The 57671-nt window shown below is 61.3% G+C and carries 55 protein-coding genes and 3 pseudogenes (1 of these 58 running past the window's edge); 29 read left to right on the top strand and 29 right to left on the bottom strand.

What is annotated here, in order from left to right; all coding sequences use genetic code 11:
* Positions 1–154, bottom strand: partial view of an NADPH-dependent FMN reductase gene (locus BM403_RS23935; RefSeq protein ID WP_046034071.1) — the beginning only. 404 nt of this gene lie to the left of the window's left edge; the window shows 154 of its 558 coding nt (coding positions 1–154); its start codon is at positions 152–154; the stop codon falls past the left edge of the window.
* A gap of 227 nt (positions 155–381) precedes the next feature.
* Between BM403_RS23935 and BM403_RS23930 the strand changes: the two genes are divergently transcribed.
* Positions 382–618, top strand: a complete 237-nt coding sequence (locus tag BM403_RS23930; protein ID WP_016979714.1) for a hypothetical protein — start codon at positions 382–384, stop codon at positions 616–618.
* A gap of 61 nt (positions 619–679) precedes the next feature.
* Here BM403_RS23930 and BM403_RS23925 read toward each other — a convergent pair whose 3' ends face one another.
* The gene (locus tag BM403_RS23925) at positions 680–1021 is read right to left on the bottom strand and encodes a hypothetical protein (protein WP_012723846.1); all 342 of its coding nucleotides are present in this window, start codon (positions 1019–1021) and stop codon (positions 680–682) included.
* Between the two features lie 109 nt (positions 1022–1130).
* Between BM403_RS23925 and BM403_RS23920 the strand changes: the two genes are divergently transcribed.
* The gene (locus tag BM403_RS23920; protein WP_093545304.1) at positions 1131–2024 is read left to right on the top strand and encodes a LysR substrate-binding domain-containing protein; all 894 of its coding nucleotides are present in this window, start codon (positions 1131–1133) and stop codon (positions 2022–2024) included.
* On the opposite strand, the gene BM403_RS23915 is transcribed toward BM403_RS23920, so the two are convergent.
* The 5 genes from BM403_RS23915 to BM403_RS23895 all read right to left on the bottom strand — a co-directional run bounded on the left by BM403_RS23915 (position 2021) and on the right by BM403_RS23895 (position 7071).
* Positions 2021–2602, bottom strand: a complete 582-nt coding sequence (locus tag BM403_RS23915; protein WP_043206225.1) for a GNAT family N-acetyltransferase — start codon at positions 2600–2602, stop codon at positions 2021–2023. The two genes, BM403_RS23920 and BM403_RS23915, sit on opposite strands and share 4 nt — an antisense overlap.
* A gap of 8 nt (positions 2603–2610) precedes the next feature.
* Positions 2611–4866, bottom strand: coding sequence for an Orn/Lys/Arg family decarboxylase (locus BM403_RS23910; protein WP_093545301.1), 2256 nt, complete (start codon positions 4864–4866; stop codon positions 2611–2613).
* Between the two features lie 140 nt (positions 4867–5006).
* A complete protein-coding gene (dnaQ, locus tag BM403_RS23905) occupies positions 5007–5747 on the bottom strand; it encodes a DNA polymerase III subunit epsilon (protein ID WP_163825756.1) in 741 nt (246 codons plus the stop codon).
* Positions 5748–5829: 82 nt separating this feature from the next.
* Positions 5830–6282, bottom strand: coding sequence for a ribonuclease HI (gene rnhA / locus BM403_RS23900; RefSeq protein WP_003173571.1), 453 nt, complete (start codon positions 6280–6282; stop codon positions 5830–5832).
* 18 nt (positions 6283–6300) lie between these two features.
* Positions 6301–7071, bottom strand: coding sequence for a class I SAM-dependent methyltransferase (locus BM403_RS23895; protein WP_043205244.1), 771 nt, complete (start codon positions 7069–7071; stop codon positions 6301–6303).
* A 65-nt stretch (positions 7072–7136) separates the two neighbouring features.
* On the opposite strand from BM403_RS23895, the gene gloB reads away from it, so the two are divergent.
* The 18 genes from gloB to BM403_RS23805 all read left to right on the top strand — a co-directional run bounded on the left by gloB (position 7137) and on the right by BM403_RS23805 (position 32389).
* Complete coding sequence (gene gloB / locus BM403_RS23890; RefSeq protein WP_012723840.1) at positions 7137–7904, top strand: hydroxyacylglutathione hydrolase; 768 nt, start codon at positions 7137–7139, stop codon at positions 7902–7904.
* Between the two features lie 98 nt (positions 7905–8002).
* Entirely contained in the window at positions 8003–9418 is a 1416-nt protein-coding gene (locus BM403_RS23885; protein ID WP_046034069.1) for a lytic transglycosylase domain-containing protein, read from the top strand.
* A gap of 316 nt (positions 9419–9734) precedes the next feature.
* On the top strand, positions 9735–11564 hold the full coding sequence (locus BM403_RS23880; RefSeq protein WP_093545298.1) for an extracellular solute-binding protein: 1830 nt from the start codon (positions 9735–9737) through the stop codon (positions 11562–11564).
* Positions 11561–13399 carry an extracellular solute-binding protein gene (locus tag BM403_RS23875; protein WP_093545295.1) on the top strand — a complete coding sequence of 613 codons (1839 nt, stop codon included), beginning with the start codon at positions 11561–11563 and terminating at the stop codon, positions 13397–13399. Before BM403_RS23880 ends, BM403_RS23875 begins: the two co-directional genes overlap by 4 nt.
* Positions 13400–14476: a microcin C ABC transporter permease YejB gene (locus BM403_RS23870; RefSeq protein WP_093545292.1), complete on the top strand. Its 1077-nt coding sequence runs from the start codon at positions 13400–13402 to the stop codon at positions 14474–14476.
* Between the two features lies 1 nt (position 14477).
* Complete coding sequence (locus BM403_RS23865) at positions 14478–15497, top strand: ABC transporter permease (protein ID WP_012723835.1); 1020 nt, start codon at positions 14478–14480, stop codon at positions 15495–15497.
* A gap of 1 nt (position 15498) precedes the next feature.
* On the top strand, positions 15499–17112 hold the full coding sequence (locus BM403_RS23860; RefSeq protein WP_012723834.1) for an ABC transporter ATP-binding protein: 1614 nt from the start codon (positions 15499–15501) through the stop codon (positions 17110–17112).
* Between the two features lie 341 nt (positions 17113–17453).
* Positions 17454–17735, top strand: a complete 282-nt coding sequence (locus BM403_RS23855) for a peptidylprolyl isomerase (protein WP_010210937.1) — start codon at positions 17454–17456, stop codon at positions 17733–17735.
* Positions 17736–17865: 130 nt separating this feature from the next.
* A complete protein-coding gene (locus BM403_RS23850) occupies positions 17866–19725 on the top strand; it encodes an extracellular solute-binding protein (RefSeq protein WP_093545289.1) in 1860 nt (619 codons plus the stop codon).
* Positions 19725–20786 (top strand): microcin C ABC transporter permease YejB, encoded by a 1062-nt coding sequence (locus BM403_RS23845; protein ID WP_012723832.1) that lies wholly within the window; start codon positions 19725–19727, stop codon positions 20784–20786. Before BM403_RS23850 ends, BM403_RS23845 begins: the two co-directional genes overlap by 1 nt.
* Positions 20786–21808 carry an ABC transporter permease gene (locus BM403_RS23840; protein WP_012723831.1) on the top strand — a complete coding sequence of 341 codons (1023 nt, stop codon included), beginning with the start codon at positions 20786–20788 and terminating at the stop codon, positions 21806–21808. The genes BM403_RS23845 and BM403_RS23840 overlap by 1 nt, the downstream gene beginning before the upstream one ends.
* 11 nt (positions 21809–21819) lie before the next feature.
* The gene (locus tag BM403_RS23835) at positions 21820–23391 is read left to right on the top strand and encodes an ABC transporter ATP-binding protein (RefSeq protein ID WP_093545286.1); all 1572 of its coding nucleotides are present in this window, start codon (positions 21820–21822) and stop codon (positions 23389–23391) included.
* Between the two features lie 59 nt (positions 23392–23450).
* Positions 23451–24851, top strand: coding sequence for a sigma-54 interaction domain-containing protein (locus BM403_RS23830; RefSeq protein ID WP_012723829.1), 1401 nt, complete (start codon positions 23451–23453; stop codon positions 24849–24851).
* 295 nt (positions 24852–25146) lie between these two features.
* Positions 25147–26538 (top strand): GntP family permease, encoded by a 1392-nt coding sequence (locus BM403_RS23825; protein WP_012723828.1) that lies wholly within the window; start codon positions 25147–25149, stop codon positions 26536–26538.
* 7 nt (positions 26539–26545) lie between these two features.
* A complete protein-coding gene (locus BM403_RS23820) occupies positions 26546–27319 on the top strand; it encodes a 3-hydroxybutyrate dehydrogenase (protein WP_046034061.1) in 774 nt (257 codons plus the stop codon).
* A 161-nt stretch (positions 27320–27480) separates the two neighbouring features.
* Entirely contained in the window at positions 27481–29439 is a 1959-nt protein-coding gene (locus BM403_RS23815) for an acetoacetate--CoA ligase (protein ID WP_046034059.1), read from the top strand.
* A gap of 135 nt (positions 29440–29574) precedes the next feature.
* Entirely contained in the window at positions 29575–32070 is a 2496-nt protein-coding gene (locus BM403_RS23810; protein WP_012723825.1) for a hybrid sensor histidine kinase/response regulator, read from the top strand.
* A gap of 43 nt (positions 32071–32113) precedes the next feature.
* Positions 32114–32389, top strand: a complete 276-nt coding sequence (locus BM403_RS23805) for a peptidylprolyl isomerase (RefSeq protein WP_003174397.1) — start codon at positions 32114–32116, stop codon at positions 32387–32389.
* Between the two features lie 120 nt (positions 32390–32509).
* On the opposite strand, the gene BM403_RS23800 is transcribed toward BM403_RS23805, so the two are convergent.
* From BM403_RS23800 to BM403_RS23765, 8 genes are all read right to left on the bottom strand, one after another.
* Positions 32510–33418 carry a sugar kinase gene (locus BM403_RS23800; RefSeq protein ID WP_046034057.1) on the bottom strand — a complete coding sequence of 303 codons (909 nt, stop codon included), beginning with the start codon at positions 33416–33418 and terminating at the stop codon, positions 32510–32512.
* 117 nt (positions 33419–33535) lie between these two features.
* Positions 33536–34744, bottom strand: a complete 1209-nt coding sequence (locus BM403_RS23795; RefSeq protein ID WP_093545283.1) for an amino acid deaminase — start codon at positions 34742–34744, stop codon at positions 33536–33538.
* Between the two features lie 8 nt (positions 34745–34752).
* Positions 34753–35517 carry an IclR family transcriptional regulator gene (locus BM403_RS23790; RefSeq protein ID WP_012723822.1) on the bottom strand — a complete coding sequence of 255 codons (765 nt, stop codon included), beginning with the start codon at positions 35515–35517 and terminating at the stop codon, positions 34753–34755.
* 107 nt (positions 35518–35624) lie between these two features.
* The gene (locus tag BM403_RS23785; protein WP_012723821.1) at positions 35625–36014 is read right to left on the bottom strand and encodes a RidA family protein; all 390 of its coding nucleotides are present in this window, start codon (positions 36012–36014) and stop codon (positions 35625–35627) included.
* Between the two features lie 16 nt (positions 36015–36030).
* A complete protein-coding gene (locus tag BM403_RS23780) occupies positions 36031–36813 on the bottom strand; it encodes an amino acid ABC transporter ATP-binding protein (protein ID WP_046034056.1) in 783 nt (260 codons plus the stop codon).
* On the bottom strand, positions 36810–37472 hold the full coding sequence (locus BM403_RS23775; RefSeq protein WP_093545281.1) for an amino acid ABC transporter permease: 663 nt from the start codon (positions 37470–37472) through the stop codon (positions 36810–36812). Before BM403_RS23775 ends, BM403_RS23780 begins: the two co-directional genes overlap by 4 nt.
* Before the next feature lie 11 nt (positions 37473–37483).
* Positions 37484–38146, bottom strand: coding sequence for an amino acid ABC transporter permease (locus tag BM403_RS23770; RefSeq protein WP_093545278.1), 663 nt, complete (start codon positions 38144–38146; stop codon positions 37484–37486).
* 51 nt (positions 38147–38197) lie between these two features.
* A complete protein-coding gene (locus BM403_RS23765) occupies positions 38198–39046 on the bottom strand; it encodes a transporter substrate-binding domain-containing protein (protein ID WP_012723817.1) in 849 nt (282 codons plus the stop codon).
* Positions 39047–39379: 333 nt separating this feature from the next.
* On the opposite strand from BM403_RS23765, the gene BM403_RS23760 reads away from it, so the two are divergent.
* Positions 39380–39628 carry a hypothetical protein gene (locus tag BM403_RS23760; RefSeq protein WP_012723816.1) on the top strand — a complete coding sequence of 83 codons (249 nt, stop codon included), beginning with the start codon at positions 39380–39382 and terminating at the stop codon, positions 39626–39628.
* A gap of 73 nt (positions 39629–39701) precedes the next feature.
* A pseudogene (locus tag BM403_RS23755) lies at positions 39702–39992 on the top strand (thioredoxin family protein); the annotation flags it as partial.
* Positions 39993–40014: 22 nt separating this feature from the next.
* On the opposite strand, the gene BM403_RS23750 reads toward BM403_RS23755, so the two are convergent.
* A complete protein-coding gene (locus tag BM403_RS23750) occupies positions 40015–41583 on the bottom strand; it encodes a TerC family protein (RefSeq protein WP_093545275.1) in 1569 nt (522 codons plus the stop codon).
* 288 nt (positions 41584–41871) lie between these two features.
* Between BM403_RS23750 and BM403_RS23745 the strand changes: the two are divergent.
* Positions 41872–41982, top strand: a pseudogene (locus tag BM403_RS23745) (DAK2 domain-containing protein); the annotation flags it as partial.
* Between the two features lie 192 nt (positions 41983–42174).
* On the opposite strand, the gene sohB reads toward BM403_RS23745, so the two are convergent.
* Entirely contained in the window at positions 42175–43200 is a 1026-nt protein-coding gene (gene sohB / locus BM403_RS23740) for a protease SohB (RefSeq protein WP_012723814.1), read from the bottom strand.
* 195 nt (positions 43201–43395) lie between these two features.
* Here sohB and BM403_RS23735 point away from each other — a divergent pair, with 195 nt between their 5' ends.
* Together BM403_RS23735 and BM403_RS23730 are read left to right on the top strand one after the other, a co-directional pair.
* Positions 43396–44106, top strand: a complete 711-nt coding sequence (locus BM403_RS23735) for a histidine phosphatase family protein (protein WP_012723813.1) — start codon at positions 43396–43398, stop codon at positions 44104–44106.
* Between the two features lie 56 nt (positions 44107–44162).
* Positions 44163–44477 (top strand): SCP2 sterol-binding domain-containing protein, encoded by a 315-nt coding sequence (locus BM403_RS23730; protein ID WP_093545272.1) that lies wholly within the window; start codon positions 44163–44165, stop codon positions 44475–44477.
* 57 nt (positions 44478–44534) lie between these two features.
* Here the strand turns inward: BM403_RS23730 and BM403_RS23725 are convergent, their stop codons facing one another.
* From BM403_RS23725 to BM403_RS23710, 4 genes are read right to left on the bottom strand one after another with little or no spacing between them, the layout of a single operon-like run.
* Complete coding sequence (locus BM403_RS23725; protein ID WP_046034055.1) at positions 44535–45023, bottom strand: periplasmic heavy metal sensor; 489 nt, start codon at positions 45021–45023, stop codon at positions 44535–44537.
* Positions 45020–45451, bottom strand: a complete 432-nt coding sequence (locus BM403_RS23720; RefSeq protein WP_012723810.1) for a hypothetical protein — start codon at positions 45449–45451, stop codon at positions 45020–45022. The genes BM403_RS23725 and BM403_RS23720 overlap by 4 nt, the downstream gene beginning before the upstream one ends.
* Positions 45448–46026, bottom strand: a complete 579-nt coding sequence (locus BM403_RS23715) for an RNA polymerase sigma factor (protein ID WP_012723809.1) — start codon at positions 46024–46026, stop codon at positions 45448–45450. The genes BM403_RS23720 and BM403_RS23715 overlap by 4 nt, the downstream gene beginning before the upstream one ends.
* Positions 46027–46046: 20 nt before the next feature.
* A complete protein-coding gene (locus BM403_RS23710) occupies positions 46047–46358 on the bottom strand; it encodes a YXWGXW repeat-containing protein (protein ID WP_046034053.1) in 312 nt (103 codons plus the stop codon).
* Between the two features lie 211 nt (positions 46359–46569).
* Between BM403_RS23710 and BM403_RS31930 the strand changes: the two genes are divergently transcribed.
* On the top strand, positions 46570–46710 hold the full coding sequence (locus tag BM403_RS31930) for a hypothetical protein (protein WP_163825752.1): 141 nt from the start codon (positions 46570–46572) through the stop codon (positions 46708–46710).
* Here BM403_RS31930 and BM403_RS23705 read toward each other — a convergent pair.
* Positions 46707–46844, bottom strand: a complete 138-nt coding sequence (locus BM403_RS23705) for a hypothetical protein (protein WP_311132829.1) — start codon at positions 46842–46844, stop codon at positions 46707–46709. The two genes, BM403_RS31930 and BM403_RS23705, sit on opposite strands and share 4 nt — an antisense overlap.
* A 103-nt stretch (positions 46845–46947) precedes the next feature.
* Between BM403_RS23705 and BM403_RS23700 the strand changes: the two genes are divergently transcribed.
* Positions 46948–47892, top strand: a complete 945-nt coding sequence (locus BM403_RS23700; protein ID WP_043205241.1) for a sensor domain-containing diguanylate cyclase — start codon at positions 46948–46950, stop codon at positions 47890–47892.
* A gap of 266 nt (positions 47893–48158) precedes the next feature.
* Here BM403_RS23700 and BM403_RS23695 read toward each other — a convergent pair whose 3' ends face one another.
* The 5 genes and pseudogenes from BM403_RS23695 to BM403_RS23675 all read right to left on the bottom strand — a co-directional run bounded on the left by BM403_RS23695 (position 48159) and on the right by BM403_RS23675 (position 51515).
* Positions 48159–48419 carry a hypothetical protein gene (locus tag BM403_RS23695; RefSeq protein WP_093545269.1) on the bottom strand — a complete coding sequence of 87 codons (261 nt, stop codon included), beginning with the start codon at positions 48417–48419 and terminating at the stop codon, positions 48159–48161.
* 37 nt (positions 48420–48456) lie between these two features.
* Positions 48457–48678: pseudogene (locus tag BM403_RS23690) on the bottom strand (GNAT family N-acetyltransferase); the annotation flags it as partial.
* A 77-nt stretch (positions 48679–48755) separates the two neighbouring features.
* Positions 48756–49664, bottom strand: coding sequence for a helix-turn-helix transcriptional regulator (locus tag BM403_RS23685; RefSeq protein WP_093545266.1), 909 nt, complete (start codon positions 49662–49664; stop codon positions 48756–48758).
* A 36-nt stretch (positions 49665–49700) separates the two neighbouring features.
* Positions 49701–50396: a fumarylacetoacetate hydrolase family protein gene (locus tag BM403_RS23680; RefSeq protein WP_012723802.1), complete on the bottom strand. Its 696-nt coding sequence runs from the start codon at positions 50394–50396 to the stop codon at positions 49701–49703.
* Between the two features lie 66 nt (positions 50397–50462).
* Positions 50463–51515: an AbrB family transcriptional regulator gene (locus tag BM403_RS23675; RefSeq protein ID WP_093545263.1), complete on the bottom strand. Its 1053-nt coding sequence runs from the start codon at positions 51513–51515 to the stop codon at positions 50463–50465.
* Positions 51516–51624: 109 nt separating this feature from the next.
* Between BM403_RS23675 and BM403_RS23670 the strand changes: the two genes are divergently transcribed.
* Positions 51625–52524 (top strand): LysR family transcriptional regulator, encoded by a 900-nt coding sequence (locus tag BM403_RS23670; protein ID WP_093545261.1) that lies wholly within the window; start codon positions 51625–51627, stop codon positions 52522–52524.
* A 4-nt stretch (positions 52525–52528) separates the two neighbouring features.
* Here BM403_RS23670 and BM403_RS23665 read toward each other — a convergent pair whose 3' ends face one another.
* Entirely contained in the window at positions 52529–52858 is a 330-nt protein-coding gene (locus BM403_RS23665; protein ID WP_043206222.1) for a hypothetical protein, read from the bottom strand.
* A 91-nt stretch (positions 52859–52949) separates the two neighbouring features.
* Entirely contained in the window at positions 52950–55451 is a 2502-nt protein-coding gene (locus BM403_RS23660; protein ID WP_093545258.1) for a TonB-dependent siderophore receptor, read from the bottom strand.
* A 253-nt stretch (positions 55452–55704) separates the two neighbouring features.
* Between BM403_RS23660 and BM403_RS23655 the strand changes: the two genes are divergently transcribed.
* A partial coding sequence (locus BM403_RS23655) for an RHS repeat domain-containing protein (RefSeq protein WP_175538099.1) occupies positions 55705–57671 on the top strand: 1967 nt, incomplete at its 3' end.

The following is a 57671-nucleotide window of genomic DNA, read 5'->3' as shown; positions in this document are numbered from 1 at the left end:
TGTCTTCGTTGTAGAGCGGCAAGTCGCCAATTTCCACAATGTTCAACTTCAGGTTGGCAGGGGCCAGTTCGGCCAATGCCAGCGCGACCTTGCGGTTGATCGAGTCTTTTCTCAAGCTGCCAACCAGGACGGCTACGGTGTAGACCTTGCTCATTGGGGGTTCCCGACGTCTGACTAAAGGAGCTTGTAGTTATAGAGTCTTCGCGGCGTGTTCACCAGAAGGTTTTGATAATCCTCCGGGCATTTGCATCACGCAGTGACATGTAGGAATCATCTGAAAAGATAAGCGAATAGTATTTTTATTCCGTAAGTAAACTACCCCGCTCCCTGACGGTCTACAGAACCGCAAATCGAGTGTTTATCTCCAGAGGTTCTAAACAGATGGCAGCAGTACTAGTCGGACAGTTTCATGCCAGAGACGCAGAAGGACGTGTGTATTCGGTGCATGAGTTCCAGGAATCCAACCCGGCGCAAGGCGACCTGGCTGGCTCGGCACCTACCACCACCTACAAGCTGGCCATTGGCGATCGTGTAGAAAAGCTGGAAGGCGACGAATTCAAGTTGATTCAATCGGGCACGATTCTCGTGCGCGAGTCGCAAACCACCCTCGCGTCATAAGATCACGCCTTATCCACCTGCTCAGTCCTGGCCATTGATGGCGTCGACTGGGCTGGGGTGATCACGGCCGGCGAATCTCCGTGACCTCAATGCCCTGCTCCCCCTCGACCTTCTTCAAGGTCACCATCAAGCGTCCCCGCTCGCCCTCCACGGCAAACATCGAACGCTGGTAGCCCGCGCTGTGGTAACCCGGATGCGCGACCACCTGCCTGACCAATGCCACTTCCAGGACTGCCCCCACCTGTTCGGCCACCTGTTCCTGGGAACGGATGAACGTTTCAAGTGCCAGGTTTTCCGGCGTGCTTTCGTTTTGAGCGTTGAAGAGATAAGCAGCCACGCACCCGACGGTCACCAAGACCAGCAGTTGCTTGGCCGTTACCCCGAGGATCGAGGGTAGAGGCATGTGAGACCAGACCTGTTTTTGTTGTTAATGCCGGCAGCCGGCTTTGGTCGTTGATGATCAGCGCAGCCATTCTATTGAATCCCCGGCGCGCTGCACATAGACTCCGGCGATGCGTTTACGTCATATCGAAGTGATTCAAGCCATCTTGCAGACCGGACACCCAGGCTTGGCCGCCGAGTGGTTGCAACTCTCCGTGGGCGATGTGGACGCGGCGCTCAAGGAGGCCGAGGCGCAATTGGGCTTTATGCTGTTCGCCAGCGTCCGTGGACGCTTGCAGGCGACACGGGAAACCCTGGAGCTGCAGGCGGAAATCGCCCACGTGTATGAGGCGCTGGAACCGGTGCAACGCCTCGCCAGCCGCCTGAAACACCATCACGCCCCGACCCTGCGCGCCCTCTGCACCCCGCCCCTGGCCAATCAACTGTTGCCGCAAAGCATTGCGCTGCTGCGCCGACGCTTCCAGGACACGCCGTGCAACCTGTCAAGCCAGCCGACCCGCGAGATCGTCAGGAGCCTGCTGCTGCACGAAGCCGACGTAGGCCTGAGCCTGCATGACCCGGAACACCTACAGATCCACAGCACCGTGCTGGCCCAAGGCAAGCTGCAATTGCTCGCGCCGCATGGCTGGCTCAAACCCAAGCAGAAGTACATCGCGCTGCAGGACCTGGCCGGGCAAGCGATGATCGGGCTCGAAGGCCAGGACCCGCTCAGCCGCTTGCTGGATGCCAAGCTGCAAGCCCTGCGCCCGCTGCCGGTGGTGCAGACGCGCGTACAGACTTACCAGATGATGCGCAGCATGGTGGAAGCGGGAGAAGGCCTGGCGGTGGTCGACCCTTTCACCGCGTTCGGCGCACGCGAGGCCGGGCTGGATGCGTGCCCGGTGTCGCCGCCAATCATGGTCAGCCTGTATGCGCTGACCCTCAAGGAGGGCGTGACCTCCCCAGCGCTGAATGCACTGCTGGAGATCGTGACGCAGAAGGCCGAAGGCCTGTTGGCGGGCTAAGCCTTGTCGACTTCGTTCTTGAACAGCCGATACCAGAAAATCGCCACTTCGCGGGTTTGCGGATCAATGCCGCGATAGCGCAGGTGGTCGATGCCGCCCATCACGTAGCCGCAGCGCTCGTACAAACGGCAGGCCCCGAGGTTGTTGTTCTGGGTTTCCAGCATCATGCCGGGCAGGTTTTTCTTGCGGCTCCAGAACTGCGCCACATCCAGCAGCGCCTTGGCCACGCCATGGCGCCGGGCGGGCAAGGCCACGGCCAATTCGTCGACATGGGCAAAGCCGTTCCAATTGGTGCTGACCACGATGTGTCCTACCGGGCGGTCGTCCAAGTAAGCCATGAAGATCGCGCTGTCGGGCGCGTCGCGAAAACTGGCGAACTCTTCCGGATCGATGCCATAGCACTTGCGGTACGGCAAGATGCGCTCCACAGGCCATTGATCGACCCGCTTGCCCATCTGCGGCTCACCGTAGGCGCTGACTTCAAAGCTGAAATCATTGCCCCACACATAGGCGTCAAAGCCTTCGTCGGCGACCCGTACACTGAGCCCTGGATACTTCGGGTTCATTACAGCTTGCATAAACATTCTTAACCCTTGATGCAATCGACGGTGTAACAACGACCACTGCCGTCATCTTCGTGTTGTAACCCATGAACATCGGCGACAAAACCGGGGAAACTGCTATCGAACGTCCGGGCAAAGGCCAGGTAGTCGATAATCGAACGCGTCGACTCGGTGAAGCGCTCGCCCGGCATGATCAGTGGAATACCGGGCGGATAAGGCACCAGCATCACGGCTGCGATGCGCCCTGGCAAGGCATCGATGGAAACCGCTTCCACTTCACCCCTGACCAACTGGTCGTAGGCATCGGCGGGTTTCATCGCGATTTCCGGCAGAACGGTATACATCCGTTTAAGGTGCTTTGCAGTGGCGTTGCTACGGTAACAGCTATGCAGTTGGTCGCACAGGTCGCGCAGGCCCAGGCCTTGATAGCGCGTGGGGCCTTGGGCAAACACCGATGGCAAACAACTGGCCAGGCTCACATTGGCGTCGTAGCTGCGCTTGAACTCCAGCAATTCGGTGAGCAAGGTACTCCATTTGCCTTTGGTAATACCCATGGAGAACAGCACGAGGAAGGAATACAACCCGGTCTTTTCCACCACCAGACCACGCTCCCAGAGGAACTTGCTGACCACGGCAGCCGGAATCCCGCAATCGCTCAGGGCGCCGCCGGCGTTGAGGCCGGGCATCACCAGCGTCACTTTGATCGGGTCCAACAGCACGTAGTCCTCGGCGACCTCGCCAAAGCCATGCCAGTCAGCCTGGGGATGCAACAGCCAATCAGCGGTGACGACGCGGTCGATGCCCGCCACCGACGGTGGTTGCCAGATGGTGAACCACCAATCCTCGGCGGCAATGTGCTGGCGCAGGTTGGCCAGCGCCCGACGGAAGCTCAGGGCTTCGTCGAACATTTCCTGCAACAGCGAACGCCCGGCCGGACCTTCCATCATCGCCGAGGCCACATCCAGCGAAGCAATGATGCTGTACTGCGGCGACGTCGAGATATGCATCATGAAGGCTTCGTTGAAACGGTCACGGTCCAACTGACGCGCGCCGCCGTCCTGCACGTGGATCATCGAGGCCTGGCTGAACGCGGCCAGCAGTTTATGGGTGGAGTGCGTGGTGAACACCAGCGGGCTGTCCGACGTGCGCGAAGTGCCCATGCCGTAGCGCCCGGCGAAGAATTCATGAAACGCCGCGTAGGCGTACCAGGCCTCATCAAAATGCAGCACCTCGACGCTGTTGCCCAATTGCTGCTTGATCAGCTCGGCGTTGTAGCACAGGCCGTCATAGGTGGAATTGGTGACCACCGCCATCTTGACCTTGGGCGCCCGGCCACGGGTCAACGGGCTGGCGTCGATCTTGGCGCGGATCGACTCGGGGCTGAATTCGCTCAAGGGAATCGGGCCGATGATCCCCAGTTCGTTGCGCTCCGGGCACAGGTACAACGGGATGGCGCCGGTCATGATGATCGAGTGCAACACCGACTTGTGACAGTTGCGGTCCACCAGCACCAGGTCATCGCTCCCGACCATGGAATGCCACACGATCTTGTTGGCGGTGGACGTGCCGTTGATCACGAAGAAAGTGTGGTCAGCGCCAAAGTTGCGGGCGGCGCGGGCCTCGGCTTCGGCCAGCGGCCCGGTGTGGTCCAGCAGCGAGCCCAGCTCGGGCACCGACACCGATAAGTCCGAACGCAGGGTGTTTTCCCCGAAAAATTGATGGAACGCCTGCCCCACCGGGCTTTTGCGGTAGGCCACACCGCCGCCATGGCCGGGGGTGTGCCAGGAATAGTTGGAATCAGCGGTGTGCTGCACCAGCGCCTTGAAGAACGGCGGCAACAGGCCATCCAAGTAAGTGCGCGCCGCACGGGCAACTTGCCGGGCGAGAAACGGCACGGTGTCTTCGAACAGGTACAGAATGCCGCGCAGCTGGTTAAGCTCGCTCATGGCGTCGGCCGGCGCATTTTCCAGGGTGACTTGCTCGCCCAAGGCAAAGATCGGCAGATTCGGCGCCCGCAGCCGCGCGAGCCGGATCAGCTCGACCATGTTCTGCAACAGATGGGTATTCTCGCCAGCGCCTTCGGCGGCGATCAGCATGCACGCCAGGCCATGATGGGTGGAGGCCACCAGCCGGCCCTCGGCGTAGTCCACTGCCGAGAAAATACTGAAGCCCTCCTGTTCCAGCTCTCGGGCGATGCCTCGGACCCGGTCACCGGCGACGGTGTCGGCCTTGATATCGCGGTGCACGATAAGGACGGGGAACTTCAGGTCTTTGTACATGAGTGCTTGTCGTCCTGAGGGTTATGCACTCAAGGGTAGAAGCTGGGAGTGGATGTGGCGAATGAAGATTTCGCAGGCAGATGGAGATCAACGGTGGGAGGGGCAAGCCCCCTCCCACCTTTGGATTGCGTGCAGCCAGGCTATTGCTGGGTCAGTTGAGTCCACAACGCCGGCGCACCCGCCGACTTGGCAATCGCCTCCAACCTTGCCGCATGCTCGGCCAAGTCTTGCTCACTGGCACGAATAATAGGCGTGGGCTTGCGATCAGCCGGCAGCCGGCGGATTTCCGAAGGACGGTTACCCGAGCCTTCCGCCGAGCCCGTGCCATCCGACGCGTTGCCCGCCAGGGACAGGCTGGTCTGCCCGCCGGTCATGGTCAGGTAGACGTCGGCGAGGATCTCGGAGTCGAGCAAGGCGCCGTGCAGTTCACGGCCGGAGTTGTCGACGCCATAACGTTTGCACAAGGCATCGAGGCTGTTGCGCTGGCCGGGGTGACGCTCACGGGCCATCATCAAGGTGTCGAGGATCGAGCAGTGCTTGGAAATGTCTGCGCGATCGGTCTGCCCCATCAGGGCGAATTCGTTGTTGATGAAGCCGACGTCGAACGCCGCGTTATGGATGATCAACTGGGCGCCGTTGATGAACTCGAAGAACTCATCGGCGACTTCGGCAAAACGCGGCTTGCCCTTGAGGAATTCGTCAGTGATACCGTGGACGCCGATCGCGCCTTCGTCACTGTCGCGGTCCGGTTGCAGGTAGACGTGGAAGTGACGACCGGTGAGGCGGCGACCCATCAATTCGACACAGCCGATTTCAATGATCCGGTGGCCGTCGGTCACCGGCATGCCGGTGGTTTCGGTATCGAGTACAACAGATCGGATGGCCATCAGGGTTCAGCTCTCAACGGTGTGGTGTGCAGTGTGGTGTGCGTCAACGGGCGCGATCTTAACATGTGAGTCGCCATCAGCTCTGCTTGTAGCCGCGCACTTCGTCCACGCCCCGGTTGGCCAACTGGTCCGCGCGCTCGTTGCCAGGGTGGCCGATGTGACCGCGCACCCATTTCCAGGTGATGTCATGGCGATTGCATTGCTCGTCCAGCAGCTGCCACAGGTCGGCATTTTTCACCGGTTCCTTGGCCGCAGTCTTCCAGCCACGCTTCTTCCAGTTGACCATCCACTCGTTGATGCCCTTCATCACGTATTGCGAGTCGGTCACCAGCAACACGTTGCAGCGGCGCTTGAGCTCTTCCAGGCCACGAATGGCGCCCATCAGTTCCATGCGGTTGTTGGTGGTGTTGGCTTCACCGCCCCACAACTCTTTCTCCACGCCCTTGCACACCAGCAACGCGCCCCAGCCGCCAGGGCCCGGGTTGCCTTTGCAGGCGCCATCGGTGAAGAGTTCTACGCTATCGGTCATCGGTTACTCGGTATTCATTCAAGAAGAGGGTTGCGCATCGCTTTGCTTGCGGTTGACCTTGGCCATCGGCATCGGCACCAGTTTGCCCATCGGCTCACGGCGCACCTGCTGCACCGGCCGCAGCCCAACCACGATCTTGCGCGCCACCAGCAGATAGAAGCCGCCACCCGCCAACTGCCAGGCACCTGCGCGGCGCTCCCAACCGGCCAGGCGGCCTTGCCACTTGGTCGACGCAAGCGGCGGACGATAGCACCCGAAGCGGCGTTTCTCCAGCGCGAAGCCCAGCAGGTTAAGCCAGTCGCCCACCCGCTGCGGCGAGATGCAACGCGCCTGGCGCAGGCCATCGTGGGCGAACGCATGGCGCAGGCCCCAGCTGCTCCAGGGGTTGATCCCCACAATCAGCAAATGGCCACCCGGCCGTACGCTGCTCGCCGCTTCGCGCAGCAAGCCATGGGGTGACAGGCAGAAATCCAGGCCATGCTGCAACACCACCACGTCGGCGGCGTGCTCGCTCAAGGGCCACGCCTGTTCTTCGCAGACGATCTCCACCCCCGGCAACGGCGCCCCCAAGCGCACATTGCGCTGCACTTGGGGCGCACACGGCGGCGTTTCGGCCGAAGGGCCGTAATGCACCAGATAGCCACCAAAGAACCGGCCCAGCTCGTCTTCGAGCATGCGCCGTTCTTCGTCCAGCAGAAATTGCCCGATGGGACCGGACAGCCATTCGCGGGCGGCGCTGATCAGGGCCAGCCACTCAGGATCGGCCTGGGCGAACGCTTTATCAGTCATTGCATTCTCCAACTCGCCTAGACGTTCTAAGATGCACCAATGTGTTCAGCTTGGCGAATCGAAGAATGATACAGATCAGTGCCCTGCCCGCCTTCACCGATAACTACATCTGGTTGTTACAGGACCCGCACACCCAACGCTGCGCCGTGGTCGACCCCGGCGATGCCGCCCCGGTGCTGGACTGGCTCGAACAGAACCCAGGCTGGGCCCTCAGCGACATCCTGGTCACCCACCATCACCATGATCATGTCGGCGGCGTCGAACAGCTCAAAGGTGCTACCAACGCCAAGGTCTACGGCCCGGCCAACGAGAAGATCCCCGCACGGGACGTGGCCTTGAACGATAACGACCGCATCACGGTACTCGGCTGGGACTTCGACATTTATACAGTGCCCGGCCACACCCTGGGCCATATCACCTTTTATCACAGCGGTGTGCTGCTGTGCGGCGACACCCTGTTCGCCGCCGGCTGCGGGCGCCTGTTCGAAGGCACGCCGGAACAGATGTACACCTCCCTTGAACGGTTGGCCGCCCTGCCCGCCGACACCCGGGTGTACTGCACCCATGAATACACACAAAGTAACCTCAAGTTCGCCCAAGCGGTGGAACCGGATAACGCCGATATCGCCGAACGAGTGGAAAGCGTCCGCCAACTGCGCGCCCGTGGCGAGATCACATTGCCTTCCAACCTGGCCCTGGAGCGGCTGACCAACCCTTTCCTACGTACCTCTGAAACATCCGTTAAACAAAAAGCGGACGAACGGAATGGCCGCGACAACCGCTCTGGGGCCGAGGTGTTTGCTAGCTTGAGGGCGTGGAAAGATAAGTTCTAACCAGAAGCAATCTGATACGTAATTTCTGAATGGTTGACCGGAACCGAACGGGTTTCTAGAATCGCCCGACATTTTTGCCCGGAACTTACTTCCAGCCAATGTCGTCATCTATTCGTAAATCCAACCATTCAGACGCATTGACCCGCCTGGCTCAAGCTGTGGCGGTGGCTGTGTCCGCCACGCTGGCGGGCTGCCAATCAAGCAATTTCACCGCACAATCCACCGTGCAACCCAAGCCGAACCTTAGCGCCAAGATCAAGCAGAAACCCGTCATCTGGCTGTCAGAGAAGCCTGCGCCCGAAGTGCCCCAGGACGTCTGGGAACGCATGCGACGGGGCTTTCAATTGCAGGAAGGCCTAGGTGTCAACCCGCGCATCGAGCAACAGCGCCTGTGGTTCGCCAGCAACCCTTCCTTCCTGGAGAACGCCGGAGAACGCGGCAGCCTCTACATTCACTACATCGTCGAACGCCTTGAAGAACGCAACATGCCCCTGGAGCTGGCGCTGCTGCCGGTGATTGAAAGTGCCTACAACCCGATGGCCTATTCGCGCAGCGATGCGGTCGGCCTGTGGCAGTTCATCCCCTCCACCGGGCGCTACTTCAACCTGCGCCAGACCCGCGCCTACGACGGCCGCCGCGACATCACCGCCTCCACCACCGCCGCCCTCGACTACCTGACCCGCCTGCACGACATGTTCAACGGCGACTGGCTGTTGGCCCTGGCCGCCTACAACGCCGGCGAAGGCACGGTGAGCCGGGCAATCGAGCGCAACGAGAAGCTCGGCCTGCCGACCGACTACTGGAACCTGCCCCTGCCCCAGGAAACCAAGGACTACGTGCCCAAGTTCCTGGCACTGTCCCAGGTGGTGCTGGCGCCCGAGGCCTATGGCGTCAACCTGAACCCGATCGCCAACACGCCGTACTTCGAAGTGGTTGAAGTCAAGCAGAGCATGGACCTGTCACGGGTTGCCGCGCTGGCCGAGATCGACGAAGACGAACTGTTCCAGCTCAACCCTGCCCTGAAACAACGCACCACCCTGGACGGTCCCCAGCATTTGCTGGTGCCCAGCTCCAAGGCGCAACTGCTCACCAGCACCCTGTCGACGATGAAGCCGGAAGAATTACTGGCGATGCGTCCGAAAAAGCAGGTGTTCGACGAAGTCGAGACCGCCCGGGTGGCCGGCCGCAGCCGCAGCTACAAAGTGCGCAGTGGAGACAACCTCACGCTCATCGCCAAGGCCAACAAGGTCGACGTGCATGACCTGCAACGCTGGAACAAGCTCAACGGCCAGGCCCTCAAGGTCGGCCAGACGCTGGTAATGCAGGACACGCGCAAGCTGGTGGCCAAGGCCGACAGCAAGAAGCCAGTGCAGTACAAAGTCAAGAAAGGCGACTCGCTGTACATCGTCGCCAAGCGCTTCAACGTTGAGATGCAACATCTCAAGCGCTGGAACCCGCGCACAGGCCAGGCGCTTAAGCCAGGGCAGATGCTGGTGGTTTCCGGGCCACGCTAACTGACAAACCAGCCTGTTTGTGTGAACAGGCTTGTATGGTGAACAGGCTTGCTGTGTTGAGCGGGCTTGTTGTGGTGAGCGGGCTTGCCCCGCGCTGGGCTGCGAAGCAGCCCCAATGGCTACACGCATTCCTCCAGACAAAACTCACCGCCTGGTTCCAGGGCTGCTCCGCAGCCCAGCGCGGGGCAAGCCCGCTCACCACAACAAGCCCGCTCCCACATAGGTTTATCGCCGATTTCAAGATGCTTTTTCCAACCGGAACAAGCTGTTACTGTACCGATCATAAAGCCCAAGCCGCCTGGATCGGATCTCTGACTTGAAGCGTCCCCTCCTTCTACTAATAAGTCTGGCCTTGAGCTTTGGTGCGAACGCGACGATTACCGAGAGCCACGGTTATACGCAGTTCGGCAGCCTCAAGTACCCGGCCAAATTCACCCACTTCGATTGGGTAAACCCTGCAGCGCCGAAAGGCGGGACATTGCGGGTCATGGCATTTGGCACCTTCGATACCCTCAACCCCTATACCTTCAAGGGCTCAAGCCCGGTTTCCACGCCCAATTTCCTGCAATACGGCGTGAATGAGCTGAATGAGCCATTGATGGTCGGCACCGGCCTTTATGCGCCGTCCGGCGATGAACCCACCTCCAGTTATGGGCTGATCGCGCAGTCGGTAGAGTACAGCGAGGACCGCAGTTGGGTGGTGTTCAACCTGCGCCCCCAGGCGCGCTACCACGATGGCAAGCCAATCACCGCCTACGATGTGGCGTTTTCCTATCGCACGCTGCTGACCGAAGGCCACCCGCAATACCGCACCAACCTGCAGGAAGTGGCACGGGTGGATATCCTCAACCGTCACCGCATCCGCTTTGTGTTCAAGCGCGCCGGCAACCCGTTGCTGATCCTGCGCCTGGGCGAGTTGCCGGTATTGCCCCAGCACTATTGGAAGAACCGCGACTTCAAGGCCACCACCTTCGAACCGCCGCTGGGCAGCGGGCCATACCGTATCACCAAGGTCAGCCCTGGGCGGCAACTGGTGTTCGAACGGGTCAAGGACTACTGGGGCAAGGACCTGCCGGTCAACCAGGGTTTCTATAACTACGACAAGGTCGAAGTGGAGTTCTACCGCGACAGCGACGTGGCCTTCGAAGCCTTCAAGGCCGGCGAGTTCGATATCTATATCGAGCACCAGGCCAAGAACTGGGCCAACGGCTACACCTTCCCGGCAGTGAACCGGGGTGATGTGATCAAGGCGCAGATCGCCCACCAGATCCCGACCCAAAGCCAAGGCCTGTTCATGAACACCCGGCGGCCGACCTTCAGCCAGACCAAGGTGCGCGAAGCCCTGGGGCTGATGTTCGACTTCGAATGGACCAACCGCACCCTGTTCAGCAGCGCCTATAAACGCACCTTGAGCTACTACCCCAACAGCGAGTTCGCCGCGACCGGCGTGCCCACCGGGCATGAATGGCTGATGCTCTCGCCGTACCGCGACCAGTTGCCGGCCAACCTGTTTACCCAGCCGTTCAGCCTGCCCCAGACCGACGGCCGCGGCATCCCCCGCGAGACCCTGCGCCACGCCCTGGCGTTGCTCGGCGAGGCCGGTTGGAAACTGTCAGGCCAACGGCTGCTGAACAAGGACGGCCAACCCCTGCGCTTCGAGATCCTGCTGGTCAACCCGAACCTGGAGCGCATCCTGCAGCCCTACGTCGAGAACCTGATCAGCATCGGCATCGACGCACGCCTGCGGACCGTCGACCGCGCCCAGTACAAGCAGCGCCTGGATCAATTCGACTTCGACATGATCCTGATCACCCTCAACCAGACCTTGAGCCCCGGCCTTGAGCAGTGGCAGTACTTCCACTCCAGCCAGGCCGCGATCAAGGGCAGCAAGAACTACGCAGGCATCGCCAACCCGATTGTCGATCACTTGCTGGAACAACTGCTGGCCGCCAAGACCCGCGAGGAGCAACTGGCCGCCGGCCGTGCCCTGGACCGCGTGCTGCTGTGGCAGCACTACAGCATTCCCAACTGGTACCTCAACTATCATCGCTTGGCGTACCGCAACCGGTTCGCCTTTGTCACCACGCCGCCCTACAGCCTGGGCCTGAGCGCGTGGTGGCTGAAAGCTTCGGAGAAAGCCCAATGATGTATTTGCGTACTGCCCTGCTCGGCAGCCTGCTGCTGTGCACCGTGGCCCAAGCCGCCCCGCAACATGCGTTGACGCTGTACAACGAACCGCCGAAATACCCCGCCGACTTCAAGCACTTCGACTACGTCAACCCGGACGCCCCCAAGGGCGGCACGTTCCGCGAGTCGGCCATGGGCGGCTTCGACAGCCTCAACCCCTACATCAGCAAAGGTGTGCCGGCCGATAACCTGAGCCTGATCTACGACACCCTGGCCATGCAAAGCCTGGACGAGCCCATCACCGAATACGGCCTGGTCGCCGGCAAGATCGAAAAAGCCCCGGATAACAGCTGGGTGCGGTTCTACCTGCGCCCCGAAGCACGCTTCCATGATGGCCACCCGATCCGTGCCGAAGACGTGGTGTTCACCTTCCAGGAACTGATCAAGGAAGGCTCGCCGATCTATCGCACGTATTACGCCGACGTCGACGAAGTGGTCGCCGAAGACCCGCTGAAGGTGCTGTTCAAGTTCAAGCGCACCAATAACCGCGAATTGCCGCTGATCCTCGGGCAACTGCCGGTACTGCCCAAACATTGGTGGGCGACCCGCGACTTCGCCAAGGGCAACCTGGAAGTGCCGCTGGGCAGCGGGCCGTACAAGGTGGCCGAGGTCAAGGCTGGGCGCATGATCCGCTATGAGCGAGTCAAGGATTACTGGGCCAAGGACCTACCAGTCACCCAAGGTTTCTACAATTTCGATAACCGCATCACCGACTACTACCGCGACAGCACCGTGTCGCTGGAGGCGCTGAAGGCCGGGCAGTTCGATTACTGGCTGGAATTCAGCGCGAAAAACTGGGCCAATGCCTACAACATCCCGGCAGTGACTGAGGGCCGCTTGATCAAGGAAGAAATCCCCAACGGCAACCCCACCGGGATGCAGGGCTTTGTGTTCAATACGCGCAAGCCGATGTTCCAGGACGTGCGCGTGCGCAAGGCCATCAGCCTGTTGCTGGATTTCGAGTGGAGCAACAAGCAGCTGTTCAATGGGGCCTATACCCGCACCCGCAGTTATTTCGAAAACTCGGAAATGGCCGCCACCGGCCTGCCCGGCCCGGACGAGCTGGCGATTCTCGAACCGCTGCGCGACAAGATCCCGCCCGAAGTCTTCACCCAGGCCTTCGAACCCTCCAAGACCGATGGCAGCGGCATGATCCGCAACCAACAGCGCGAGGCGTACCAGTTGCTGCAGGACGCCGGCTGGCGGATCGTCGATGACAAGATGGTCGACACCACCGGCAAGCCGGTGAAAATCGAATTCCTGCTGGCCCAGACTGAGTTCGAACGCATCCTGTTGCCGTTCAAGCGCAACCTGGCCGACCTGGGCATCGACTTGGTGATCCGGCGAGTGGACGTCTCGCAATTCGTCAACCGGATCCGCTCGCGGGATTTCGACATGCTGGTGGGCAGCTTCCCCCAGTCCACCTCGCCGGGCAATGAACAACGGGAATTCTGGAAATCCTCCAGCGCCGACAAGCCGGGCAGCCGCAATTACATGGGGCTCAAGGATCCAGCCGTCGACCAGCTGGTAGAAGAACTGATCGATGCACACTCGCGAAAAAGCCTGGTGGCCCACGCCAAGGCGCTGGATCGCGTACTGCAATTTGGCTACTACGTGATCCCCAACTGGCACATCAAGACCTACCGCGTGGCGTATTGGAATCACCTCGGGCACCCCAAGGTCCCGCCGCGCTACGACGTCGGCACCGCGACCTGGTGGGCCAAACCCAACGTCAAACCTGCTATTCCTTTAGACACAAGCACCAACGCCGATCCGGCGAGCGGAGGCGATTAAATGCTGGCCTATATCTTTCGCCGCCTGTTGCTGATCATCCCGACGCTGTTCGGGATCCTGCTGATCAACTTCGTCATCATCCAGGCCGCCCCCGGTGGCCCCGTGGAGCAGATGATCGCCAAGCTCGAAGGCTTTGAGGGCGCCACCAGCCGCATTGCCGGCGGCGGGGCCGAAGTGTCGGTGGCCGGCTCCAGCAGTTACCGGGGCGCCCAGGGCCTGGACCCGACGCTGATCAAGGAAATCGAAAAGATGTACGGTTTCGACAAGTCGGCGCCGGAACGCCTGTGGATCATGGTCAAGAATTACGCCCAACTGGATTTTGGCGACAGCTTCTTCCGTGACGCCAAGGTCATCGACCTGATCAAGGAAAAGATGCCGGTATCCATCTCCCTCGGGTTATGGAGCACGCTGATCATGTACCTGGTGTCTATCCCCCTGGGGATCGCCAAGGCCACCCGACATGGCAGCCATTTCGACGTGTGGACCAGTTCGGCAATCATCGTCGGTTATGCGATCCCGGCGTTCCTGTTTGCGATCCTGCTGATCGTGGTGTTTGCCGGCGGCAGTTATTTCGACTGGTTCCCCTTGCGCGGGCTGACGTCGAACAACTTCGACGAGTTGAGCTGGGGCGGCAAGGTCCTCGATTACTTCTGGCACCTGGCGCTGCCGATTACCGCGCTGGTGATCGGCAACTTCGCCACCATGACCCTGCTGACCAAGAACAGCTTTCTCGACGAGATCAACAAGCAGTACGTGGTCACCGCCAAAGCCAAGGGCCTGACCAACCACCGTGTGCTGTACGGCCATGTGTTCCGCAACGCCATGCTGCTGGTGATCGCCGGTTTCCCCTCGGCGTTCATCGGCATCTTCTTCACCGGTTCATTGCTGGTGGAGGTGATCTTCTCCCTCGACGGCCTGGGCCTGATGAGCTTTGAAGCGGCGATCAACCGCGACTACCCGGTGGTGTTCGGCACGCTGTTCATCTTCACCCTGCTGGGGCTGATCGTGAAACTGATCGGCGACCTCACCTACACCCTGGTCGATCCGCGAATCGACTTTGCCAGCCGGGAGCATTGAGATGAACCTGTCCCCCCTCAATCGCCGCCGGTTCGAGCGGTTCAAGGCCAACAAGCGCGGCTGGTGGTCGCTATGGCTGTTCCTGATCCTCTTCGTGCTGAGCCTGGGCGCGGAGCTGATCGCCAACGACAAGCCGCTGGCCGTGCACTACGACGGCGGCTGGTATTTCCCGGCGCTCAAGCGCTACCCGGAGACCACCTTTGGCGGTGAATTCCCGCTGGAGGCCAACTACAAGAGCCCGTATATCCAGGAACTGCTCAAGGCCAAGGACGCCTGGACGTTGTGGGCACCGATCCCGTTCAGCTACCAGAGCATCAACTACGACCTCAAGGTGCCCGCACCGGCGCCGCCCTCTTCGGTGAACTTGCTGGGCACCGATGACCAGGGCCGCGATGTGTTGGCGCGGGTGATCTACGGGTTCCGCGTGTCGGTGCTGTTTGCCCTGACCCTCACGGTGCTCAGCTCGATCATCGGCGTGATCGCCGGGGCCTTGCAGGGCTTCTATGGCGGCTGGGTCGACCTGGCCGGGCAGCGCTTCCTGGAAATCTGGTCTGGGTTGCCGGTGCTGTACCTGTTGATCATCCTCGCCAGTTTTGTGCAGCCCAACTTCTGGTGGCTGCTGGGGATCATGCTGCTGTTTTCCTGGATGAGCCTGGTGGACGTGGTGCGCGCCGAGTTCCTGCGCGGCCGCAACCTCGAATACGTGCGCGCGGCCAGGGCCTTGGGCATGCAGAACGGCGCGATCATGTTCCGCCACATCCTGCCCAACGCGATGGTCTCGACCATGACCTTCATGCCGTTCATCCTCACCGGTGCCATCGGCACCCTCACCGCCCTGGACTTCCTCGGCTTCGGCTTGCCGGCCGGCTCGCCATCGCTGGGCGAGCTGGTGGCCCAGGGCAAATCCAACCTGCAAGCGCCGTGGCTGGGCATGAGTGCCTTTGCCGTGCTGGCGATCATGTTGAGTTTGCTGGTGTTTATCGGCGAGTCCGCTCGCGATGCCTTCGACCCGAGGAAATGAGATGAATCAGGACAATCTGATCGAAATCCGCGACCTCTCCGTCGAGTTCGTCACCGGCGACCATCACCAACGCGTGGTGAACAACGTCAGCTTCGACATCAAGCGCGGCGAAACCATCGCGCTGGTGGGCGAAAGCGGTTCGGGCAAATCGGTCACCGCCCACTCGATCCTGCGCCTGCTGCCCTACCCGCTGGCGCGGCATCCTTCCGGCACCATCAACTATGCCGGGCAGGACCTGCTGACACTGAAAGAAAAAACCATCCGGCACATTCGCGGCAACCGCATTGCGATGATCTTCCAGGAGCCGATGACCTCGCTGAACCCGCTGCACAACATCGAGAAACAGATCAACGAAGTGCTGGGCCTGCACAAGGGGCTCACCGGCAAGGTCGCCACCCAGCGCACCCTGGAGTTGCTGGAATTGGTGGGCATCCCCGAGCCGCACAAGCGCCTCAAGGCTCTGCCCCATGAACTCTCCGGCGGCCAGCGCCAGCGGGTGATGATCGCCATGGCGCTGGCCAATGAACCCGAACTGCTGATCGCTGATGAGCCGACCACGGCCCTCGACGTGACGGTGCAGTTGAAAATCCTCGAATTGCTCAAGGAGCTGCAGGCACGGCTAGGCATGGCGCTGCTGCTGATCAGCCATGACTTGAACCTGGTGCGGCGCATCGCCCATCGCGTGTGCGTGATGCAAAAAGGCTGCATCGTTGAACAGGCCGATTGCGAGACGCTGTTCCAGTCGCCCCAGCACCCCTACACCCAGGAACTGCTGGCGGCGGAACCCAGCGGCGGCCCGGCGACCAATGTGATTGGCCCGCCGTTGCTGGAAGTCGATGACCTGAAAGTGTGGTTTCCGATCAAGAAGGGCTTCTTGCGCACCACCGTCGATTACGTCAAGGCGGTGGACGGCATCAACTTCAGCCTGCCCCAGGGACAGACCCTGGGCATCGTCGGCGAAAGCGGCTCGGGCAAATCCACCCTGGGCCTGGCGATTCTGCGGTTGATCGGCAGCAAGGGCGGCATTCGTTTTGAAGGTCAGCAACTGGATCGGCTCACCCAGCAACAGGTGCGACCGTTGCGTCGGGAAATGCAGGTGGTCTTTCAGGACCCGTTTGGCAGCTTGAGCCCGCGGATGTGCGTCAGTGAGATCGTCGGCGAGGGGCTGCGGATCCACAAGATGGGTACGCCTGCCGAGCAGGAGGCGGCGATTATTGCGGCGCTCAAGGAAGTGGGGCTGGATCCGGAATCGCGGCACCGGTACCCGCATGAGTTCTCTGGCGGTCAGCGGCAGCGTATTGCCATTGCCCGGGCGTTGGTGCTCAAGCCACGCCTGATTCTGCTGGACGAGCCGACCTCGGCGCTGGATCGCACGGTGCAGCGGCAGGTGGTCGAGTTATTGCGCAGTTTGCAGGCTAAGTACAACTTGACCTATCTGTTTATCAGCCATGATTTGGCGGTGGTTAAGGCGTTGAGTCACCAGTTGATGGTGGTGAAGCATGGGCAGGTGGTGGAACAGGGGGATGCAGCGGGGATTTTTGCTGCGCCGCAGCATGGGTATACGCGGCAGTTGTTGGAGGCGGCGTTTTTGGTGCCTGCTGCTCGTGTTGATTGACGCAGTACCTATCCGTTAATGCGGGATGGCTGTCCGCCCTTACGGCGGGTCACTTTCGAAAAGAGCCGGGATACCGGCCCAGCCAAACGTATCGACGTGATGTAGGGAGATCAATCAGCTCTGCTTTTGATCTACACCGCGCCATGCCGAGCCTAGGCGAGGCACCGAGTAGTGGGCGAAGCGTTTTTGGCGCGCTTCCAAAAGTGCCCCGCTGTAAGAGCAGAACCCTAAGTAGCCGTTGCCGAAGAAACGGATATGTACGCCAATCCCATGGAACTTTGCCAGGAAATAACCGCCTGAATCCGGTACGCTCACCCTTTTTACTCAAGGAGTTACTCCCCATGGCCAAAGCCACCGCCCGTCACATCCTCGTTTCCACTGAAGACAAGTGCAACGAACTCAAGGCCCAAATCGAAGGCGGCGCCGATTTCGCAGAAATCGCCAAAGCCAACTCCAGCTGCCCTTCCAGCCGCGACGGCGGCAACCTGGGTTCGTTCGGTCCAGGCCAGATGGTCAAGGAATTCGACACCGTCGTGTTCAGCGCCCCGGTCAACACCGTGCAAGGCCCGGTGAAAACCCAGTTCGGCTACCACCTGCTGGAAGTCACCAGCCGCCAGGACTGATCCTGTCTGTGCTGATGCTATAAACAACGGCCCGCCTTTTGGTGGGCCGTTGTGCATGTGATGACTGGCGACGCTGATGCCGTTAGCGTACAAATCCCTTTTCTTCTTCACACGGCGTTCAAGGCTGACAATGCGATTGGCTTTTTCCTACATGCTGAGCTCGACCCTGGCCCTGCTGCTGGCCAGTTCCGCCGTGATCGCGGCGCCCCAACCCTACCTGACGGTGTACGGCGAACCGGCCAAGTACCCCGCCGGCTTTACCCATTTCGACTACGCCAACCCCAACGCCCCCAAAGGCGGCAGCCTGCGCCGCTCGGCCATCGAGATTGGGCGCTTCGACCATGTGCTGCCGTATATCGACAAAGGCATCGGCGTGTCCCAGGTCGACGGCTGGCTCTACGCGCCCCTGGCCCAGCGCTCCCTCGACGAGCCCTACACGGTCTACGGCCTGGTCGCCGAGAAGATGGAACGCGCCGACGATGGCCTGTCGCTGCGCTTTTTCCTCAACCCCAAGGCACGCTTTGCCGACGGCAAGCCGATCACCGCCGAAGACGTGCGCTACAGCTTCGACCTGTTGATGACCCAAGGCAGCCTGCGCTTTCGCACCCTGTTCGCCGACGTCAAGCACGTCGAGGTCGAGGGCGAGCGTCAGGTACGCTTCGATTTCTCCAGCAATGAAAATCGCACCCTGCCCCTGGATATCGCCACCCTGCCCGTCTTCCCGGAGCACTGGTGGAAGACCCGCGACTTCGCCAATGGCGGCGGCTATGAAGCGCCCCTGGGCAGCGGCCCGTACAAGGTCAGCAAGATCGACTCCGGCAGCACCATCACCTTTACCCGCGACCCGAACTGGTGGGGCAAGGACTTGCCCGTCAGCCGTGGCCTGTACAACTTCGATCACCTGAGCCTGGAATATTTCGGCGACACCGAAGTGGCCCGCCAGGTACTGCGCGGCGGCGCCTACGATTTCAACCGCGAATTTTCCGCCACCGGCTATTCCATCGGTTACAACGGCCCGGCCCTGGATGACGGTCGCCTGCAACGCGCGCACCTGGCCAAGGAGATGCCGCAACCGGCCCAGGGTTATGTGTTCAACGTGCAAAAACCAGTCTTCAAGGACCGCCGCGTGCGCCAGGCCCTCGCGATGCTGTGGGACTTCGAATGGGCCAACCGGCAGATGATGCGCAATATGTATATCCGCCAACAAAGCTTCTTTTCCAATAGCCCGTTGGCGGCCAGCCAGCCGCCGACCCAAGAAGAACTGGCGATTCTTGAACCGTTGCGCGGCCAAGTGCCCGACGAGGTGTTCACCCAGGTGTTCAAGGCGCCGGTTACCGACGGCAGCGGCATGATCCGCGACAAACAGCTGCAGGCACTGGCCTTGTTGGAAGAGGCCGGCTGGAAACCGGACGGCGACAAACTGGTTAACGCCGAGGGCGAGCCGCTGGAGTTTACCTTCCTCAATGCCCAATCTGGCCTCGAACGCCTGTTGCTGCCGTACAAACGCAACCTGGCGCAGATCGGTATCACCCTGAATATCCGCCGTATCGACGCCTCCCAATATGTGAACCGGGTGATGGCACGGGACTACGACATGATCGTCACCGGCTTCCCGGTCACCACCTCGCCGGGCATGGAGCTCTACAACTATTTCGGCTCGGCCGCCGCCTTTGACCCAGGCGCCAACAACTACATGGTGCTCAAGGACCCGGCCGTCGACAGCCTGATCAAGGGCCTGGTCAAGGCCGACACCCAGGCGCAGATGCTCACCTACGCCCACGCGCTGGACCGCGTGCTGCAATGGAACTACCTGTGGATTCCCAACTACTACCCGCCCGGCACGTCCGCCGCGTGGTGGAACCGCTTCGGCCGCCCGGCCATCGAGGCGAAAAACGACGAAGCCCTGGAAACCTGGTGGGAAATCAGCCCCACGCCCCTGACCAACGAGCAAATGAAGGTTGAGCTGAACAAACGCGGAGGTGCACGCTGATGTTTGCCTATATCGTGCGGCGCCTGCTGCTGATCATCCCGACGCTGGTGATCATCCTGTTGGTGAATTTCGTGATCGTGCAGGCCGCTCCAGGCGGGCCGGTGGAACAAGCCATCGCCCACCTGCAAGGGATTGGCGGCGGTGGCGTCGGCGGTTCATCCGGCGAAAGCATCAGCGGCGGCTCCCGTGCCAGCCGTGGCCTGGACCCGAAGCTGATCGCCGACATCGAAAAACAGTACGGCTTCGACAAGCCCGCGCCGGAACGCCTGTGGCTGATGCTCAAGAGCTATGCGCAGTTGGACTTCGGCAACAGCTTCTTTCGCGGCAAGACCGTGATCGACCTGATCCTGGAAAAAATGCCGGTGACCATTTCCCTCGGCCTGTGGGCCACGCTGATCACTTACCTGGTGTCGATACCCCTGGGAATTCGCAAGGCGGTGCGCCATGGCAGCAGCTTCGACGTATGGAGCAGCACCGCGATTGTGATCGGCTATGCGATGCCTGCGTTCCTGTTCGCGATGTTCCTGATTGTGGTCTTTGCCGGCGGCACCTCGCTGAACTGGTTCCCGGTGCGCGGGCTGGTGTCGGAAAACTTCGAAGAGCTGAGCACCGTGGGCAAGATCGCCGACTATTTCTGGCACCTGGTCTTGCCGGTCACCTCGTTGGTCATCGGCGGGTTCGCCACGCTGACCATCCTGACCAAAAACTCGTTTCTGAATGAAATTACCCGCCAGTACGTGGTGACGGCGCGCGCCAAGGGCTTGAGCGAACGGCGCGTGCTGTACGGGCATGTGTTTCGCAACGCGATGTTGCTGGTGATCTCGGGCATTCCGCAGGCGTTTATTGCGGTGTTCTTTGCCGGCTCGCTGCTGATCGAGGTGATCTTCTCCCTCGACGGCCTTGGCCGCATGAGCTACGAGGCCGCGGTGTCCCGCGATTATCCGGTGGTGTTCGGTTCGCTGTTTATCTTTACGTTGTTCGGCCTCTTGATAAAACTCATCGGTGACCTCTGCTACACCCTGGTGGACCCGCGTATCGACTTCGCCGCGAGGAACGCCTGATGCTTAATCTGTCTCCCGTGGCGCGTCGACGTTTCGAGCGGTTCAAGAAGAACCGTCGCGGCTGGTGGTCGCTGTGGCTGTTTATCGGCCTGTTTATCCTGACCCTCGGCGGCGAGTTGATCGCCAATGACAAGCCCTTGGTGCTGAGTTTCAAGAACGAGCTGTATTTCCCGGTGTTCAAGCGTTACACCGAGCAGCAGTTCGGCGGCCAGTTGCCGTTCCAGGCCGACTACCGCAGTGACTACGTGCAAAAGCTGATAGAGCAGGACGGCGGCTGGATGCTGTTCCCACCGATCCCGTTCAGCGACGACACGCCCAACTACGAACTGACCCGCCCTGCCCCCAGCCCGCCCTCGGCGGTGAACTGGCTGGGCACCGATGACCAGTCGCGGGATGTGCTGGCGCGGGTGATCTTTGGCGCACGCGTGTCGATCCTGTTTGCCTTGGCGCTCACCGCGATCAGCGCTGCCATCGGCATTGCCGCCGGTGCATTGCAGGGCTATTACGGCGGCTGGGTGGATTTGATCGGCCAGCGCGTGCTGGAGGTGTGGTCCGGGCTGCCGGTGCTGTACCTGCTGATCATCCTGTCGGGTTTTGTGGAGCCGAATTTCTGGTGGTTGCTGGGGATCATGGCGCTGTTTTCCTGGCTGGCCCTGGTGGACGTGGTGCGCGCCGAGTTCCTGCGCGGGCGCAACCTGGAATACGTCAAGGCCGCACGAGCCCTGGGCTTGGGCGACGGCAAGATCATTCGCCGGCATATCCTGCCCAACGCCATGACCGCTACGTTGAGCTACCTGCCGTTTATCCTGACCGGGGCGATTTCCACCTTGAGCGCCCTGGATTTCCTCGGTTTTGGCATGCCGGCGGGCAGCGCGTCGCTGGGTGAACTGATCGCCCAGGGCAAGCAGAACCTGCAAGCGCCGTGGCTGGGCCTCACGGCGTTTTTCACCTTGGCGCTGATCCTGTCACTGCTGGTCTTTATCGGCGAGGCGTTGCGTGACGCCTTCGACCCCCGTTCATGAGTGCCTCCCCTATGAACCTGATCGAAATCCGCGACCTCAACGTCGCTTTCAGTGGCCAGACCGTGGTCCGCCACCTGAGCCTGGACGTTCGCCCCGGCGAGTGCATGGCGCTGGTGGGTGAGTCGGGCTCGGGCAAGTCGGTGACGGCCCATTCGATCCTGCAACTGCTGCCGGAAGCGGGCACCGACACCACCGGTTCCATCACGTATCGCGGCCAGGAGTTGATCGGCGCCTCGGCCTCGACGTTGCAGAAACTGCGCGGTGACCGCATTGCGATGATCTTCCAGGAGCCGATGACCTCCCTGAACCCGCTGCACAGCATCGAAAAGCAGATCGGCGAAACCCTGCTGCTGCACAAGGGCTTGGGCGGCAAGGCGGCGCAGGCGCGCATCCTCGAATTGCTCGAGCTGGTGGGCATCCAGAAACCCCAGGAACGCCTCAAGGCTTATCCGCATCAATTGTCCGGCGGCCAACGCCAACGGGTGATGATCGCCATGGCCCTGGCCTGCGAGCCGGAGCTGTTGATCGCCGACGAACCCACCACCGCCCTGGATGTGACCGTGCAGCGCAAGATCCTGCTGCTGCTCAAATCCCTGCAACAACGCCTGGGCATGTCGCTGCTGCTGATCAGCCATGACCTCAACCTGGTGCGCAGCATCGCCCAGCGCGTCTGCGTCATGCGCGCCGGCGAGATCGTTGAGCAGGCCGACTGTGAGACCTTGTTCACCGCGCCGCAGCATCCTTACAGCCAGTTGCTGCTGGATGCGGAACCGGCCGGTGATGCGCTGTGCAGCGATGCGCGCGAGACGGTGTTGCAAGTGGATGACCTGACCGTGCAATTCCCCCTTGGCGGCGGGTTGTTCCGCCGCAAGACCTACCTGCGTGCGGTGGACGGCATCAGCCTCAGCGTGCAGCGCGGCAAAACCCTGGGGATTGTCGGCGAGTCCGGCTCGGGCAAGTCCACGCTGGGCCAAGCGATCCTGCGTTTGCTCGACTCCACCGGCAGCATCCGCTTCCAAGGCGAAGCGCTCGACCCGTTGAATAACCAGCAAATGCGCCCTTGGCGCAAGCAGATGCAGGTGGTGTTCCAGGACCCCTACGGCAGCCTCAGCCCACGCATGACCGTGGAACAGATCATCAGCGAAGGTCTGGACGTGCACGCGCCGTGTAGCCTGGCCGACCGCGATGCGCAGGTGATCCAGGTGCTCAAGGACGTCGGCCTCGACCCTGCCAGTCGCCACCGCTACCCGCATGAATTTTCCGGTGGGCAGCGCCAACGCATCGCCATCGCTCGCGCCTTGGTACTCAAGCCGGCGCTGATGCTGCTGGATGAACCGACCTCGGCCCTCGACCGCACCGTGCAGAAGCAAGTGGTGGCATTGCTGCGTGAGCTGCAGGAGAAATACGGCCTGACCTACCTGTTTATCAGCCATGACCTGGCCGTGGTGCGGGCCATGGCCCATGACATGATTGTGGTCAAGGACGGTAAGGTGGTGGAGCGCGGCGCCAGCCATGAGGTGTTCGATGCACCGCAACACCCGTACACCCAAGAGCTGCTGGCAGCGGCGCACATCCCCTTGTAAACACGCCCGCTCCCACAAGGATCGCGATTCCATGTCCAATTTGTGTTGGTGGCCTAAACATGAACATCACCGATAACCTCAAGGACTACCAACAGGTTCGTGGCCTGGCCATCCAGTCGCTGTTCGAGATCATTGAGCAGTCCAGCGAAGGCACGGTGATTGTCGACCGCGACGCCAATATCGTCTGGATGAACGAGCGCTACGCCAAGCGCTTCGGCCTGAAAAGCGCCGACGAAGCCATCGGCCAGCCATGCGAGCAGGTGATTTCCAATAGCCTGTTGCGCCAGGTGGTGCGCAATGACCAGCCGATCCTGCTGGATATCCAGGACACGCCCAAGGGGCCACTGGTGGTGATGCGCTTGCCGATCCACAACGAGGCCGGCGCGGTGATCGGCGCAATCGGGTTTGCGTTGTTCGATGAGCTGCGCAACCTGTCGCCGCTGATCGAGCGCTACCTGAGCATGCAGCAAGAGCTGGCCTCGACGCGCTCGCTGCTGCGTTCACGCCAGAGCAAGTACAACTTCGCGCATTTCATCGGCACCAGCGCTGCCAGCCTCGAGGTGAAACGCCGGGCGCGGCGCAGTGCGAGTGCCGAATCGCCGGTATTGCTGCTGGGCGAGACCGGCACCGGCAAGGAATTGCTGGCCCAGGCGATACACGGTGCCTCCACGCGGGCGCACAAGGCCTTTGTCAGTATCAACAGCGCCGCGATTCCCGCTGACCTGCTGGAGGCCGAGTTCTTCGGCACCGCACCGGGCGCGTTTACCGGCGCCGACCGCAAGGGCCGTCCGGGCAAATTCCAGATTGCCCAGGGCGGCACCTTGTTCCTGGATGAAATCGGCGACATGCCGCTGCCGCTGCAAAGCAAACTGCTGCGGGTGTTGCAGGAAAAGGAATTCGAGCCGGTCGGCTCCAACGAGATGCTGCACAGCGATGTGCGCGTGATCGCGGCCACGTCCATGGACCTGGAAGCGGCGATCAAGCGCGGTGAGTTCCGCGCCGACCTGTATTACCGGCTGAATGTGCTGCCGATCCAGGTGCCGCCGTTGCGTGAACGGCTGGAGGATATTCCGGCATTGAGCGAGGCGATCCTGGAGGAGCTGCGCAGCCAGCATGAACTGGACCACGCGGCGTTGGCCTTGCTGGCACAGCATGCCTGGCCGGGGAATATCCGTGAACTGCGCAATGTGCTGGAGCGGGCGGCGTTGCTGAGTGATGACCTGGTGCTGAATGCCGGTGAGATTCGTGCGGCGATTGGCACTTTCACCCCCGTGGAACGTGGCAGTGCCTTGCCGGCGGTTGAGGGTGAGTCGTTCAGCGCAGCGCGGGAGCGGTTTGATCGGCAGGTGATTGGCGCGGCGTTGAGGGCGTGCGAGGGGAATGTGGTGGAAGCGGCCAAGCGGTTGGGGCTTGGGCGGTCGACGCTGTACAAGAAGATGGTGGCCCTGGGCATCGACTGATCTCTAAAAAGAGACACCATTATCAATATAGAGACCTTCCAATGTGGGAGGGGGCTTGCCCCCGATGGCAGTGTGTCAGTCAACTCACAAGCAACTGAAACACAGCCATCGCGGGCAAGCCCCCTCCCACATTGGCTCATCATTTGTCTCATTTTAGAGACAGCATCTGAAACGGCACACCACCCACCAAAGATTATCTATATTTTTCAACCACTTAAATAATTGGCACACATCTCGCTATAGCCCTTCTCCAAAGCCTCACCCCACAAAAATAACAATTCGATGGAGACACACCATGAGTGTGATCATTGCCCTGGCAGCCCTCGCGCTGCTGATGCTGGCTGCGTACCGTGGCTATAGCGTTATCCTGTTTGCCCCCATCGCCGCCCTCGGCGCTGTCCTGCTCACTGACCCTTCCGCCGTCGCCCCTGCGTTTACCGGGGTGTTCATGGAGAAGATGGTTGGCTTCATCAAACTGTACTTTCCGGTGTTCCTGCTTGGCGCGGTGTTCGGCAAGCTGATCGAGCTGTCGGGCTTTTCACGCTCGATCGTGGCGGCGGCGATCCGCTTGCTCGGCACGCGCCAGGCGATGCTGGTGATCGTGCTGGTCTGCGCCCTGCTCACCTACGGCGGCGTGTCGCTGTTCGTGGTGGTGTTTGCGGTGTACCCGTTCGCGGCGGAGATGTTCCGCCAGAGCAATATCCCCAAGCGCCTGATCCCGGCGACCATCGCCCTCGGCGCGTTCTCGTTCACCATGGACGCCCTGCCCGGCACGCCGCAGATCCAGAACATCATCCCCAGCACGTTCTTCAACACCACGGCCTGGGCCGCGCCCTGGCTGGGGTTGATCGGTACGATCTTCGTGTTCTGCGCCGGCATGCTGTACCTGGCGCGCCAGCGCAACAAGGCGCAACGTGCCGGTGAAGGTTATGGCACCGATCTGCGCAACGAGCCGGAAACCGCCGAAAACCTCACCCTGCCCAACCCGTGGATCGCGCTGTCGCCGCTGATCCTGGTGGGCGTGATGAACCTGTTGTTCACCCACTGGATCCCGCAGTGGTACGGCAAGACCCACAGCCTCAGCTTGCCGGGGATGAGCACGCCGGTGACCACCGAAATCGCCAAGCTGACGGCGATCTGGGCGGTGCAGGCCGCATTGCTGGTGGGCATCGTCATGGTGCTGGTGTTTGGCTGGTCGGCGATCAAAAGCAAACTCGCCGAAGGCAGTAAAAGTGCGGTCAGCGGTGCGCTGCTGGCGGCGATGAACACCGCGTCGGAATACGGCTTTGGTGCGGTGATCGCCTCGCTGCCGGGCTTTCTGGTGCTGGCGGACTGGCTCAAGGGCATCCCCAACCCGCTGGTCAACGAGGCGATCACCGTGACCCTGCTGGCCGGTATCACCGGCTCTGCTTCCGGCGGTATGAGCATCGCCCTGGCGGCCATGTCCGAGAGCTTTATTTCGGCGGCCCATGCGGCCAATATCCCCCTTGAAGTGCTGCACCGCGTCGCGGCCATGGCCAGCGGCGGCATGGACACCCTGCCCCACAACGGCGCGGTGATCACGCTGCTGGCGGTCACCGGCCTGACCCACCGCGAAGCCTACAAGGACATTTTCGGCATCACGATCATCAAGACCCTCGCGGTGTTCGTGGTGATCGGTACTTTCTATGCCACCGGCATTGTGTGAGGTTTTCATGACGACATTGAACGGCAAGACCGCCCTGGTCACCGGTTCCACCAGCGGCATCGGCCTGGGCATCGCCCTGAGCCTGGCCAAGGCCGGCGCCAACCTGATCCTCAACGGCTTCGGCGATGCCAGTGCGGTCATCGCCCAGGTGCAGGCCTTCGGCGGCAAGGTCGGCCACCACCCGGCCGACGTCAGCGACCCGGCGCAGATCGCCGACATGATCGCTTACGCCGAGCGTGAGTTCGGCGGCGTGGACATCCTCGTCAACAACGCCGGCATCCAGCACGTGGCGGCGGTCGAAGACTTCCCCGCCGAGCGCTGGGACTCGATCATCGCGATCAACCTGTCGTCGGTGTTCCACAGCACGCGTTTGAGCTTGCCGGGGATGAAAGCCAAGGGCTGGGGGCGTATCGTCAACATCGCTTCGGTGCATGGCCAGGTCGGTTCGGTGGGCAAGGCAGCGTACGTGGCGGCCAAGCATGGCGTGATTGGCTTGACCAAAGTGGTCGGGCTGGAAACGGCCACCAGCAACGTCACCTGCAACGCGATTTGCCCGGGCTGGGTATTGACGCCGCTGGTGCAGAAACAGATCGATGATCGCGCCGCCAACGGCGTGGACCCGCAGCAGGCCCAGCATGATTTGCTCGCGGAGAAGCAGCCGTCGCTGGAGTTTGTAACGCCGCCGCAGTTGGGTGAACTGGTGCTCTTCTTGTGCAGCGAGGCCGGCAGCCAAGTGCGCGGCGCAGCGTGGAATATCGATGGAGGCTGGCTGGCCCAGTAACAGCGGACACTGGCATTCAAAATGTGGGAGGGGGCTTGCCCCCGATGAGGCAGTGCCAGTTGATACATCGGGTGGTTGACACACCGCAATCGGGGGCAAGCCCCCTCCCACATTGGCCCGGTGTTGCCTGGATGAATTAATACATAAAAAGAGACCTGCCTATGTCCGAGATCCTCTGGCAACCCTCCCCGGAGCGCATCGCCAACACGCGGATGGACCAGTTCCGGCGCTTTATCAATGACCGCTACAGCGTGCAGCTCAGCGACTACCCGGCCCTGCACCAGTGGAGCATCGACCAGCGCCCGGACTTCTGGCGGGCGATCGTGGCGTTCTTCGACGTGCAGTTTCGCAGCCCGCCCAGCGCAGTGCTGATCGAAGACGCCGAGATGCCCAGCGCCCAGTGGTTTCCCGGCGCGACCCTGAACTTTGCCGAGCACCTGTTGCGCCGGCGCGATGATCACCCGGCCGTGGTGGCCATCAGCGAAGACGGCCAACGCGAACAATTGACCTACGCCGAACTCGCCGAACATGTCGCCGGCCTGCAAAAAAGCTTGCGGGCTGCCGGTGTCACTCAGGGCGACCGCGTCGCCGCGTGCATGCCCAACACTTGGCAAACCCTGGTGGGCATGCTTGCCACCACCAGCCTCGGGGCGATCTGGTCGTGTTCATCGCCGGACTTCGGCACCCAGGGTGTGATTGACCGATTCGGCCAGATCGAACCCAAGGTGCTAATCACCTGCGCGGGCTACCGCTATGCCGGTAAAGACATCGACCAGACCGCCAAGCTGAATGAAATCCTCGCGCGCCTGCCGTCCCTGGAGCAGTTGATCATTGTGCCGTACGCACGGCCCCAGGCACGGGTCGAGGACTATCAGACCCATGCCCGCGTCACGCGGTGGTCGGACTTCTACCCGCCTGGCGGCGAACCGGAATTCGTCGCGGTGCCGTTCGATCATCCGCTTTATATTCTCTATTCCAGCGGCACCACCGGCGTGCCCAAGTGCATCATCCACGGCACCGGTGGCGTGCTGCTCACGCACCTCAAGGAACACGGCCTGCATGCGGACCTATCCCGCGATGACTGCCTGTTCTACTACACCACCTGCGGCTGGATGATGTGGAACTGGCTGGTGTCGGTACTGGCCATCGGCGCCACGGCGGTGCTGTATGACGGCTCGCCGTTTCATCCGGGACCAGAGCGCCTGATTGACCTGATCGACGCGGAAAAGATCAGCGTGTTCGGCACCAGCCCCAAGTTTCTCGCCACGCTGGAAAAGGCCGGGTTGCAACCGCGCCTGAGCCATGACCTGGGCAGCCTTAAAGGGCTGATTTCGACCGGCTCGCCGCTGTCGCCGCAGAGCTACGACTACGTGTACCGCGAGATCAAGGGCGAGCTGTGCCTGTCATCGATGTCCGGTGGCACCGATATCGTCTCCTGCTTTGTGATCGGCAACCCGGTGTTGCCGGTGCGGCGCGGCGAAATGCAGTGCAAGAGCCTGGCAATGGCGATTGAAGTGTGGGACGACCAGGGCCAGCCGCTGGTCGGCGAAAAAGGCGAACTGGTGTGCACCCGGCACTTTCCGGCCATGCCCATCGGCTTGTGGAACGACCCGGATCGCCAGAAGCTGCGCGCCTCGTATTTCAGCCAGTTCCCCGGTGTCTGGGCCCAGGGCGACTATGCCGAGCAACGCCCCAACGGCAGCCTGTTGATTCACGGGCGTTCCGACGCGGTGCTCAACCCCGGTGGCGTGCGCATCGGCACGGCAGAGATTTATCGCCAGGTGGAAAAAGTCCCGCAGGTGCAGGAGAGCCTGGCCATTGGCCAACGCTGGCAGGATGACGTACGGGTGGTGCTGTTCGTGCGCCTCAATGACGGTGTCGAGCTGGATGAAGCCCTTGAGCAGCAGATCCGCCAAGTGATCCGCGCCAACACCACACCCCGCCACGTACCGGCGAAGATCCTCGCTGTCACCGATATCCCCCGCACCATCAGCGGCAAGATCGTTGAACTGGCGGTGCGCAATGTGGTGCACGGCGAACCGGTGAAGAACACCGACGCCCTGGCCAACCCGCAAGCCCTGGAACAGTTTCGCGACCGGCCCGAACTGACTGAAAGGTGAAAGGTTTCAGCGCTGACGCACTCATTTGAAGACAATCCCCGAATGCATGCTATTTTTCGGGGGTAGTCACCCATTCCCGACTCACGGGATAATGGGTGTTGTCATCTTTCAAAGCGTTACGCTCAGGGTTTTTACATGAAGGCAACCTCCACCGGCAGCGAAGCCGCCGCAATGATTGCGCGGCTGGACTGGGCGCAAAGCCCCCTCGGTGAGGCCAATGAGTGGCCGCAAAGCCTGCGCACGGCCGTGGATATCGTCGTCCACTCGCCGATGCCGATGCTCCTGCTGTGGGGCGACCAACTGACGCAACTCTACAACGACGCCTTCGCCCAGTTGGCCGGCAACAAGCACCCCGACGCCATGGGCCAACCGGCGCACCAGACCTGGCCGGAGCTGGAAAGCTTTACCGCGCCGATCTACGATGCCGTGCTCAGTGGCCAGGTGCGTACCTTCAGCGAGCAGCGCTTCGTACTGCAACGCCATAATCGCGACACTGAGATCTGGCTGGACCTGACTTACAGCCCGATCCGCGACGAAAGCGGGTGTGTCGCCGGCATCCTGGTCACCGCCATCGAAACCAACGAACGCCGCAAGGCCCAGCACAACACCGAACAACGCTTGCAGCTTGCACTGGCGGCGACCGACGCGGTGGGCACCTGGGACTGGGATATCGGCGAGGACCACTTTATCGCCGACGCCCACTTCGCCTACCTGCACGGCGTCGACCCCAGCGAGGCTGGCAGGCTGCCGATCAGCGACTACCTGCAAGGCGTGCACCCCGAAGACCGGGGCATGGTGGCGCGCAGCATCAAGCATTGCATCACCTTCGGCACCGAGTACGCCGAAGAGTACCGCCTGTTGCAAGCCGACGGCCAGGTGCGCTGGGTGTTCGCCCGCGGACGTTGCTACAAGGATCACCAAGGCCGCCCGGCGCGCTTCCTCGGCGCCGCGCTGGACCTCACCGAGCGCAAACACACCGAGCAGGCGCTGCGCCAAAGCCAGACCGAGCTGCAACTGATCATCAACGCCATGCCGGTGCTGATCGGCTATGTCGACCATGAACAGCGTTTTCGCCTGAACAACAGTGCGTACCTGGAGTGGTACGGCATGACGCCCCAGGAGCTGTACGGCAAGACCATCCGCGAAGTGCTCGGTGACGAGGTGTATGCCGGGCGCGCGGACAAGATCGCCGCCGCGCTGAAGGGCAAGCCCTGCAGCTTCATGACCATCACACCGCACTGCGACGGGCGGCCACGCCATGCCTTGATGAAGTACCTGCCGCGCTTCAGCACTGACGGCTCGGTGAATGGTTTCTACATCTTTGTGATCGATGAGACCGAACGCAAACTCACCGAAGAAGCCCTGCGCCACCTTAACGAAAACCTTGAGGAACGGGTCGCCCAGCGCACCCAGGCACTGGCCGAGGCCAACCAACGCCTGCAAAACGAAATGTTCGAGCGCGAACGCGCCGAAGATGCCCTGCGCCATGCGCAGAAGATGGAAGCGGTGGGCCAGCTCACCGGCGGTATCGCCCACGACTTCAACAACATGCTCACCGGCATCATCGGCAGCCTGGACCTGATGCAGCGCTATATCGCCGCCGGGCGTAGCGATGACATCGGGCGCTTTACCGATGCCGCAGTGTCCTCGGCCCATCGTGCCGCCGCCCTGACCCACCGGTTACTGGCCTTCTCGCGGCGCCAGTCGTTGGACCTTCAACCGCTGAACCCGAACCAGTTGGTGGCCTCCCTGGAAGATTTATTCCGGCGGACCAAAGGTGCGCATATCACACTCAACGTGCAACTGGGCCACGACATCTGGCCGGTGAACACCGACGCCAGCCAACTGGAAAACGCCCTGCTCAACCTGGTGATCAATGCCCGTGACGCCATGCCCGATGGCGGCGAGATACTCATCGAAACCGCCAACAGCTACCTGGACGGCACCGACATCACCACCCTGGAACCGGTCAAGGCCGGCGACTACGTGATGCTCGGTGTGTGTGACAACGGTACCGGCATGGCGCCGAAAATCCTCGCCAAGGCGTTCGACCCCTTCTTCACCACCAAACCCATCGGCCAGGGCACCGGCCTGGGGCTGTCGATGATTTACGGGTTTGCCCAGCAGTCCGGTGGCCACGTGACGATTCAGAGTGAACCGGGCCAGGGCACCTGCGTGCGACTGTACCTGCCGCGCCTGCACGGTACGTCGCTGGAAAGCAACCTGCCGCCCCACTCGGGCGAGGCGCCATTGGCGCTGGCGGGTGAAGCGGTCGTGGTGGTCGAGGACGACCCGGCGGTGCGCATGCTGGTGGTCAATGTACTCGATGAGCTGGGCTACACCGCACACCAGGCCGCCGATGCGCGTACCGCATTGCCGCTGTTGGAATCGGACTTGCGCGTGGACTTGCTGGTCACCGACGTCGGCCTGCCCGGCATGAACGGCCGACAACTGGCCGAGATCGCCCGCCAGCACCGGCCGGGCCTGCGCGTGCTGTTCATGACCGGTTACGCCGAGAAAGCCGCCGAGCGCCAGGGGTTCCTCGAGGACGGCATGGACATGGTCGCCAAGCCGTTTTCCATCGACCTGCTGGCGACCAAAATCCGCAGCATGATCAGCGTCGACCCATGAGTTCAGGCATAATCGCGCGCCGTCGCACACCTGGTAGAGATCAATGAAAGCCCAAGCCCGTCATATCCTGGTGAAAACCAGCGAAGAAGCCGAACAACTCAAGCAGCGTATCGCCAAGGGCGAGGCGTTTGATGTGCTGGCCAAGAAGTACTCCACCTGCCCGTCCGGCAAACGCGGCGGTGATTTGGGCGAAGTGCGGCCAGGGCAGATGGTGGGGGCGATTGATGCGGTGATCTTCAAGAAGCCGGTGAAGGTGGTTCACGGGCCGATCAAGAGCAAGTTTGGGTATCACTTGGTGCAGGTGTTTTACCGGGATTGAGGGGTTGGCGGCGGACCGCTATCGGGGGCAAGCCCCCTCCCACAAGTGACTGCATTCCTCCAGATGAAATGCGGTCAACTGTGGGAGGGGGCTTGCCCCCGATCCGCCGCAGGCGGCCATTCACCCCCTGGGAATCAGCGCCCCCGGCACCTGGATAACCCGGCTGGCCAACCGATGCCCGGCCAAAGCCGCCGCCTCTGGAGTACCGCCCTTAAACCGACTGGCCAGGTACGCCGCACTGAACGAATCCCCCGCCGCCGTCGTATCCACCACCTGTTCGACCTTGATCGCCGGCACCGCAAACCGCTCGCCCTTGCACCGGATCAGGCACGCATCCGCGCCACGTTTGAGCACCACTTCTTCAATCGCCGGGTACGCCGCGAACACTTGCTCACTGTCGGCGTAGCCAAACAACGCCCGCTCGTCATCCTCGGTCAGCAAGGCGATATCCACTTCTGCCAACACCGTGCGATACGCCGCGCGCGCCGCCTCGACACTGGCCCACAACCGCGGCCGGTAGTTGTTGTCGAACACCACCTTGCCGCCGCGCCGACGGGTTTCTATAAGGGTCTGCAGTAAACGCCCACGGCCAATTTCCCCCAGCACTGCCAGGGTGATGCCGCTGAAATACACCACGGCATAGTCCGGCAAGGCGGCCAGGATCGGTTCGGCGGCGGGCGTGGTGAAGCAGTCGCGTACGGCGGCTTCGTTGCGCCAGTAGAGGAACTTGCGCTCGCCGTTGGCGTCGGTCTGGATGCAGTACAAGCCTGGCAAACGTCCGGCCAGGCGCTGGACCATGCCCAGGCCGAGGCCTTCCTCCGTCCATTGCCGGCACATGGCATCGCTGAAACTGTCGTCGCCCAGGGCGGTGACGTAGTCGACGCTGCCGGTGTCGCCCAGTTCGCGACGCAGGTACACCGCGGTGTTCAGGGTGTCGCCGCCGAAGCTCTGGTGCAAGCTGCCGTCGGCGCGATGTTGCAGTTCGATCATGCATTCGCCGATCAGGGCGATTCGGAGTTGGGTGTTCATAGTGATTGTCTCGGGCGTGGCTGATGGCCTCATCGGGGGCAAGCCCCCTCCCACCGTTTGATGTGTGAACCTATTCAATGGTGGGAGGGGGCATACCCGCGATAGGAACGGCGCGGTCTAGAAGCAGGTATGCAGAGACTCGATGACCTGCAACTGCTCATCCACCAGGCAGCCGACCTGCCACTTGTCAAAGGTCAGGCACGGGTGCGAAGTGCCGAACGAAATGATGTCGCCAATACGCAGTTCAACCCCAGGCGCTACGGTCATGAACGCGTGCTGGTCCATCACCGCCGTGACCTTGCACGCCCCCACGTCATCGCCTTGCGCCGGGAGAATCCCGGCCTTGTAGCGCTTGAGCGGCACCGGCAGGCCGGCGTCGTAGGCAACGTCGCGCTTGCCCAGGGCGATCACCGCAAAGCCCGGCTCGGGCATCGATTGCACGTGGGCCCAGACTTCCAGGGCCGGGCGCAAGCCTTCGCTGAGGTCGCTGCGGCGGTCGAGCACGCAGCATTGCGCGTCTTTGTAGATGCCGTGGTCATGGGCCACGTAGCTGCCGGGGCGCAGCACGCTGAGGAAGCGACCGGCAGCGTTTTGCTCTTCGAACGACTCGGCGATCAGGTCATACCAGGCCGAACCCGAGGCCGTGATGATCGGCTTGGGCAAGTCGAAAGCGCCATTGTTCTGCAGGTCCACCGCCAGGCGCACCAGGCTGGCCGCGAAGTCGCGGATGCCGCTGATGGCGTGCTCGCCGTGGATCACACCTTCATAGCCTTCGATACCGGTGAGGGCCAGGGACGGCTGCGCCTTGATCGACTTGGCCAAGTCGCGCACCTCCTGCTCGCTGCGGCACCCGCAACGGCCACCGACCACGCCGTATTCGATCATCACGTTCAGGCGCAAGCCACGGGCGGCGAAGAACAGGCCCAGGTCGGCAACGTTATCGGGGTGATCGACCATGCAGTGGAAGTCGAAATCCGGGTCGGCCAGCAGGTCGGCGATCAGCGCCATGTTCGGCGCGCCCACCAGTTGGTTAGCCATCAGCACACGGCGTACACCGCCGGCGTAGGCCGCGCGGGTCTGCACCGCGTTGGCCAGGGTGATGCCCCAGGCGCCTTGGGCGAGCTGGCGCTGGAACAGCGCCGGCATCATGCTGGTCTTGCCGTGGGGCGCGAGTTCCGCGCCGCTCTTGCTGACAAAGTCCTGCATCCAGCGGATGTTGTGTTCCAGGGCGTCGCGGTGCAGCACCAGGGCCGGCAGGCTGACATCGCGGACCAGGTGGGCACCGACGGCGGCGGCGCCTTTTTCAACAGCGTTGAGGGCAGACATGGAAACTCCTATTCGTTGATGCGCCGGGCCAGGTTGTTGGCGCTTTCGATCAACACCCGGCGATAGTCGTTGTAGTTTTTGCTGGCATCGGCGCGTGGGGCGACGATGCACAGGGTCGCAATGCTGATGCCTTGCGCGTCCCGCACCGGGGCGGCAAAGCAATGGGTAAAGGTGTCGGCCACGCTGTCGAAGGAAAAGAACCCATCGAGGGTGGCCTGGCGGATTTGTGCCAGGAACGTCTCCAGCGGCAGGCGCTGGCCGTCCGGCAGGATGAAGTCATCGTGGTCGATCAGGTCGACGATCTGCTGGTCACTCAAGTGCCCCAGCAACAGGCGCCCGGACGCCGTCCACGGGATCGGTGCGTTTTCACCGATGTCCGAGGAAATGCGAAAATGCCGCTCGCCCTCGCGCATCAGCGCCACTGTGTATTTGCGCCCGTTGAGCAGGCACATCTGCGCGGTTTCGTGGGTCTGGCTGACGATCTCCTGCAAGGCATGGTCGGCCTCGCGGGTCAGGTCAAAATGACGCAAGTGCGCCTGGCCGAGAAAGTACAACTGGCGGCCGAGGTAAACGTGGCCGTCCTTGCCCACCGTTTCCAGGATGCGTCGCTCCAGGAGGGACGCGACCAATTCGTAGACGGTGGACTTGGGGCTGCCGATGCCGCTGGCAATATCATTCGGGCGCAGGGGCTGACCGATTTCCTTGAGAAAATCGAGGATATCGAATGCACGGTCCAGGCCTTTGGCGCGGCGTTTGATGGTGTCTTCGGTCATGGCAATTTCGGTCCGGTCGAAGTTGTTGGGTACGACACAATTCTACTGTGGAAGGGGGCTTGCCCCCTCCCACATTGGATTTGCGGTGGGCTTGAGAGTGGGGGCATTTAGCCTTTTTTCTTGTAGGCCACGCAATCGATCTCCACCTTGCAATCAACCATCATGTTGGCCTGCACACAGGCGCGCGCCGGGGCGTGTTCCGGGGTGAAGTATTCGCCGAACACCTTGTTGAAACTCCAGAAGTCCCGTGGGTCTTCCAGCCACACACCAACGCGCACCACGTCTTTGAGCTCGTAGCCGGCTTCTTCAAGGATCGCCACCACGTTGCGCAGGGTCTGGCGGGTTTGCTCGATGATCCCGCCGGTGATGATTTCGCCGTCCACCGCAGGCACTTGGCCCGAGACGTACAACCAACCGTCCGCTTCCACGGCGCGGGCGAAGGGACGGGGCTGGCCGCCGCCGGCAGTACTGCCGGCACCGTAACGAGTGATGCTCATAAAACTATGCTCCTGATTAAAAACGAATGTTCTTGAGAAATTCCGCCAGGCGCGGCGATTGCGGGCGTTCAAAAATATCCTTCGAGGTGCCCTGCTCTTCAATGCGGCCCTGGTTCATGAAAACGATTTTGTCCGAGACTTCATAGGCAAAGCGCATCTCGTGGGTGACCAGCAACATGGTCATGCCCTCCTCCGCCAGGCCCTTGATCACGCTGAGCACTTCGCCCACCAATTCCGGGTCGAGGGCCGAGGTGACTTCGTCAAACAGCATCAGGCTGGGGTTCATCGCAATCGCACGTGCAATCGCCACACGCTGTTGCTGGCCGCCGGACAGCTGGCCGGGAAAGTGGTTGCGGCGCTCCAAAAGTCCTACGCGGTCCAGCCATTTTTCTGCCAATACCACTGCCTCGTCCTTAGGCATTTTCTTAACTTTCAATAAGCCCAAGGTGACGTTCTGTAACGCGGTCAAGTGCGGGAACAGGTTGAACTGCTGGAACGCCATGCCGGTCATCGCCCGGTGCTGGGCAATCACGCGCTCGGGGTGACGCACGCGCTTGCCGGCGATTTCGCTGTAGCCGATGGACTCCCCATCCAGGGTGATCTGCCCGCCCTGGAATTCCTCCAGCAGGTTGACGCAGCGCAACAGCGTGGTCTTGCCCGAGCCGCTGGACCCGATCAAGGTCACCACATTGCCGCGCTGCATGGACAGGTCGACGCCCTTGAGCACTTCGACCTCACCGTATTGTTTACGCAGGCCGCGGATGTTCAGCAGCGGTGGGTTGGTTTGAGGTTGGTTCATGGCAAGGCCACCCGCTTTTCAATGTAGCGCCCGAATAACTCGATGGCGTAGTTGATGACAAAGAACAGAAACCCGGCGAACAGGTAGAACTCCAGGGTCATGAAAGTGCGCGCAATCACTTGCTGGGTGCTCAGCAGCAACTCGGCCACGCCGATCACCGAGAGCAAGGTCGAGGCCTTGACGATTTCCGTGGAGGAATTGACCCAGGTCGGCAGGATCTGGCGCAGCGCCTGGGGCAACAGCACGTAACCCAGGGACTGGTAGAACGTCAGGCCGATCGCCTTGCCCGCTTCCAGTTGCCCACGGGGAATGGCTTGCAGCGCACCGCGCACGATTTCCGAAACGTGGGAGCCGCAGAACAGCGTCAGCCCGACCGCACCGGCCTGGAACGCGCTGATCTGCCAACCGAGCGCCGGCAGCATGTAGAAACACGCCAATACCAGTACAAACACCGGCGTGCCACGGATCAGGTCGACGTACAGGCGGAACGGCGCACGCATCCAGAATTTGCCGTAGGTGAGGACCAATCCGGTGACGATGCCGATCAGGGTGCCAAAGATAATCGCCAACGCTGACACATAAACGCTGGCTTGGAAGCCCGCCCAGAGGGTATCCCGGGCGATCCACAACTCATGCAACCAGCTGGGGGATTCGTACATGGAAACCTTCCTTAACGACGGATCGCCAGACGCTGTTCCAGGTAACGGAGCAGCATGGCAATGAGGTAACAGGCGGCCACGTAGAGCGCGGTCGTGACCAGCCAGGTTTCAATCACCCGGTAGCTTTCGACGTTGATCTTGCGGGCGTAATAGGTCAGCTCGGGCACCGCGATGGCGGCGGCGAGCGAGGTGTCCTTGAACAGCGAAATGAAGTTGTTCGACAGCGCGGGCAGCACGTTGCGCAGCATCACCGGCACGGTGATGTAGGCACGGATACGCCACTCACCCAAACCGATGGCCAGCCCGGCTTCACGCAAGCCCTTGGGAATGTTCAACAGCCCGGCGCGGAATACTTCGGTCAGGTAGGCACCGGCGTACAGCGACAAGGTGATGATGAACGACGGGATCTTGTCCAGGCGGATGCCCAGGCTGGGCAAGGCGAAGTAGATCAACAGGATCAGCACGAGGATCGGCGTATTGCGGATCACCGTCACGTACACCGAGGCGAGCACGCGCAGCGCCTTGTGCCTGGACAGCATGGCAAACGCCATCATCAGGCCGATCACGCAGCCCATCGCAATCGACAGCAGCGCCAGCTCAAGGCCCAGGCCGAGCCCCGCCAGCAAGCTGGGGAAGTCGCGCCACACGGCGGCAAAGTTCAACTGATAGTTCATGGTCGGCAGTACCTGATTGGGGCGCCTTCAGCGACGCCCCAGGTTTTCGATTTACTTGAACTCAACCGGGAAGCCGATCGCCGGCTCCGGCAGGTCCACACCGAACCATTGCTTGAACGAGGCCTTGTAGGTCGGGAACTCCACGCCGGTCATGGCTTCATGCAGCGCGGTGTTGACGAAGTTCAGCCAGTCCTGGTCGCCACGCTTGACGGCGCACGCGTAGGTCTGTGGGCTCCAGGCGTAGGCCGGGCTGCGGTAGCGGCCTGGGTTCTGCACCATCAGGTACTTGACCGAGGACTGGTCGGTGGCGGCGGCATCGGCGCGACCGGAGTTCACGGCCTGGTACATCAGGTCGACGCTGTCGTACTGGTCGACCTTGGCCTTGGGCAGCGCCTGGTGCACCAGCTCTTCGGCGTAGACGTTTTGCAGCACGGCCACGGTGACGCCGTCGCCGGCGGCCTGCAGGTCTTCGATCTCTTTGTACTTGCTGTTGTTCGGCAGCAGCAGGCCCACGCCTTCGCGGTAGTACGGCAGGGTGAAGGCCACCTGCTGCGCACGGCTGGCGGTGACGGTGATGAACTGGCAACTCATGTCGACCTTGTCGGTCAGCAAGTTGGGAATCCGTGCATCGGAGGACTGCACCACGAACTCGACCTTGCTCGGGTCGTTGAACAAGCCCTTGGCCACAATGCGGCCGATGTCGATATCAAACCCCTGCAACTTGCCATCCGCTCCCTGGAAGTGCCACGGCGCATTGGTACTGCCTGTACCCACGATCAGGTGCCCACGCTTGAGCACATCATCGAGCTTGCTGTCCGCCGCCTGCACTACGCTGGCGAGGGAAGCCGATGCGGCGAAGAGAAAAACACACGCTTTAAACACGGAAGGTCGGTGATGCATGACAAGCACTCCAGGAGTTGTGTATTCCGCTATACCGGAACTTAGTATGTAACAACGGAATAGACAGCAGAAAGTGTGCCACACGCCGAAACAGAAAAATATGACGTCTCTAAATTCGTTATAAATCAGTCAGATGACTATTCATAAGCGGCAAGGCGTTACGCCAGCATCTGGAATCACATTGCTACCCAAGGCCCCACATGCCGGTGACAGGCCTCAATCGAGTGCGCCACAACCACCTTGCCGCGCACCGTTGCAGTGCGCCTGCAGCCTGGAAAAATCCCCACACTGGACTAGCCTTGGCACATCTCTGCCGACAAGGACCCCGCCCTGATGAAGCTCCGTCTCACCCTGGTTTTGCTCGCTTTCCTGACGGCCGGCAGCGCCTCGGCCAGCAACGACCGTCGCGAATGCAAAGAAGAACTGCGCAAGCTCAATGACGCCTTGAGCACCAACTACACCAGTCAGAACCACCATGGCTACCGCCAGGCGAAGGCCTCACGGGACAATCTGGAATACAAGAAATGTGCAAGCCAGGCACGCAAGGCGCGCGAACGCGTGGAGCGTAACGGCGACCTGTGAAGGTTGACAGTAGACGGGGGTGATATCCCAGCTTAGCGTTGGCCCAAACACCGCAGCCGACAGGGAGATCACCATGGGAATTGCCACAGACGTCATTGCCAGCAACGAGGAATATCAGTCAGTGCTGGCTGCGCACCCGACCGTTTTCATGTTGTTTGTTTCGCAGACGTGTCCGGGCTGCACAATCGCTGCGGAGCTTTTTGAACCCATCGCCAAAAAATACAACCCGGCAGTGAAAAGCCTGGTGCTTGATACCGCCAAAACCCCCAGGCTCGAACAGGTGATTAGCACGCCCACACTGGTGGTGCACGCCAATGGCAAAATCAAGGAAACACTCAACGGGTTTGGCCCCAGGGAAACCCAGGAGCAAACACTCAACGAGCTATTCAGCCGCTATGCGCAGCAGCAGGCACCAGACGCACCTGCGTCACCCGGCGCTCCTCAACGGCCGCGACCGTCAGGCGCCAGCCCTCGTGCTCCAGGCTATCGCCCACCACTGGCAGGCGATCCAACAGGCTCATGACCAGGCCAGCCAGCGTCTGGTAATCCTCGGTCGCAACAGCCTTGAAGCCGGTGCGCTGACGCACCAGATTAAGGTTCAAGGCGCCATTGGCACGGAAGCCATCGCCTTCCTCAACGATATCCGGCCCCTCGATCTCACTGGCGTCCGGCAACTCACCGGCGATGGACTCGAGAATGTCGGTCATGCTCAACACGCCCATGAAGTCACCAAATTCGTTGATCACGAACGCAATGTGGGTGGACTCCTGGCGCATCTGCTCCAAGGCGTTGAGGATCGAAAAGCTCTCAAGCAGATTGATAGCGCGGCGCGCCAAGTGCTCCAGGTTCGGCTCATTGCCGGCCAGGTATTCCTTGAGCAGCTCCTTCTTGTGCACGAAGCCCAGCGGCTCGTCGACGGCCCCGTTGCGGATCAACGGCAGCCGCGAGTAGGACGAATGCATCAGTTTCAGGCGAATACTGTCGGGATCATCCGCCAGATCGATGCAGTCAACCTTGGCCCGTGGCGTCATCAGCGTGCGGATCGGCCGTTCGGCCAATTGCAGCACGCCGCTGATCATCACACGCTCGCGTCGATCAAACAGCGGGGCTTGGCTCGCGTCCGACTCGCCCAGCAGATCGGCAACCTCTTCATCCACCTCCTCCACCGCCAGGCTGCGGCCGCCGAGCAAACGCATCACCGCGTGGGCGGTGCGCTCACGCACCGGCAACACACCTTGCGCGGACTTCTTGCGGCGTGAACGGGCGATCTGGTTGAACACTTCGATCAGGATCGAGAAACCAATGGCCGCGTACAGGTAGCCTTTCGGAATATGGAAGCCCAGGCCTTCGGCGGTCAGGGCGAAACCGATCATCATCAAGAAGCCCAGGCACAGCATGATCACGGTGGGGTGTGCGTTGACGAAGCGGGTCAACGGCTTGCTCGCCACGATCATCAGGCCGATGGACACGATCACCGCGATCATCATCACCGCCAGCTCGTCCACCATGCCCACGGCGGTGATCACCGCGTCGAGGGAGAACACCGCGTCGAGCACCACGATCTGCGCCACGATCGGCCAGAACATCGCGTAGGCCACATTGCCCGTGCGCTGGGCCACGTGGCCTTCGAGGCGCTCATGCAATTCCATGGTGGCCTTGAACAGCAGGAACACACCACCAAACAGCATGATCAGGTCACGCCCGGAGAAGCTCTTGTCGAACACCTCGAACAGCGGCTGGGTCAGGGTCACCAACCAGGAAATGCTCGCCAACAGGCCCAGGCGCATCAGCAATGCCAGGGACAAACCGATCAGGCGCGCACGGTCGCGCTGCTCCGGTGGCAGTTTGTCCGCCAGGATCGCGATAAACACCAGGTTGTCGATGCCGAGCACCAGTTCCAGCACAATCAAGGTCAACAGGCCGAGCCAGGCCGTTGGATCCGCTAACCATTCCATTTATAGAGTCTCTTCAGTCAATGTTCAGAATGCCGGGCACGGCAAAGTGCGGTCAGTGGACCGGTACAAGGCTAGCAGTCGGAATACGGGGTGTTCGAAAGACAGCAACGGCAGCGGATGTCTTGGGGAAAGACGACTGGGAGGCTCCGAGAGGGTGTTCATGCAAGTCCTGAAATAACAAAAGGACTTGAATCCTACATTCGAAACACAAATTTCCTACAACGCAAAACTATTACAAAACCTGTACTTCAAGCACACCCAAAGCCCATGTGGGAGGTGGCTTGCTTGCGAGATCTGGTGGCGAAGATTGGTCGAGCCAGTCGGCTCGGCGAGCGGTCGCGGGGGGTGCTGGATGCGGGAGCGGTGTCGTGCTGCCTGATCCTGACGCGGTTGGCGTAGCCGACTTCTTTTGAGAGTACAGAGCAACCTGTAGTGAGCGGGCTTGCCCCGCGCTGGGCTGCGAAGCGGCCCTGAACCCTACTACCGCGGTTTGTCTGAAAGCGCGCGGTGACTGGATGGGGGCCGCTTCGCAGCCCAGCGCGGGGCAAGCCCGCTCACTACAGTTGTAGCTATCATGTTCTGGCAATCGGATTACCAGAACCGTTGCTGGGTCAGCCGGCTCCACCACGTCAGCAATACCCGGTCTACCGAGCCACTGGCCGCCAGGCCTACGCGCTCTTGCAAACTCTTGCGTTCGGCATAGTGCAGGTGGAACACCTCGGCGGTCTTGGCCTTGGTGGCCAGGTATTCGTCGCTGGTTTGCAGTTCGTCGACCAGTTGCTTGTCGAGGGCTGCAACACCCAACCACACCTCCCCGGTCGCTACGTCATCGATGGCCAACTGCGGGCGGTAACGCGAGACGAAGTTCTTGAACAGCTGGTGAGTGATGTCCAGGTCTTCCTGGAACTTCTCGCGGCCTTTCTCGGTGTTTTCGCCAAACACCGTGAGGGTGCGTTTGTACTCGCCGGCCGTCAGGACTTCAAAGTCGATATCGTGCTTCTTCAGCAGGCGGTTGACGTTGGGCAACTGCGCCACCACGCCAATCGAGCCGAGGATGGCAAACGGGGCGCTGATGATCTTCTCGCCGATGCACGCCATCATGTAGCCGCCGCTGGCCGCGACCTTGTCGATGCACACGGTCAAGGGCACGCCGGCCTGACGGATACGCGCCAGTTGCGACGAGGCCAAGCCATAGCTGTGGACCATGCCGCCGCCGCTTTCCAGGCGCAGCACCACTTCGTCCTTGGGCGTGGCCAGGCTCAGCAAGGCGGTGATTTCATGACGCAGGCTTTCGGTGGCCGAGGCCTTGATATCGCCGTCGAAATCCAGCACAAACACCCGAGGCTTGGCGTCGGCTTTGTGCTTGCCCTTCTTCTTTTCGGCTTTGCCTTCGGACTTGCGCAGGGCCTTGAGCTGGTCCTTGTCGAGCAGGCTCGACTCCAGGCGCTCACGCAGGCCCTTGTAGAAATCATTGAGTTTGCTGACCTGCAATTGGCCGGCGGACTTGCGACGGCCCTTGCTGCGCAGCGCGGCAAAGCTGATCAATACCACCAGAATAGCGACCACCAGGGTGACGGTCTTCGCCAGAAAGCTCGCGTATTCGGCCAAAAAATCCATAGTTCTCCTTACAAGTGCGGTGCGCCGGGCGCGGATTGCCCCAGCATACCGACGGCATCGCGTTCGGGCCAGTGATCAAACAGCCAGCAACCCAGCGCTCTAACGCGCTTTTAAAACAAGCGTATGTTTTTTCATTGACAGCTCGCAGGCATCCTCATAACCTCGCCTGACTTTCAACGTACCGGGAAAACGGACGTGGGCAGCATCTATCTGATTCGACATGGCCAGGCCTCCTTCGGTGCAGACGACTACGACGTCTTGTCGCCCGTCGGCGTGGAGCAGGCGCAAGTGCTCGGTCGCCACCTGGCGGACATGGGCCTGGTCTTCGACCGCTGCGTGGCCGGCGACCTGCGCCGCCAGCAGCACACCGCCACCGCCGCCTTCGATCAGTACCACGCCCTCGGCCTGCCGGTGCCGGCCCTGGAAACCGATAGCGCGTTCAACGAATTCGATGCAGAAGCGATCATCCGCGCCCTGCTGCCCGACCTGCTCAGCACCGAACCCGAGGCCCTGGAGATCCTGCGCAATGCCGCGCAGAACCGCAGCGAATTCCAGCGCATCTTCGCCCTGATCATTGACCGCTGGCTGGCCGGCACCTATGACCCACCTGGGTTGGAGAGCTGGTTGGGCTTTGTGGAGCGCGTCCAAGGTGGCCTGCAACGCATTCTGGAAGCGGCGGACAACTCGCAGAAGATCGCAGTGTTCACCTCCGGTGGCACCATCACCGCCCTGCTCCACCTGATTACCCGAATGCCCGCGGCCCAGGCCTTCGAACTGAACTGGCAAATTGTTAACACCTCGCTCAACCAGCTGAAATTCCGTGGTCGCGAGGTGGCACTGGCTTCCTTCAACAGTCATACCCACTTGCAACTGTTGAAGGCGCCGCAGCTCATCACGTTCCGATGAACTGCGGCCAACCGTGACCCCAAGGTCACTGGACTCCACCCTAAAGGATCGAAACCATGACTGACGTAGCCAAAGCTGTAGAAGCAATGAAAGCCAAATTCAACCCAAGCGCTGCCGAAGGCTTGGACCTGGTGTTCGGTTTCCGTATCGACGACACCAAGAACTTTTCCCTGGTCGTCAAAGACAAGACCTGTGAACTGCACGAAGGCGAGAACCCGGACGCCCAAGTGACCCTGGTCATGGACAGCGCAACCCTGGAAGGCATCGTCGACGGCTCCACCGACGGCATGCAGGCCTTCATGGGCGGCAAGCTGCGCACCGAAGGCGACATGATGCTGGCGATGAAGCTGAGCGAGCTGTTCCCTTCCTGATTCACGGGCTACCCTGAATCCTGATCCCGCCCTTACAGGCGGGATTTTTTTTGCCCGTCATCTCGAATTCAACACCGGCTTATTGAGCTTTTCTCCAGGTTTACCCTGCCCGCGCAAGTACAACGCCTCCACCAGTTTCTGCCGTTCATCCTGGGGCAAGGTGCTGGCGAACTGCGCCAAGGTCGTGTCCACCAACGCACGAAGTGCCATATCCGCTTCGCGGGCCTTGGCCAACTCGGTGACCAGCACGTCCCGGTCCAGCGTCGGCGCTTCCAGTTGCTTGATCACCCCCAGGCGCGCCGCACGCCCGGCCATGATCAACGGCTGGCTGTCAGCACTGTTGTGGCGCAACAGTTGGCGCAACTCCCTGCGCCGCTCCGGCGGCAACTTGATCATGGCCTGACGCAAGCCATGCTGGTTGACCACCATGTCGGCAGGCTTGGCGCCAGCCATCCAGTGGTACAGGCCACCGCCCACCCCACCGATCAAAAACACATTGAGCAATACCGAAACAAGCAACCACGGTTTCAGGGATTGGGCGGTCATTGCTCGGCTTCCTCGGCGTTGACGGTAAAGATGACTTGCGCATCACCCTGATCGAAGACGCTGGGCAGCACCTCGGAGGACAGCATCGGCAGCGGCACGCTCATGGACGCCACCAGCATGCCGGTGACGACCCCGGCGATGCCCACGCCCACCAAGCCCGCAGGTGACAGCCAAGCGGCATAGCGCGACCAGAACGACACGCGGCGCGGCGCTGACTGACGGATCTGTCGGGCCAGGGCCGGGTCAGCCAATACCGCTTGATGGCTGTCCAGTTGGGCGTCCAGCCAGCCCGCCTGTTCCAGGGCTTCGCGGGCGCTGGGGTTCGCGCTGTCGAGCAGCGCCTGGGCCGCGCCTTGCTCGGCCGCAGGCCAACGCCGTAAGTCGGCCCCATAGGCGTCGGCCAGATAAGCAAATCGTTCGGGTGTCATGATGTTCCCCTTCCTGGGCGGGCAAGCCCGGGTGTGTCGGCAAGTTGACTGCGCAACTGGCGTCGGGCCCGCGACAGCAGGCTCTCCAGTGCCTCGACGCTGATATTCATCAGGGCCGCGGCGTCGATGTTCGACAGCTCCTGGTAGTACTGCAACACAATGGCTTCGCGCTGACGCTCGGGCAATGCCGCCAAGGCGGCGGCCATGCGGGCGTTGCGCTCAGTGGTTTCCAGCTGTTCATCCAGCGGCGGCGCGCTGTCCGCCAGCGCCAGCGTGTCCGCCTCGGCCAGCGGGCGCTCCTTGCGCCGACGCAAACGGTCATGGCACAGGTTGAGCGCCACCCGGTGCAACCAGGTGTCGAAGCGCGCTTCGCCACTGCGCCAACTGGCCGCATGCCGCCAGATGCGCAGGAAGCTTTCCTGGGCCACGTCCCTGGCTTCGTCGGCATCCCCCAGGATCCGGCCGGCAAGCGCCAGCAGACGCGGCAGTTTGCGCGTCACCATTTCGTTGACGGCCGCAGGTTCGTTGTTCCCGATACGCGCCAGCAGTTCAACGTCCGGATCAGTGTCTTTCAATCGGGCAGTTCTCTAAGACTTCAGCGGATCCAATGCCCTTCACGCCAGTACCAGTTGGGGCCATGCGCTTCCCAATGGCCCGGCTCCCAGCGCGCATTGCGCATGACCGGCTGCCAGTGCCCCGGCACCCAAGCGTAACCGCGCCCTTCCCAGCGCCAGTGCCCACGGTCCCAGGCGTAACCCGGACGTTCCACGGGGATCACTTCCACGCGTGCCGGCGGCGGCGCCTGGCGGATGATGATTTCGGTCTGGGCAAACACCGGGGTGCTGATACACGCGGCGAGGGCCAGCGGAGCAAGCAAGGCAAAACGCAATTTGGCCAGGGGTCTCATGGCAACTCCTTCATGCAACGCGCGAAAGTGCAGGTCGCTGATGGGTTGAACGGCGGGTACGAAATAATCCGTCGCAGAACGCGCGGATTATTTATGGGCAGTATTGCCCAGGGGATGGCGGGGCTTGATGAAATGTTTGAAAGCTTCGCGACGGATTTATGCAGGTGGCAGCGTTGAAGGATTAACGCTGATCAACCCGAGAGGAAACACCATGTACCGCCGACTTTCCATGCTGGTTGCCGCATTGCTGATCGTCAGCCTCAGCGGCTGTGTGATCGTGCCGGAACACCGCCATTGCTGCTGGCGTTATTACGGCGCGCTCGACACGCCGTCCCACACCGTCAACGGCTAGCTGACCGCCGCAAACCCACGGCGCCCGGCCTTGATCTCGGTGCGCAACTCGCCAATCAGGTTTGAGACGGAACGGATGCTGTCCAAACCCTCCGGGGACACGCCCGTCAGCAGCAGCTCGACCCGACCGGACACCGGTTCAAAGATACCTCCCGTCTGCTGCGTCGGTGAGCACTTGACTCCACGCGCCGATCAAAAGACGCTCTTGGCTTTTGGCCATCATTGTGAGCAGCCCACCATGAGTATCGACCCTCCGAGCCAGCCCGACAGCGATGTGTACAAGACCTTGCTGGAGTCGACCAAGGCCATCCCCTGGCGCATCGATTGGCAGACGATGACCTTCAGCTACATCGGCCCACAGATCGAGACATTACTCGGCTGGACCCCGCAAAGCTGGGTCAGCGTGGACGATTGGGTCGAGCGCATGCACCCGGACGACCGCGAATACGTGGTGAATTTCTGCGTATCGCAATCTCGCGCCGGGGTGGACCATGAGGCGGATTACCGGGCGCTGACCGTGAACGGCGACTACGTGTGGATTCGTGACGTGGTGCATGTGGTGCGTAAGGACGGTGAGGTCGAGGCGCTGATCGGTTTTATGTTCGATATCAGTGAGCGCAAGAAAACCGAAGAGCACTTGGTGCGCCTGCAAAAACAACTCGAGGAATATTCCTACCAGGATGGCCTGACCGGCATCGCCAACCGGCGCATGTTCGACACCGTGCTGGAACGGGAATGGGCCAGCGCCCAACGCAGCCAGTTACCCCTGTCATTGATCATTCTGGATATCGATTTTTTCAAGCAGTACAACGACCACTACGGCCACATCAAGGGCGATGAGTGCTTGCGTCACGTCGCACACACCCTGTCCAAGGCAGCCAACCGGCCACGGGATTTCATTGCGCGTATCGGTGGCGAAGAGTTTGTGTGGCTGCTGCCGGAAACCGATGCCGCGTCGGCCAGGCAAGTTGCGCAACGCTGCCTGCATCTGATCCGCCAGCAGCAGATCGAGCATGGTTTTTCGGCGGTCTCGAACCTGCTGACCTTGAGCCTCGGCGTCGGCACTCGCCTGGTAAAACCTGAGAGTCCGATGCTGGTGTTTGTCGAAGAAGTCGACAAGTTGCTGTACCAGGCCAAACGTAACGGGCGGATGCGTGCGGAGTTCAGCAACGCCGAAGTTTGACGTCGAGGCCAAATTTCAGGCAAAAAAAATCCCAAGTAGCTGATGGAAACTTGGGATTTAAAAATGCATAAACCGTGGGAGGTGAACGCCCGGCTATAGTACCGACTGTAAAAAGCCGTAACAAGATTATTTTATTCCTTTCGTCGGATTAAAAGCGCCGTAAGTCGTTCAATAACCACACCTTTTTTAAGGTAGGCAGGTATATAAGTGCCACTTTTTGGTGCAACTAGCGCCTATATTTCCACTTATAAAAAAGGGTTATTGGATTAACGCGGTGTGGCACTTATCGGTGTGTGCCCGATCAACTGCTCGCATGTGTCTCGGGTTTCAAGAGTATTAGACAACACCGAACGCGCCACACTTTCCACCTGCCTACACAGTGCCAGGCGCTCATTGGCGGCTTCCCGTTCGCGGTCCACGTCGGCGTTGAGCCGGACGAAATAGATGCCCAGCAACACCGCGACGCAGAGTACCGCGACGGCGAAGTAGCGAAAGCTATGGGAGGACGGCAGCTCGGGTGCGTTCATGAGCTTACGGCGCCCTGCTCTTCTCGTAACGTACGTCGTCGCCCGTGGCCAGGTCGACCATGCTGAAGGCGGCCGGCTGGCCATTCACTTCAGCGATCCATGCGCAGGGCGCGGCGCGGATGCTATCGGCCAGCCCCTGCGGGGTGATGCCCAAACCGGCCATCTGCGCGACGCTCAAGTGGTTTTGCACCACTGAAGTACGGATAGTGAACAGCGTATCGACATCGTCCTGTGTCGCCGCCCGGATCGTTGTTTGCATACTGGCCTCCCTGATGAAGGTCGCAATTGTATGCAAATACAAACACAGCGATTGTCGTGGATTTGTAAACCTGTGGCCTACACCGCATCCCCCTGCTGTTGGCGACGAAATTGCCCCGGCGCTAACCCATGGGCCTTGCGGAAACAACGGGAAAAATACGCCTCATCGGTAAACCCGCAACGGTGCGCGATGGGGCCAATCAGTTGCGCACTGTTGAGCAACAACGTGCGCGCCAACTGCATGCGCCGGTCGAGCACCAGGTGCGAGAAAGGTTTACCGGTTTCCTTGCGCAACAGGTGGGTGAGGTAGTTGGGTGACAGGAACGCAGCGGCGGCCGTGTCGGTCAGGTTGAGGGTCGGCTCATGCAGGTGTTCGCGAATGTACCCCTGCACACGCGCTAATGCATCCTTGCGCCCACGTCGCGTGGCATTGTTGGCGGCCAGGGCTTGCAAGGGCTCGGCGTACTGCTCACACACCAGGCCGACCAGTTGAAACAGGTAGCCCTTGAGGCGCTCGCGCGCGCCGAAGGTACGGCGAGCGTCGAGCTCGCGCATGTGCGTGAGCCAGGTTTGCACATGAGTGAAGGCCGCATCATCGAGGATGAAGTCCAGCTGTTCCTGGAAGCGAAACGGCGACAGCTCGGGGGCCTGGCCGATGGGGATGTCTTCCAGGTCCAGGGGATCGCACGTCAGTTGCGGCAGGAAAAACGCCTGGCTGAAGTTGATCAGCATGAACTCGCCGTCCTCGGGATGGGGAATCACATGCAACCGGTGAGGCAGGATAAACGCCAGCGCCTTGCGCGGAAACGGCCGCACCGCGCCGCCGATGTGCTGCACGGTGTCGCCGCCCAGGTTGATCTGGATCTGGAAATACTCATGGCGATGAGGATGGGTGAGCGCCGCCCTCGCGCGTTTGTCGCGGATGTAAAAGTCGGGGCGGTCGCTGCGCTGTTCCATGCCGTAAGTGGTAACGCGGGTGCCTGGCATAAGGGTCTCTCGGGTGGCCTGGGCCCCACTTTAGCCTCAACGTTGGCGGAGGGTGAAACGTAACTCGCCGATGCCGTCGATGCCGGCGGTGACCACATCGCCTGGCTGCAACGCGCCAACGCCGGCGGGCGTGCCGGTGAAGATCAGGTCGCCGGCCTTGAGCGCGACAGCGTTGGAGGCATGGCTGATCACTTCACTGACAGACCAGATCTGGTCAGCCAGATCGCCCACCTGGCGTTGTTCGCCATTGACCTGGAGCCAGATTCTGCCGCTGGACGGGTGCCCTACCGCACTCACCGGTTGCAGTGCGGTGCTTGGCGCGGACTCATCAAACGCTTTGGCCCATTCCCACGGACGCGAGAGCTTTTTCGCCTGGGCTTGCAGGTCGCGACGGGTCAGGTCGATGCCGACACCGTACCCCCAGATGTGGGAAAACGCCTGTTCCGGGCTGATGTTCACCCCGTCCTTGCCGATGGCCACCACCAGTTCCACTTCGTGGTGCAGGTCGGCGGTCAGCGGCGGATAAGCGATCACGCCTTCGGCCGGCACCACGGCGTCCGCCGGTTTCATGAAGAAGAATGGCGGCTCACGGTCCGGGTCATGCCCCATCTCACGCGCGTGCTCGCTGTAGTTGCGGCCCACACAGAACACCCGGCGCAGCGGGAAGCGCGCTGCACTGCCCTGTACCGCGAGGGATGGGGTTGGGGTGGGTGTCAATACGTAGTCAGTCATCGCCTGTTCCTCTTCATTTACCTGACCCCAGTATGGCGAGGAGCGCCAAGGCGAAGTTGGACAGGCTTACGCAGATTTTGCACTGACCGGTGCTTGCACCTGCGACTCCGGATTCAGCAGGCGATAAAGTGGCAAGCACGCCGCCTGGATCAACAGCATGCGGATCACCTGCATCGCCGTCACCAGCGTCACGGCCAGGCCCAGGGCCTCGGCGGTGAGGCTCATTTCCGGTGCGCTGCCGGGCATCATGCCCAGGGCCAGCGACAACCACGGCATGCCCAACCCGGCGCCGAGCGCCCAGGCAGCCAACGCTGTGGTGATCACCGAAGCGGTCAATAACAGCAGCACCTTGGCCAGCAGACCCGGCGCACGACGGAAGAAACTGCGGTCAAACGCGACGCCCAATGCACAGCCGATCAGCAACTGCCCGCTGCCGCTGAGCCAGCCCGGCATGCTCATCGACAAGTTATTGCAGCCCACCCCCACCGCGCAGATCAGGAACGGCCCGAACGTCCACGGGTTGGGCAGCTTGCATTGCTTGAAACCCAGGGCCGCCAGCCAGCCCATCGCCAGGATGAAGATCAGCCATGGCCAGATCACCGGCAATGGCGCAGGCGCAGCCATCGCGGGCAGGCCGAAGGTGGCAACGGCAGGAACCGTCAGCAGGATCAGCAGCAACCGGATGCTGTGGGCGGCCGCGATGAACGCAGTATCCGCCTGCCGTTGGCGACCCAGGTGCACCATCTCGCTGGAATTGGCGGGCATCAAGGCGAAGAACGCCGTGCCGAAGGCCACGCCCCAGCGATGCAGGATCAGCACCGAACACAACGCCAGCACCAACGTCAGCAACACGGCCGTGACGATCAGCCCAAGGTGGGCCGCCACCTGCTGCATCACCGGCAACGTGAAATGACAGCCGATGGCGACCGCCACGATGAGTTGCCCGACGTGGCGCCCATGGGGAATCTCCGGCACCCGGCCACCGGCGCAGCGAGTCAGCATCACGGCCACCAGCGAGCCAATCACCCACGGCAATGGCCACCCCGCCCAACTGGCAAGGCTACCGCCCAGGGCGCCGACGATCAGGGTGACAAGCCAATAGGCGCGAAAGTTGGGCATCGTGTGGCACTCGGCATGGAGAAGAATGCCGACAGGTTATAGACTTGCCTTCATCACAGAAAATATCCATTTGTGAAGCCACTCATCACACTTTTTTATGCGAGCCCGTATGAACCTGAAAGCGTTGGAGTACTGCGTCGAAATCGCCCGTCAAGGCGGCTTCACCAAGGCGGCCCAGGCGTTGCACGTGGCACAACCGGCGCTGAGCATGGCGGTGAGTCGCCTGGAAGAGGAGCTGGGCGTAGCCCTGTTCAACCGTGCCACGCGGCAGATCAGCGTGACGGCCGAAGGGCAGTTGTTCCTGGCGCGTGCCGAGGCGTGCCTTGAAGGGTTGGCCGGTGCCCGGCGTGAATTGCAGGACCTGACCCAGTTGCACAGCGGCGAGATCCGCGTCGGCGTGCCGCCGATGTATGGCATCCGTCATATTCCCGAATTGCTGATGCAATTTCGCGCGCTCTACCCCGGCATCGCCATGCATGTGGTGGAAGGCAGCGCCGATGACATCAGCAATCGCCTGGCCACGCGGAACATCGATGTGGCGCTGCTGGAGTCGCGGCGGGTCGACCCGGATTGGGAGTCGGTGTTGCTCGGCAGCGACGAAATGGTGTTGTGCATGCATGCGCAGCACCCACTGGCGGCAGCGTCGTCCATCCCGGCCGCGCGCTTGCAGGACGAGCCGATGCTGGTGTTCGACAACACCTTCCTTCAGCGCCATCTGCTGGACGCCTTTTGCAGCGCGGCTCGGGTTCGGTTCAGCATTGCCCTGGAGAGTAATTTCGTGCCGCTGGTGATTACCGCCACCCGCAGCGGAATGGGCATATCCACCCTGCTGCGTTCAGTGCAGGAGCAGGAAGCCGGGCTCGTGGGTGTTTCTTTCGAGCCCGCGCAGTTCATGCACTTCAACCTGTGCTGGCGCGCCAACGAGTACCTGTCCCAGGCCAATCAGCGATTTATTGAAACGGCAAAGGCGTATTTCCAGGACGATGAGCGCTCACCGTTGTCGGGCTAAGTGGTCACTTACGCGCGACTTTATAGCGCACGCAATCCTGGTAGAAACCCTGGCGAATCGCCTCAGGCTTGAGCCGCGAGCGGCTGTCGTAGGTTTGTTCGGTGATGCCCATGGCCATCATGCGCATCCACGATTTATTGAATTTCATGGATTGGATCTTCTGCCGCGCCGCATACAGCGACACCCCGGACAACTTGAGCTCCTGGGCCCTGGCGGCGGTGCCGGCACCCCAACTGCACATGTACTTGTCACCTTCGCGCAGCTCCCGTGCCTGCACGGCAGCCGCGCCGCCGGCCAGGGAGCAGGCGATCAGCATGATTCCAACAGTGCGCATTTGCATCCCCACCTAACCACCTGAAAATAAAAGCGATTCTGGCGAGGATTTTGTTACAAGGGGGCCATTAAAGTGCCTTATTTACCCCTCATCACCACTGGTAAGTCGCACTTGCCTGCACGGTGCGCTGCGAGCCATACCAGCACCACGAGTAGGAATAGCAGGACGCGACATACTCTTTATTCGCCAAGTTGGTGGCGTTGAGGGCCAAACGCAGATTGTCCTTGAGGTGGGTAATGTTCGGGATGTCGTAGTGCACCGCTGCGTCAAACAGGGTATAGCCCGGCACTTTGAGGGTGTTGGCGGTATCGCCCCAGGACGAACCGACATACCGCGCGCCTGCGCCAACGCCGAAGCCCTTGAGCTGGCCGTCGTGGAAGGTGTAGTCGGCCCACGCGGAAGCGGTGTGGCGCGGCACGCCGTACGTGGTGGTGCCTTCGGCAGCGATGGCCGGGCCTACGCCGATGTCGCTGATGGGCGCATAACGCACGGTGTTGTTGGACTTGCTGAGGCGGTTGTCCAGGTAGGCATAGGCGGCGGTGATGTCCAGGTTATCGTTGAGGCTGGCCTTGCCTTCCAGTTCAAAGCCACGCGATTGCACTTCGCCGTCCTGGCTCTGGCAACGGCCGGTGCCACACAGGTGAGTGGGGTCCGGGTCGGTGGTCAGCACGTTGGTCTGGCGCAGGTCGAAAATAGCTGCAGTGATAAAGCTGTTGCTGCCCGGCGGCTGGTACTTGATGCCGATTTCATACTGCTTGCCTTCGGTCGGCTTGAACACCGAACCGCCGTAACCGGTACCCGATTGCGGGTTGAACGACTCCGCGTAGCTGGCATACGGCGCCAGGCCGTTATCGAAGAGGTAAACCAGGCCGATACGGCCGGTGAACGCCTTGCTGTCCAGCGACGACTTGCTCTTGGCACCGCTGCTGAGGGTCTGCGTGCTGTTATCGGTGCTGGCCCAGTCATACCGACCGCCCAGCAGCAACACCCATTTGTCCCACTTCATCTGCTCTTGCAGATACGCACCGGTCTGTTCGCTGCGCGAGGTGCCATCGGTGGTGTAGGCCGGCACCGGGACCGCCGCGCCATACACCGGATTGAAAATATCCAGGGTCGGGCCTGCGGTGTAGACGCCTGACCCGGACAGGGTGTCGGTGCTGGTGTTCTGGTAGTCGAGCCCCATCAACAAGGTGTGCTGCAGCGGGCCGGTGTCGAATTTGGCCTGCAACTGGTTGTCGAGAGTGTAGGCATCCATGTTGACATCGCTGGCGATGGTCGAACGGCGAATGGTGCGGTAATCCGTCTGCAGGTAGTTGCTGTAGAGGCTGCGATACTGGCCTTCGCTGCGCAGGTACCGCGCATTCTGGCGTACCGTCCACACGTCATCGAAGTGATGCTCGAACGCCCAGCCAATGGAGTAATACTCGCGGTCGCTTTTCTCGAAGTTCTTTTCGCCATCGTAGAAATCCACATCGATGCTGCGCCCGGTCGGGCTATGCAGCACCGAGCCCCAGGCCGGCACCGAACCGTAGGAGGCGCCTTTGGGGTCCTTCTGGAAATGCCCGAGCAGGGTCAGCGAGGTGGCGTCGTCCGGGCGCCAGGTGAAGGCGCTGGACAATGACTGACGGCGCGTCTCGGTGTGCTCTACCTGGCCATCCGCATCGTCGAAAAGCCCGGCGACACGGTAGGAATACACGCCCTGATCGTCCAGCGGACCACTCAAGTCGAAGGTGGTGCGCTTCTTGTTAAAGGTGCCGTATTCCACACCCACTTCGTGAAACGGCGTGTCCAGCGGGCGCTTGCTGACCATGTTGATCACCCCGCTCGGCGTGCCCTGCCCGTACAACACCGACGCCGGGCCGCGCAGCACTTCCACGCGCTCCAGGTCGAAGGCGTCTTTCTGCGGCAAGGCGTCACGGCTCGATGGCATGCGCAGGCCATCCAGGTAGGTGGCCGGGGAGAAACCGCGGATGGTCAACTGGTCGAGACGCGACGCGGTGGCGCCACGGGTTTCCGGGATGACGGCGGCGCTGTAGCGCAGGATCTGGTTGAGGCTCTCGGCGTTTTGCGCACGCATCTGGTCTTTTGTGACGATGGAAATCGACTGCGGGGTTTCGATCAGCGCGGTATCGGTCTTGGTGCCCGACACGCTGCGCGTGGCCACATAGCCGGACACCGGCCCGGTCGGGCTTTCGCTCTGGTAGGCGCCGCTGATGGTGGTGGCCTGCAGCTCCATGGCGCCGCCGCTCTCCGGGATGGCTTCCAGACGGTAGCGATCGGCGGAGATCTTCAACGCTTGCAAACCGCTGCCGGTGAGCAACTGGTTCAGCGCTACATCGGTGTCGTATGGACCGCTCAATCCCTTGCTGCGCTTGCCCCGGGTCAAGCTTGCATCGAATGCCAGTACCAACCCCGCCTGCTCGGCCAGGCTATTGAGCGCCTGGCTCAAGTCACCGGCAGGAATCGAGAAACTGCGCACGGTGCTGCTGCTCTCTTCGGCGAAGGAGGACTGGACGGTGAGCAACGGCACGGCGGCAAAAGCCATCGCCACTGACAGGGCCAGTGGATGCAAGGGACGAGCGAGACGCGACATGGGAAATCCTGCGTAAGGGAGGTTCTATTAACCATGACGGCCATGTCGGGAAATCGGGCAAGGATGAGAGCGATTTTTATTTGAGACGTACGAATGCAATCAGGTTTATCGCTTTTTTGTGTAGCCGTTTAGCTGGGTTTCTCGCGGATTTTCCCGCGGTGTAGTCGGCCTTTTCTGAATTTCTCAACCGTTCATCCAGCCGCTTTTTGCTGCGGCATGCTCCGACGCCTTGCCCTCTGTCGAGACGTCACGGATGACCCACGCTTCCCACATTGCCCTGATCGAACATGAACTGGACGGCTTTCATCAAAGCCTGGTGATTTATCGCCAGCAGATGGGCACGTGGTATTCGCGTGCGCTGGACGCCGTGAGCCATGGGCTGGACATGCCGTCGTTGTTGGGGATGGACCGGGTGTTGCGGGTGGGGGATGCGCAGCAATCGGTGAGCCTTTCCGATGCTGACTTTTCGACCGTGACCCGCTGCCCGGTGGGCGGCGAGCTGAAGATCGAGAGCCTGTTCGAGTCGGTGTATGACGTGCCGATTGGCAATATCCCGGTCGAGATCATCGGGCTGGATGATGGCAGTTCCACCGTGATCATGCTGGATGAACAGGGTAAGGGCTCGCACCACTGCGCGGCGGGCGAGCGCTATCAGGTGCGGGTGCAAGGCGGGGTGTCCGAGGAACAGGTCGACGCGCTGTTTGCCTCTTACGCCGGGCTGACCGGGGATCTGGAGCGGTGGCTTCGGGAGCAGTGGTCTGGCTTCAAACCGCACTGGGAACGCTCAACCGCCAGTGCAATTGGCAGCGGCCTGTTGGCGGGCAGTTGGGCGGCGATTCGTGATGTGTGGGACAGCATCAAGCTGGTGCAGGCGATTCTTGAAGACCCGCTGAAGTACGTCGAGCAGTTGGGCACCGAAGCGGCCAAGTTGGCGCAGATCGCCACCGATGCGCCCAAGGTCATGGAACAGGCCATGTTGCTGGCCAGTGACGAGGCAGCGCTATACCTGATGTTGCGCACGGCGATGATCTGGTTGGATGCATTGCCACCCAATGAAATAGCGAACGTGGCGGCTGGGTTTGTGGTGTCGCTGCTGATCGACTTGGTGATTGGCGTGGTGTTGACCATCGCCTTGCCTGCGGCGGGTGTGGCGTATTTGAGTCTGCGGTTGGTCAAGTATGGGGCGCAGATTCTTGATGCAGCGGTGAGCTTTGTTAAGGGTCTTTTGGCGATTCTGACGAAGTTCATGCAGGCCGTGGATCGCTATAAGGCGGTCGCGGTTCGCGGGGTGGTCGGAGCCCTCAAGCAAGGCACGATGCAGATGCGCTGGAAGGCGCGGCAGAACGCGGTGCTGAAGCAGAAAGAGCATGTGGATGATGTGCCGGCTGCTGCTCGCAATCCCAACGGGGATGCGGCTGCCTCTTCCGACAAAACAGCCACTAACGGTTGCCCGGTGTCGATGGTCACCGGCGAGGAACTGCTGACGCTGACCGATGGGGCGTTGGACGGAATTTTGCCGTTTGAGTGGACGCGCTTGTACCGCACCAGTGCGGTGGAAATGGATTGTGGGTTGGGGTTTGGCTGGAGTCACTCGCTGGCGCATCGGCTTGCTGTTTCCGGCGACTCGGTTGTTTGGACCGATCATGAAAATCGCTCGACCACCCTGCCCTTGCCTTCCGTTTCTCGCCCCGCAATCACCAATAGCCTTGCCGAAGCGGCGATCTACTTGGGGTCGTTGCCTGATGAACTGGTGCTGGCGCAGGCGTCACGGTTCTACCACTTTCGCGACGGGGCGCTGACGGCGATCAGCGATGCGTATGACAACCGGTTGCGCATTTCCCGCAATTATCTGGGGCAGATTGAACGGCTGGATAACGGTGTCGGGCGTTCGTTGTTTTTGCGTTATGCGTCGGGGCGGATCGTGGCGGTGGATTATCAGATCCAGCGCTTTAAGGACGATGGTCCATACGTCTGGGTGACGGAGCAGAAGCTTGTTTCCTACGCGTATGACGGTGCTGGGCGACTGGTTTCTGCGACCAATGCTGTCGGTGAAAGCGAGGTTTATCGGTACGACGAACAGCACGTCATTCTTGAGCGTGGTTTGGCCGGTGGGGCGAGTTTCTACTGGGAGTGGGAACGGGCTGGTAAGGCGGCGCGGTGTGTGCGGCATTGGGCCAGTTTCTCGCAGATGGACACGCGGTATGCCTGGGATGACAACGG

It is taken from the genome of Pseudomonas sp. OV546, assembly GCF_900116845.1.
In the GTDB taxonomy this organism is placed as follows: domain Bacteria; phylum Pseudomonadota; class Gammaproteobacteria; order Pseudomonadales; family Pseudomonadaceae; genus Aquipseudomonas; species Aquipseudomonas petroselini.
Note: the sequence above shows the minus strand (reverse complement) of the source record. Positions and strands in the feature narration are given on the sequence as shown.

Coding starts and splice junctions, on each gene's coding strand:
- BM403_RS23680 (WP_012723802.1), bottom strand. CDS start 50,396: ATGACTGACTACGTATTGACACCCACCCCAACCCCATCCCTCGCGGTA.
- BM403_RS23685 (WP_093545266.1), bottom strand. CDS start 49,664: ATGCCAGGCACCCGCGTTACCACTTACGGCATGGAACAGCGCAGCGAC.
- rnhA (WP_003173571.1), bottom strand. CDS start 6,282: ATGACCGATAGCGTAGAACTCTTCACCGATGGCGCCTGCAAAGGCAAC.
- BM403_RS23800 (WP_046034057.1), bottom strand. CDS start 33,418: ATGAACACCCAACTCCGAATCGCCCTGATCGGCGAATGCATGATCGAA.
- BM403_RS23875 (WP_093545295.1), top strand. CDS start 11,561: ATGATGTATTTGCGTACTGCCCTGCTCGGCAGCCTGCTGCTGTGCACC.
- BM403_RS23695 (WP_093545269.1), bottom strand. CDS start 48,419: ATGAACGCACCCGAGCTGCCGTCCTCCCATAGCTTTCGCTACTTCGCC.
- BM403_RS23850 (WP_093545289.1), top strand. CDS start 17,866: ATGCGATTGGCTTTTTCCTACATGCTGAGCTCGACCCTGGCCCTGCTG.
- BM403_RS23845 (WP_012723832.1), top strand. CDS start 19,725: ATGTTTGCCTATATCGTGCGGCGCCTGCTGCTGATCATCCCGACGCTG.
- BM403_RS23660 (WP_093545258.1), bottom strand. CDS start 55,451: ATGTCGCGTCTCGCTCGTCCCTTGCATCCACTGGCCCTGTCAGTGGCG.
- BM403_RS23825 (WP_012723828.1), top strand. CDS start 25,147: ATGAGTGTGATCATTGCCCTGGCAGCCCTCGCGCTGCTGATGCTGGCT.
- sohB (WP_012723814.1), bottom strand. CDS start 43,200: ATGGATTTTTTGGCCGAATACGCGAGCTTTCTGGCGAAGACCGTCACC.
- BM403_RS23675 (WP_093545263.1), bottom strand. CDS start 51,515: ATGCCCAACTTTCGCGCCTATTGGCTTGTCACCCTGATCGTCGGCGCC.
- BM403_RS23770 (WP_093545278.1), bottom strand. CDS start 38,146: ATGAACTATCAGTTGAACTTTGCCGCCGTGTGGCGCGACTTCCCCAGC.
- BM403_RS23885 (WP_046034069.1), top strand. CDS start 8,003: ATGTCGTCATCTATTCGTAAATCCAACCATTCAGACGCATTGACCCGC.
- BM403_RS23930 (WP_016979714.1), top strand. CDS start 382: ATGGCAGCAGTACTAGTCGGACAGTTTCATGCCAGAGACGCAGAAGGA.
- BM403_RS23775 (WP_093545281.1), bottom strand. CDS start 37,472: ATGTACGAATCCCCCAGCTGGTTGCATGAGTTGTGGATCGCCCGGGAT.
- BM403_RS23700 (WP_043205241.1), top strand. CDS start 46,948: ATGAGTATCGACCCTCCGAGCCAGCCCGACAGCGATGTGTACAAGACC.
- BM403_RS23795 (WP_093545283.1), bottom strand. CDS start 34,744: ATGTCTGCCCTCAACGCTGTTGAAAAAGGCGCCGCCGCCGTCGGTGCC.
- BM403_RS23780 (WP_046034056.1), bottom strand. CDS start 36,813: ATGAACCAACCTCAAACCAACCCACCGCTGCTGAACATCCGCGGCCTG.
- gloB (WP_012723840.1), top strand. CDS start 7,137: ATGATACAGATCAGTGCCCTGCCCGCCTTCACCGATAACTACATCTGG.
- BM403_RS23720 (WP_012723810.1), bottom strand. CDS start 45,451: ATGACACCCGAACGATTTGCTTATCTGGCCGACGCCTATGGGGCCGAC.
- BM403_RS23910 (WP_093545301.1), bottom strand. CDS start 4,866: ATGTACAAAGACCTGAAGTTCCCCGTCCTTATCGTGCACCGCGATATC.
- BM403_RS23805 (WP_003174397.1), top strand. CDS start 32,114: ATGAAAGCCCAAGCCCGTCATATCCTGGTGAAAACCAGCGAAGAAGCC.
- BM403_RS23870 (WP_093545292.1), top strand. CDS start 13,400: ATGCTGGCCTATATCTTTCGCCGCCTGTTGCTGATCATCCCGACGCTG.
- BM403_RS23895 (WP_043205244.1), bottom strand. CDS start 7,071: ATGACTGATAAAGCGTTCGCCCAGGCCGATCCTGAGTGGCTGGCCCTG.
- BM403_RS23710 (WP_046034053.1), bottom strand. CDS start 46,358: ATGAGACCCCTGGCCAAATTGCGTTTTGCCTTGCTTGCTCCGCTGGCC.
- BM403_RS23835 (WP_093545286.1), top strand. CDS start 21,820: ATGAACCTGATCGAAATCCGCGACCTCAACGTCGCTTTCAGTGGCCAG.
- BM403_RS23760 (WP_012723816.1), top strand. CDS start 39,380: ATGAAGCTCCGTCTCACCCTGGTTTTGCTCGCTTTCCTGACGGCCGGC.
- BM403_RS23665 (WP_043206222.1), bottom strand. CDS start 52,858: ATGCGCACTGTTGGAATCATGCTGATCGCCTGCTCCCTGGCCGGCGGC.
- BM403_RS23855 (WP_010210937.1), top strand. CDS start 17,454: ATGGCCAAAGCCACCGCCCGTCACATCCTCGTTTCCACTGAAGACAAG.
- BM403_RS23925 (WP_012723846.1), bottom strand. CDS start 1,021: ATGCCTCTACCCTCGATCCTCGGGGTAACGGCCAAGCAACTGCTGGTC.
- BM403_RS23915 (WP_043206225.1), bottom strand. CDS start 2,602: ATGCAAGCTGTAATGAACCCGAAGTATCCAGGGCTCAGTGTACGGGTC.
- BM403_RS23830 (WP_012723829.1), top strand. CDS start 23,451: ATGAACATCACCGATAACCTCAAGGACTACCAACAGGTTCGTGGCCTG.
- BM403_RS23920 (WP_093545304.1), top strand. CDS start 1,131: ATGCGTTTACGTCATATCGAAGTGATTCAAGCCATCTTGCAGACCGGA.
- BM403_RS31930 (WP_163825752.1), top strand. CDS start 46,570: ATGTACCGCCGACTTTCCATGCTGGTTGCCGCATTGCTGATCGTCAGC.
- BM403_RS23810 (WP_012723825.1), top strand. CDS start 29,575: ATGAAGGCAACCTCCACCGGCAGCGAAGCCGCCGCAATGATTGCGCGG.
- BM403_RS23840 (WP_012723831.1), top strand. CDS start 20,786: ATGCTTAATCTGTCTCCCGTGGCGCGTCGACGTTTCGAGCGGTTCAAG.
- BM403_RS23815 (WP_046034059.1), top strand. CDS start 27,481: ATGTCCGAGATCCTCTGGCAACCCTCCCCGGAGCGCATCGCCAACACG.
- BM403_RS23785 (WP_012723821.1), bottom strand. CDS start 36,014: ATGAGCATCACTCGTTACGGTGCCGGCAGTACTGCCGGCGGCGGCCAG.
- BM403_RS23790 (WP_012723822.1), bottom strand. CDS start 35,517: ATGACCGAAGACACCATCAAACGCCGCGCCAAAGGCCTGGACCGTGCA.
- BM403_RS23725 (WP_046034055.1), bottom strand. CDS start 45,023: ATGACCGCCCAATCCCTGAAACCGTGGTTGCTTGTTTCGGTATTGCTC.
- BM403_RS23865 (WP_012723835.1), top strand. CDS start 14,478: ATGAACCTGTCCCCCCTCAATCGCCGCCGGTTCGAGCGGTTCAAGGCC.
- BM403_RS23730 (WP_093545272.1), top strand. CDS start 44,163: ATGACTGACGTAGCCAAAGCTGTAGAAGCAATGAAAGCCAAATTCAAC.
- BM403_RS23670 (WP_093545261.1), top strand. CDS start 51,625: ATGAACCTGAAAGCGTTGGAGTACTGCGTCGAAATCGCCCGTCAAGGC.
- BM403_RS23750 (WP_093545275.1), bottom strand. CDS start 41,583: ATGGAATGGTTAGCGGATCCAACGGCCTGGCTCGGCCTGTTGACCTTG.
- BM403_RS23765 (WP_012723817.1), bottom strand. CDS start 39,046: ATGCATCACCGACCTTCCGTGTTTAAAGCGTGTGTTTTTCTCTTCGCC.
- BM403_RS23860 (WP_012723834.1), top strand. CDS start 15,499: ATGAATCAGGACAATCTGATCGAAATCCGCGACCTCTCCGTCGAGTTC.
- BM403_RS23820 (WP_046034061.1), top strand. CDS start 26,546: ATGACGACATTGAACGGCAAGACCGCCCTGGTCACCGGTTCCACCAGC.